Annotated in this window: 43 protein-coding genes; 18 read left to right on the top strand and 25 right to left on the bottom strand. The window is 68.3% G+C overall.

Annotated elements, in window-relative coordinates; all coding sequences use genetic code 11:
- Positions 1–285: 285 nt before the first annotated feature.
- Genes ABGB08_RS44555 through ABGB08_RS44565 form a run of 3 tightly spaced genes read right to left on the bottom strand, consistent with a single transcriptional unit; the run spans position 286 to position 3,915 of the window.
- On the bottom strand, positions 286–420 hold the full coding sequence (locus ABGB08_RS44555) for a hypothetical protein (RefSeq protein WP_347603632.1): 135 nt from the start codon (positions 418–420) through the stop codon (positions 286–288).
- A 10-nt stretch (positions 421–430) separates the two neighbouring features.
- The gene (locus tag ABGB08_RS44560; RefSeq protein WP_347603634.1) at positions 431–1,558 is read right to left on the bottom strand and encodes a low temperature requirement protein A; all 1,128 of its coding nucleotides are present in this window, start codon (positions 1,556–1,558) and stop codon (positions 431–433) included.
- A gap of 32 nt (positions 1,559–1,590) precedes the next feature.
- On the bottom strand, positions 1,591–3,915 hold the full coding sequence (locus tag ABGB08_RS44565) for a pyruvate dehydrogenase (RefSeq protein WP_347603636.1): 2,325 nt from the start codon (positions 3,913–3,915) through the stop codon (positions 1,591–1,593).
- A 307-nt stretch (positions 3,916–4,222) separates the two neighbouring features.
- On the opposite strand from ABGB08_RS44565, the gene ABGB08_RS44570 reads away from it, so the two are divergent.
- The gene (locus ABGB08_RS44570) at positions 4,223–5,467 is read left to right on the top strand and encodes a cytochrome P450 (RefSeq protein WP_347603638.1); all 1,245 of its coding nucleotides are present in this window, start codon (positions 4,223–4,225) and stop codon (positions 5,465–5,467) included.
- Positions 5,464–5,670: a ferredoxin gene (locus ABGB08_RS44575; RefSeq protein ID WP_347603640.1), complete on the top strand. Its 207-nt coding sequence runs from the start codon at positions 5,464–5,466 to the stop codon at positions 5,668–5,670. The genes ABGB08_RS44570 and ABGB08_RS44575 overlap by 4 nt, the downstream gene beginning before the upstream one ends.
- Positions 5,671–5,679: 9 nt before the next feature.
- On the opposite strand, the gene ABGB08_RS44580 is transcribed toward ABGB08_RS44575, so the two are convergent.
- From ABGB08_RS44580 to ABGB08_RS44595, 4 genes are read right to left on the bottom strand one after another with little or no spacing between them, the layout of a single operon-like run.
- Entirely contained in the window at positions 5,680–6,387 is a 708-nt protein-coding gene (locus ABGB08_RS44580; protein ID WP_347603642.1) for a TetR/AcrR family transcriptional regulator, read from the bottom strand.
- 28 nt (positions 6,388–6,415) lie between these two features.
- On the bottom strand, positions 6,416–8,032 hold the full coding sequence (locus ABGB08_RS44585) for an AMP-binding protein (RefSeq protein WP_347603644.1): 1,617 nt from the start codon (positions 8,030–8,032) through the stop codon (positions 6,416–6,418).
- A gap of 15 nt (positions 8,033–8,047) precedes the next feature.
- Positions 8,048–9,217 (bottom strand): thiolase family protein, encoded by a 1,170-nt coding sequence (locus ABGB08_RS44590; RefSeq protein ID WP_347603646.1) that lies wholly within the window; start codon positions 9,215–9,217, stop codon positions 8,048–8,050.
- On the bottom strand, positions 9,214–10,521 hold the full coding sequence (locus ABGB08_RS44595) for a zinc ribbon domain-containing protein (protein WP_347603648.1): 1,308 nt from the start codon (positions 10,519–10,521) through the stop codon (positions 9,214–9,216). The genes ABGB08_RS44590 and ABGB08_RS44595 overlap by 4 nt, the downstream gene beginning before the upstream one ends.
- Positions 10,522–10,904: 383 nt before the next feature.
- On the opposite strand from ABGB08_RS44595, the gene ABGB08_RS44600 reads away from it, so the two are divergent.
- The 7 genes from ABGB08_RS44600 to ABGB08_RS44630 all read left to right on the top strand — a co-directional run bounded on the left by ABGB08_RS44600 (position 10,905) and on the right by ABGB08_RS44630 (position 18,243).
- The gene (locus ABGB08_RS44600; protein ID WP_347603650.1) at positions 10,905–11,486 is read left to right on the top strand and encodes a VOC family protein; all 582 of its coding nucleotides are present in this window, start codon (positions 10,905–10,907) and stop codon (positions 11,484–11,486) included.
- Between the two features lie 32 nt (positions 11,487–11,518).
- On the top strand, positions 11,519–12,382 hold the full coding sequence (locus tag ABGB08_RS44605; protein WP_347603652.1) for a fumarylacetoacetate hydrolase family protein: 864 nt from the start codon (positions 11,519–11,521) through the stop codon (positions 12,380–12,382).
- 39 nt (positions 12,383–12,421) lie between these two features.
- Positions 12,422–14,194, top strand: coding sequence for an FAD-dependent monooxygenase (locus ABGB08_RS44610; RefSeq protein ID WP_347603654.1), 1,773 nt, complete (start codon positions 12,422–12,424; stop codon positions 14,192–14,194).
- An 88-nt stretch (positions 14,195–14,282) separates the two neighbouring features.
- Positions 14,283–14,681 carry a nuclear transport factor 2 family protein gene (locus tag ABGB08_RS44615; RefSeq protein WP_347603656.1) on the top strand — a complete coding sequence of 133 codons (399 nt, stop codon included), beginning with the start codon at positions 14,283–14,285 and terminating at the stop codon, positions 14,679–14,681.
- Positions 14,682–14,738: 57 nt separating this feature from the next.
- Positions 14,739–16,733, top strand: coding sequence for an FAD-dependent oxidoreductase (locus ABGB08_RS44620; RefSeq protein ID WP_347603658.1), 1,995 nt, complete (start codon positions 14,739–14,741; stop codon positions 16,731–16,733).
- A gap of 166 nt (positions 16,734–16,899) precedes the next feature.
- Positions 16,900–17,724, top strand: a complete 825-nt coding sequence (locus ABGB08_RS44625) for a transposase family protein (protein ID WP_347603660.1) — start codon at positions 16,900–16,902, stop codon at positions 17,722–17,724.
- Between the two features lie 171 nt (positions 17,725–17,895).
- Positions 17,896–18,243, top strand: a complete 348-nt coding sequence (locus ABGB08_RS44630; protein WP_347603662.1) for a DoxX family protein — start codon at positions 17,896–17,898, stop codon at positions 18,241–18,243.
- Here the strand turns inward: ABGB08_RS44630 and ABGB08_RS44635 are convergent, their stop codons facing one another.
- The 7 genes from ABGB08_RS44635 to ABGB08_RS44665 form a co-directional block, all read right to left on the bottom strand.
- Positions 18,244–18,948 (bottom strand): ABC transporter ATP-binding protein, encoded by a 705-nt coding sequence (locus tag ABGB08_RS44635; protein ID WP_347603664.1) that lies wholly within the window; start codon positions 18,946–18,948, stop codon positions 18,244–18,246.
- Positions 18,941–19,720: an ATP-binding cassette domain-containing protein gene (locus ABGB08_RS44640; RefSeq protein ID WP_347603666.1), complete on the bottom strand. Its 780-nt coding sequence runs from the start codon at positions 19,718–19,720 to the stop codon at positions 18,941–18,943. Before ABGB08_RS44640 ends, ABGB08_RS44635 begins: the two co-directional genes overlap by 8 nt.
- Positions 19,717–20,655, bottom strand: a complete 939-nt coding sequence (locus tag ABGB08_RS44645) for a branched-chain amino acid ABC transporter permease (RefSeq protein ID WP_347603668.1) — start codon at positions 20,653–20,655, stop codon at positions 19,717–19,719. Before ABGB08_RS44645 ends, ABGB08_RS44640 begins: the two co-directional genes overlap by 4 nt.
- Positions 20,652–21,533, bottom strand: coding sequence for a branched-chain amino acid ABC transporter permease (locus tag ABGB08_RS44650; RefSeq protein WP_347603670.1), 882 nt, complete (start codon positions 21,531–21,533; stop codon positions 20,652–20,654). The genes ABGB08_RS44645 and ABGB08_RS44650 overlap by 4 nt, the downstream gene beginning before the upstream one ends.
- An 11-nt stretch (positions 21,534–21,544) precedes the next feature.
- A complete protein-coding gene (locus ABGB08_RS44655) occupies positions 21,545–22,699 on the bottom strand; it encodes an ABC transporter substrate-binding protein (protein WP_347603672.1) in 1,155 nt (384 codons plus the stop codon).
- Positions 22,700–23,019: 320 nt separating this feature from the next.
- Positions 23,020–23,859, bottom strand: a complete 840-nt coding sequence (locus ABGB08_RS44660; RefSeq protein WP_347603674.1) for a mycofactocin-coupled SDR family oxidoreductase — start codon at positions 23,857–23,859, stop codon at positions 23,020–23,022.
- Between the two features lie 198 nt (positions 23,860–24,057).
- Positions 24,058–25,602 (bottom strand): AMP-binding protein, encoded by a 1,545-nt coding sequence (locus ABGB08_RS44665; RefSeq protein ID WP_347603676.1) that lies wholly within the window; start codon positions 25,600–25,602, stop codon positions 24,058–24,060.
- Positions 25,603–25,930: 328 nt separating this feature from the next.
- Between ABGB08_RS44665 and ABGB08_RS44670 the strand changes: the two genes are divergently transcribed.
- Positions 25,931–27,226, top strand: coding sequence for a phosphoribosyltransferase family protein (locus tag ABGB08_RS44670; RefSeq protein WP_347603678.1), 1,296 nt, complete (start codon positions 25,931–25,933; stop codon positions 27,224–27,226).
- Between the two features lie 484 nt (positions 27,227–27,710).
- Here the strand turns inward: ABGB08_RS44670 and ABGB08_RS44675 are convergent, their stop codons facing one another.
- The gene (locus ABGB08_RS44675; RefSeq protein ID WP_347603680.1) at positions 27,711–27,845 is read right to left on the bottom strand and encodes a hypothetical protein; all 135 of its coding nucleotides are present in this window, start codon (positions 27,843–27,845) and stop codon (positions 27,711–27,713) included.
- 420 nt (positions 27,846–28,265) lie between these two features.
- Positions 28,266–30,530 (bottom strand): hypothetical protein, encoded by a 2,265-nt coding sequence (locus ABGB08_RS44680; protein WP_347603682.1) that lies wholly within the window; start codon positions 30,528–30,530, stop codon positions 28,266–28,268.
- Positions 30,531–30,722: 192 nt separating this feature from the next.
- Here ABGB08_RS44680 and ABGB08_RS44685 point away from each other — a divergent pair, with 192 nt between their 5' ends.
- From ABGB08_RS44685 to ABGB08_RS44695, 3 genes are all read left to right on the top strand, one after another.
- Positions 30,723–31,046: a hypothetical protein gene (locus ABGB08_RS44685; protein ID WP_347603684.1), complete on the top strand. Its 324-nt coding sequence runs from the start codon at positions 30,723–30,725 to the stop codon at positions 31,044–31,046.
- 615 nt (positions 31,047–31,661) lie between these two features.
- Positions 31,662–35,669 (top strand): AAA domain-containing protein, encoded by a 4,008-nt coding sequence (locus ABGB08_RS44690; RefSeq protein WP_347603686.1) that lies wholly within the window; start codon positions 31,662–31,664, stop codon positions 35,667–35,669.
- Between the two features lie 5 nt (positions 35,670–35,674).
- On the top strand, positions 35,675–36,529 hold the full coding sequence (locus tag ABGB08_RS44695) for a hypothetical protein (RefSeq protein ID WP_347603688.1): 855 nt from the start codon (positions 35,675–35,677) through the stop codon (positions 36,527–36,529).
- Positions 36,530–37,066: 537 nt separating this feature from the next.
- Here ABGB08_RS44695 and ABGB08_RS44700 read toward each other — a convergent pair.
- The 8 genes from ABGB08_RS44700 to ABGB08_RS44735 form a co-directional block, all read right to left on the bottom strand.
- Positions 37,067–38,008, bottom strand: coding sequence for a superoxide dismutase (locus tag ABGB08_RS44700; protein ID WP_347603690.1), 942 nt, complete (start codon positions 38,006–38,008; stop codon positions 37,067–37,069).
- A 118-nt stretch (positions 38,009–38,126) separates the two neighbouring features.
- The gene (locus ABGB08_RS44705; protein WP_347603692.1) at positions 38,127–39,155 is read right to left on the bottom strand and encodes a LacI family DNA-binding transcriptional regulator; all 1,029 of its coding nucleotides are present in this window, start codon (positions 39,153–39,155) and stop codon (positions 38,127–38,129) included.
- Positions 39,156–39,202: 47 nt separating this feature from the next.
- Entirely contained in the window at positions 39,203–39,967 is a 765-nt protein-coding gene (locus ABGB08_RS44710; RefSeq protein WP_347603694.1) for an SDR family oxidoreductase, read from the bottom strand.
- Positions 39,964–41,139 (bottom strand): galactonate dehydratase, encoded by a 1,176-nt coding sequence (gene dgoD, locus ABGB08_RS44715; protein ID WP_347603696.1) that lies wholly within the window; start codon positions 41,137–41,139, stop codon positions 39,964–39,966. The genes ABGB08_RS44710 and dgoD overlap by 4 nt, the downstream gene beginning before the upstream one ends.
- Complete coding sequence (locus ABGB08_RS44720; protein WP_347603698.1) at positions 41,136–42,638, bottom strand: beta-galactosidase; 1,503 nt, start codon at positions 42,636–42,638, stop codon at positions 41,136–41,138. Before ABGB08_RS44720 ends, dgoD begins: the two co-directional genes overlap by 4 nt.
- A gap of 34 nt (positions 42,639–42,672) precedes the next feature.
- Entirely contained in the window at positions 42,673–43,563 is an 891-nt protein-coding gene (locus ABGB08_RS44725; RefSeq protein WP_347603700.1) for a carbohydrate ABC transporter permease, read from the bottom strand.
- Positions 43,560–44,498 (bottom strand): sugar ABC transporter permease, encoded by a 939-nt coding sequence (locus ABGB08_RS44730; RefSeq protein WP_347603702.1) that lies wholly within the window; start codon positions 44,496–44,498, stop codon positions 43,560–43,562. Before ABGB08_RS44730 ends, ABGB08_RS44725 begins: the two co-directional genes overlap by 4 nt.
- Before the next feature lie 6 nt (positions 44,499–44,504).
- The gene (locus ABGB08_RS44735) at positions 44,505–45,821 is read right to left on the bottom strand and encodes an extracellular solute-binding protein (RefSeq protein WP_347603704.1); all 1,317 of its coding nucleotides are present in this window, start codon (positions 45,819–45,821) and stop codon (positions 44,505–44,507) included.
- A gap of 383 nt (positions 45,822–46,204) precedes the next feature.
- On the opposite strand from ABGB08_RS44735, the gene ABGB08_RS44740 reads away from it, so the two are divergent.
- From ABGB08_RS44740 to ABGB08_RS44750, 3 genes are all read left to right on the top strand, one after another.
- A complete protein-coding gene (locus ABGB08_RS44740) occupies positions 46,205–46,699 on the top strand; it encodes a hypothetical protein (protein ID WP_347603706.1) in 495 nt (164 codons plus the stop codon).
- A gap of 33 nt (positions 46,700–46,732) precedes the next feature.
- Positions 46,733–47,230 carry an NUDIX hydrolase gene (locus ABGB08_RS44745; RefSeq protein ID WP_347603708.1) on the top strand — a complete coding sequence of 166 codons (498 nt, stop codon included), beginning with the start codon at positions 46,733–46,735 and terminating at the stop codon, positions 47,228–47,230.
- A gap of 279 nt (positions 47,231–47,509) precedes the next feature.
- Positions 47,510–48,457: a hypothetical protein gene (locus tag ABGB08_RS44750; RefSeq protein ID WP_347603710.1), complete on the top strand. Its 948-nt coding sequence runs from the start codon at positions 47,510–47,512 to the stop codon at positions 48,455–48,457.
- 212 nt (positions 48,458–48,669) lie between these two features.
- Here ABGB08_RS44750 and ABGB08_RS44755 read toward each other — a convergent pair whose 3' ends face one another.
- Complete coding sequence (locus ABGB08_RS44755; protein WP_347603712.1) at positions 48,670–49,278, bottom strand: TOPRIM nucleotidyl transferase/hydrolase domain-containing protein; 609 nt, start codon at positions 49,276–49,278, stop codon at positions 48,670–48,672.
- A 130-nt stretch (positions 49,279–49,408) separates the two neighbouring features.
- On the opposite strand from ABGB08_RS44755, the gene ABGB08_RS44760 reads away from it, so the two are divergent.
- Both ABGB08_RS44760 and ABGB08_RS44765 read left to right on the top strand, forming a co-directional pair.
- Positions 49,409–49,705 carry a hypothetical protein gene (locus tag ABGB08_RS44760; protein WP_347603713.1) on the top strand — a complete coding sequence of 99 codons (297 nt, stop codon included), beginning with the start codon at positions 49,409–49,411 and terminating at the stop codon, positions 49,703–49,705.
- Between the two features lie 96 nt (positions 49,706–49,801).
- Positions 49,802–50,377, top strand: a 576-nt coding sequence (locus ABGB08_RS44765) for a hypothetical protein (RefSeq protein ID WP_347603715.1), incomplete at its 3' end; no start/stop codon positions are given.

A 50,377-nucleotide genomic window follows, 5' to 3' on the forward strand; every position in this document is an offset into this window, starting at 1 on the left:
GAGGACGCCGATGTGATCGTCAGTCATGTCGGGCTGGCGGAACGGGCCCGGGTGAGCGCTCCGGGTGTGGTGCTGGTGCCGTTCCAGATTTTCATCGGTGATCCGGCGGTGACCAGGCTGGTGACGGCACTCAAGAACGGCGGCACCATCGACGGCTGACCCAAAGGCTCAGGGGCGCGTTGACTGCGGTCGGAGGGCCATGCCGTGACCACGAGCAATTCGGAGTTCCAGATATCCGGCCCGCGCCACGACCGGCGCGGGCCGGTTCGCTATCTCTGGTCCCACCTACTCCTCCTTCGCGGACCGCCGCCGCGCCACCTCCACGCCCCACCGATGCCTCAGCCACTCAACGCCCGCGTAGAAGGCGACCACTCCGGGCAGGGTGAAGAACGCCGAGCCCCAACCCTGCTGCAGGTGCACGTCGCAGGTCTTAGGGCCGCAACCGTTGGTACGACCAGCGCCTTCCGCCGGCCCGGTCCTCGAGGTAGAGCATTCCGGTCAGTACGGCGAGCAGTGCGGCCAACTGGGCCCACCCGAGGACGATCCCGGCCGGGATCGTGGCGAGTACCGCCACGGCGGCCGCGGCCCGGAACCGGACGGGCCTGATGCGCAACACCAGCCGGAACGCGACGTCGGAGAGCAGGTACACGGCTAGGCCGGCCGCTAGCAGCGTCGCCTGCGGAAGTTCGAGGTGCCCGGAGGCATGGCCGACCGCCTTCTTGATGCCGGCCGCCACCGCGACGATGCCGAGGAGCAGCCCGAGGTAGGCCCAGCCGTAGGCGTTGAATGCGGCCCGGGCCCGCTGGCGCGGCTCGACCGCCTCCAGCGCCGACTCGGCCCGCTCGTCGTCGCCGAAGTAGATCCACCACATCAAGTAGGCGATCGACAGGCTGAGCACGCCGACCGCGACCAGCGACAGGTCCAGCTCAACCCCGACGGCCCCCGCCCCGATGACTACCAGCGACTCACCGAGAGCGACGATGATGATGAGCCCGTGCCGTTCAACGAAGTGCGACGGCGAGATGATGAACCTGTCGACCGGATCGATATACGGCGAGGCCCGTTGAATCAGGACCGCCAGGAGCCACAGGCCCCACCGCCACCCGCCCGGGATGAACCCGCCGACAAGGATGAGCGTCGCGCTCAGCAGGTTCAGCGGTGCCAGCGTCCGGAACGCCCGGACCATCCCGGGTCCACCGGCCAGCGCGAACAGTCCGGTGTGGACAGCGTTGGCCACGAAGTACCCGAGCCCGAACGCCCACCCGGCCGAGGTGAACGCGGCCGGGATCGCCTGCGCCATGATCAGGAAGCCGGCCATCCCGGCCAGCATGAGGGCCCGGCGGCCCGGGCTGTTCGGCACGATCGCGTTGGTCAGCCAGGCGTACGCGCTGTACATCCACATGATGGTCGCGAGCATCAGGACGGCCTCGGCGGTCCCGGCCCAGGTCAGATGGCTGGCCAGCGTGGCGGTCAGCTGGGTGGCGGCGAACACGAAGACCAGGTCGAAGAACAGCTCGAGCGTGCTCACGCGGGCCACGGGCGGGGAGGGGACTGCCACGTCGCAACCTTAGTCCTGGCAGAGCAGTTGGTTCAGAGGAGGTCGAGACCTGCCGCGACGACGCTGTCGGTGTCGAGGCCGTGGTAGCGGTACACCGATTCCAGGTCCCCGGACTGGCCGAACCGGGTGACGCCGAGGTGGCTGGCGCGGATCTGGTTGATCCCGGCGAGGAAGGCGAGGGTGTGCGGGTGCCCGTCGAGGAGGGTGACGAGCGGTGCGGCCCGGCGGGCGGGGAAGGCGGCGTCGAGGATCCACGTCTCCGCGGCGCCGCGGCCGGCGCGGGCCTGGACGGCGTCGAAGAGCAGGCCGGGGCTCGTCACGCAGACGACGTCGACGGGGGTGCCGAGCGATTCGAGCCGTTCGGCGGCGGCGAGGGCTTCGGGCATGGTCGCGCCCATCGCGGCGATCGTCAGCGCGGGGGTGTCGGCGTCGGCCCGGCGGAGGAGGTAGGCACCCGCGACGACCTGGCGGCGGCGTCGTTCCCGGGCGGCCGGGTCGGCGGGGACCGCGGCGAGTGACTGCTCGACCGGGCGGGTGGACAGCCGTAGGTAGGCCGAGCTGCCGTCGGGGCGCCCGAGGCGGGCGAGGGAGGCGAGCAGGGTCCATTCGGTGTCGAGGGCGAACGCCGGTTCGTACGTGATGCAGCCGGGCTGTTCCAGCCCGACGGACGGGGTGGTGATCGACTGGTGTGCCCCGCCCTCGGGGGCCAGGGTGACCCCGGAGGGGGTGCCGACCAGGATCGACTGCCCGCCCGCGTAGATCCCGAACGACCAGGGTTCCAAGGCGCGTTCGACGAACGGGTCGTAGAGCACCCCGATCGGCAGCAGCGGCTGGCCCCAGCGGGACCAGGTGGCGCCGAGCTCGCCGAGCGCGCCGACGAGGTTGCCCTCGGCGATGCCGAGCTCGATGTGCTGCCCGGTCGGGCGTTCCCGCCAGTGCAGGATCGTCTCGGGGTCGTCCTCGAACCAGTCCCGGCGCTCGTCGGGTGACCAGACGCCGACCTTGTTCACCCAGCCGCCCAGGTTCGTCGACGACGACACGTCCGGGCACAGCGTCACGATCCGGCGGGCGGCGTCGGGGGCGGAGCGGGTCAGGTCGAGCAAGGCCCGGCCGAGGGCGGCCTGGGTGGTGGCCTTCCCGGCAGGGGTGCGGCCGATGTCGGCCGGTAGCGCGGGCGCCGGGACCGGGTCGATCGGGTCACGGCGCAGCCGCTGCGCCGTGACCGTGCACAGCCGCGCCGCCTCGGTGCCCTCCGCGAAGCGCTCCCACGGATTCTCCAGCGAGGTCCCGCACCGCGCGGCGAGATCGCGCATCTGCTCCTCGGACAGCAGCGAGGAGTGATTCTGCGGGTGTCCTTCGGAGGGGAGCCCGAAGCCCTTGACCGTGTAGGCGAAGATCACGGTGGGCCGGGCGTCGTCGATCGCGGCGAAGGCGTCACCGATCGCGCGCAGGTCGTGCCCGCCGAGGTTGCGGATCGCGGCGTGCAGCGTGGCGTCGTCCAGGGAGGCGACGAGAGAGGCCGGCACGCCGGCGTCGGCACCGGTGCCGGGCAGCCGTTCGCGCAGCTGGGCGAGGGTGCAGCGGAGCAGCCGCTGGTACTCGGGATTGGGCATCTCGTCGATGCGGCGGCGCAGGTGCTCCCCGCCGGGCCGGGTGAACAGCTCCTCCAGCAGGTGGCCGTACTTGACGGTGAGGACCTGCCAGCCCGCGGCGTCGAACATGCCCTGCAATCGCGGGGTGCCGATGTCGGGTACGACCCGGTCCAGGGACTGCCGGTTCAAATCGACGATCCACACGACCTCGCCGAGTTCGGCGACCATCGGGTCGCAGATCGCCTCCCACACCGCGCCCTCGTCCAGCTCGGCGTCCCCGACCAGCGAATACTGGCGTCCTGCCCCGGCCTGGTCGCCCAGGGTGGAGACGTAGCGGCGCGCGAGCGCACCCCAGATCGGCGCCGTGGCGCCGATCCCGACCGAGCCGGTGGAGTAGTCGACCGGATCCGGGTCCTTCGACCGCGAAGGGTAGGACTGCAACCCGCCGAAGGACCGCAACGTTGTCAGGTAGGACTGGTCCAGGGTGCCGAGCACGTAGTTGATCGCGTGCAGCACCGGGGAGGCATGCGGTTTGACCGAGACCCGGTCGCCGGCCCGCAGTTGTCCGAACCACAGCGCGGTCATGATCGTGGTCATCGACGCCGACGAAGCCTGGTGCCCGCCGACCTTCAGCCCGGTCGGGTTGGGCCGCACCCGGTTCGCATGGTCGACGATCGCGGTCGACAGCCACAGCACCCGCTGCTCGATCGTGCGCAGCGTCTCCAGGCGCCCGATGGCGTGTTCCGTGCTGATGCCGGCGGTCATGCCGAGCTCCTTCGCGCTGTTGTCCGGGGTGGCTCGCCGCGACGCTCCGCCCCATCGGTGCGTTCCATTAGAGAGTCCCTCAACGGCCATGTCAACATACCCGTTGACATGGTCTCATGGCAGGGTAGGTGAGCGACGGTGTTCGCCGCACCTGTCGGCCGACTATGTCAACGACTGTGTTGACACTTCGGCGGGCACTGCCTACAGTCGGGCCGCGAACCGAGGTGCGGCGACGCGCCCGCACCGGGCACGAGGCACGGGGCGGATTGCGGAACGCCCATCAGAGCGGATACGAACGGAGGCGGCAGTGAGCGAGACAGTCCTGCCGGACAACCCACCCGATCTCGACGACCTGCTGTCGCCCGAGGCGATCGACCGGCCGTTCCAGTACTACCGGCGGCTCCGGGAGACCCGCTCCGTCTACTGGAACAAGCGGTGGAACGGCTGGATCGTCACCGGATACCCGGAGGTCGTCGAGGGCTTCCGGAACCACGCGAAGCTGTCCTCGGACCGCTTCTCGGGTCCGTTCGGCGAGGACCTCAGCGAGGCGTCGTCCCAGTACCAGCAGCTCTTCAGACTGCTGTCGCAGATCTTCGTGTGGAAGGATCCGCCGTACCACACCCGGATGCGCAAGCTGGTCAACAAGGCCTTCACCCCGCGCAGCGTCGAGGTGCTCCGGCCCCGGATCCAGGAGCTCGTCAGCTCGCTCATCGAGCCGATGCGGGGACAGCAGGAGGTCGACTTCTTCGCCCGCTTCGCGTTCACCCTCCCGGTGGTGGTCATCGCGGAGTACCTGGGCGTGCCCGCCGAGGCCCGGGAGTCGGTACGGAAGTGGTCCGAGGACCTGGGGGCGGTGATCTTCGTACGGGGCAACGACACCGACCGGATGCGCAAGGGCGAGCAGGCGATGCACGATCTCGCCGAGTTCCTCAAGCCGGTCATCGCCGAGCGGCGGCGGGATCCCCGGGAGGACCTGATCTCGGGCATGCTGCGGGCCGCGGACGGCGGCGACGCGTTCACCGACGACGAGGTGGTCGCAAACGCGATCTTGATGGTCTTCGCCGGCCACGAGACGACGATGAACCTGCTGGCCAACGGCATGGTCGCGTTCGACGAGTTCCCCGACCAGTGGGCACGGCTGCGCGCGGACCCCACGCTGGCGCGCTCCGCCGCGGACGAGGTGCTGCGCTTCGACGGGCCGATCCGGGCCCAGGCCCGCTGGGCGAAGGAGCCGCTGGAGCTGGCCGGCCAGCGGATCGAGGCCGGTGACCGGGTGCTGCTCGTGCAGCACGCCGCCAACCGCGATCCCGCCGGTTTCACCGACCCGGAACGGCTCGACATCGCGCGCAGGCCGAACAAGCACACCGCGTTCGGCCAGGGGATCCACACCTGCCTCGGGGCCCCGCTCGCCCGGCTGGAGGCGGAGGAGGCGTTCCGCGGCCTGTCGCAGGCGTTCCCCCGCTACACGATCCACGAGCAGGAGCTGCATTACGCGCCGACGGTGGTCTCCCGCAGCCTCACCCGGCTGCACGTCACCTTCCACGAGTCATGACAGTCGCCGAGGTCGACCACGACAGATGCGCCGGGGTCGGCATGTGCGTGCAGCACGCCCCGGGCGCGTTCGACTTCGACGACGAGGGGCAGGCGTTCTTCCTGCCGTCCGGGGAGTGGACCGAGAGCGAGCTGCGTGAGGCCGCCTACGCCTGCCCGATGGAGGCGATCTCCCTGGTCGGCGACGTGAAGGATGGCGGGTGAGAGCCTCGGCTACCTCGCCGACGGCCGGTGCCGCCTGAGCTCGTCCACCGCCTTGCCGACCTCGAGCTCGGGGTCCAGTATGGCGGCGCCCCGCAACGCGCCTGCCAGGACCTCGACGAGCGCTTCGACGAGGGAGTCGACGGCGTAGGGCCGGCCGGTCTGCAGCAGGGTGACGGTCAGCTGGTCCGAGGCACCGCCAAAGGTCCGCCACATCAGGCGCAGCGCGGGATGGCCGGGATCCAGGTCGAGCAGCCGGCAGGCCCAGGTGATGGTGTCCCACCTGGTGAGCTCGAACGCGTCGGACGCCTCGTGCCCGACGGCGTTGCGGGCGAGGATCACGTTGAGCGCGAGTTCCCTGTTCTCGAGGAGATAGGTGAAGTGGTGGCGCAGCATCTGGCGCACCTGCACGCCGGGCTCGGCCTCGTGATCGGTGTGGTGCGCGGCCTCGAGCCGACGCGTCGCCTCGGCCAGCGCCTCCAGGTAGATGCCGCGCTTGTTCTGGAAATGGTGGAACAGCAGACCGGCCGCGACGCCGGCGGTGTCGGTGATCTCCGCGGCGGTGACCTCGTCGTAGGACCGCCGTGAGAAGTGGGACAGGGCGGCCTCAAGAAGCTTGCGCCTGCTCTCCTCGGCCGAGGCCTGCCGCCGCGTGATACGGGGGTTCGGCGGCTCGGGGGTCTCCACGGCGTCTCCCGCTGCTCGGCGGCTACCTGTCACGGTTCGACGATAGCCGCGAGTACCCCGCTCAGCTTGCGCTGGGGGACGCTGTCGCGTCCCAGGTGTCCGCCGTGATCCCCTCCGCGCGGAGCTTGTACTTCTCGATCCGCTCGGTCTGGGTCCTGGGGAGGGACGCGACGACCCGGACGTAGCGCGGAAGCTGGAACAAGGCCATCCGCTCGCGGCAGAACTCCAGCAGCGCGGCGGGCTCGAACGCGCCACTCGCCTCGGGCGCCACGGCGATCATGATCTCTTCCTCGCCGAGCGGCGAGGGCACCCCGTACGCGGCGCAGTCCGCCACCGACGGGTGCTTGCGCACGACGGACTCGACGTCCCAGCTCGACACCATCTCACCCCGGCGGCGCATGGCGTCCTTCTTGCGGTCGACGTAGAAGAGGTAGCCCTCCTCGTCCAGGTAGCCGAGGTCGCCGGTGTGGAACCAGCTGTCGCGGATCGCGGCGACCGTCGCGGCCGGGTTGCCGAAGTACTCCAGCATCATCGTGTGGGCGATCTTCGGCCGGGTGGCGATCTCGCCGACCGTCCCGGCGGGGACGAGCCGGTCGTCCTCGTCGAGAATCGCGACCTCCGCACTGGCGCTGGCCCGCCCGCCAGATCCGCGCAGGTGCGCGGGCGCCGGGGTGTTGGCGTACGGAAACAGCGTCGGCAGCCCGTTCTCGGTCATCCCGTAGGCGTACACGATCCGCACCCCGAAGCGTTCCTCCCACTGCTCCCAGATCTCCAGCGGCACCGGCACCCCGAAGGCGGCCCGGGCCCGGTGCGCCCGGTCCAGCTCGGACGGCGGCTGGTTCCAGAGCAGCTGCGGGATGCCACCGATGATGTTGAACGCGGTGGCGCCGGTGTCGATGATCCGCCGCCAGAAGCCGGACGCGGTGAACGTCGCGTCCAGGGCCAGCGTGGCGCCGGTGGTCCAGGCGGAGAGCACGGAGTAGTTCTGCGCGTTGATGTGGAACAACGGCAGGCAGGAGTACAGGGTGTCGGAGCCGTCGTACTCGAGATTGACGGCCATCTGGTGCGCGGCGGCGACGTACTGTCCGTGCGGGAGCAGGCAGCCCTTGGCCGGACCGGTCGTACCGGAGGTGTAGAGGATGGTCGCCGGGTCCTTGGTGCGCAGGTCCAGCGCCGGCGGCCGGATGGCCGGGTGATCGAAGAACTCCCGGATGTCAGCGTGCCCGGTGCCGTGGTCGGTCTGCCCGCGCACGACGACGCGCCGTACGCGGGGGAGCTCTGCCAGTACGGCTTGCAGCTGGGGGAGCAGGTCGGCGTCGACGATCACGACGGCGGCCCGGGAGTCGTTCAGGACGTGGACCAGGCCGTCGCCGCGCAGCGCGACGTTGATCGGCACGATCGTCGCGCCGATCTTGATGGCGCCGAACCAGGCGGACAGCCAGTCGGGGGAGTTCCGCATCATGATCGCCACCGCGTCGCTGCGGCTTATTCCGCCCGCGATCAGACCTTGGGCGGCACGGTCGGCGAGGGAGTCGATCTCGCCGTAGGACAGGTCGGAACCGCCGAACCGGAGGAACGTCCTGTCGGCGTACCGCTCGGCCCGGTCCTCCATGAGCCGGCGGAGATCCCGGTCGGCCTCGACGAGCCGGCGGAGATCCGGGGTGCTGAGCTCAGCCATCGTTAGCCTCTCTGCTCAGTCCCGTGACAGGACTGTGACGACGGAGACGCCGACGGAGTAACCGCCGACGTTGTGCTGGAGCGCCTTGCCGTTGCGCAGCGAGACCTGCCGCGCGCCGGCCTGCTCGCGCAGCTGCCCGAACAGCTCGACGACCTGGGCCACACCCGTGGCGCCCACGGGGTGTCCCTTCGCGAGCAGGCCGCCGCTGGGGTTGACCGGGATCCGGCCGTGCAGGGCCGTGTCGCCGGACTCGACGAGCTTGCCCCCGGCGCCCTCCGCGCAGAGCCCGAGATCCTCGTAGGTCATGATCTCGGTGCCGGTGAAGCAGTCGTGCAGCTCGACCGCGTCGAGGTTCCGTGCGCTGATCCCGGCCATCTCGTACGCGCGAGCGGAGGCGAGCCGGGTGCAGTCCCAGCCGGTCATCCGGGCCTTCTCGTGGTAGTAGAGCCCTTCGGTCGCGAGCCCCACCCCGGCGATGTAGACGGGGGAGTCGGTGAACCGGTGCGCGATGTCCGCCCGGCACAGCACGACCGCCGCGGCGCCGTCGGACTGCGGGCAGGAGTCCAGCACGGTGAACGGGGAACAGACCATGGGGCTGTTCAGGACGTCGTCGACGGTGATCGACTCCTGGCGCTGGGCGTTGGGGTTCAGCGCGGCGTTGGCCCAGGCCTTGACCGCGACCATCGCGAACTGTTCTCGGGTCGTGCCGTACTCGTGCATGTGCCGGGCCGCCTGCGGGGCGAAGATCGTCGCCGCGGTGTTGGCGTAGGAAAGGATGGGATGGCCCATCCGGCCGCTCTCGAGCAGGCTCTCCTTGGTCGGCCGCTCGCGCAGCTTCTCCGCCCCGACGACCACGACGACGTCGTGCACGCCCGAGGCCACGGCCATCGCGCCGATCCGGATCGAGTCGCTGCCGCTCGGGCACCCGTTCTCGATCCTGCTCACCGGGAGCCCGGGCAGCCCGATGGCGTTGGCCAGCGTCGCGCCGGACGGGATCTCGTTGCCGCCCAGGCTGCCCATCACGTTGGCGAAGAACCCGGCCTCGATGTCGGCGGGGTCGATCCCCTTGTCGACGCCGGCGAGCGCCGTCCGGTAGGCGTCGGCGGCGAGCTGCTCGAGCCCGCGGTCGAAGTGCTCGCCGAAGGGGGTCATGCCCGCCCCGACGATGGCCACCTTGTTCCTCATGCGACATCCCTCGACTCGGTCTCGCGGGCAGTGCGTGGCGGGACGAACTTCATGGCGTAGACGGGCGCGCCGCCGTCGCCGGTGAACCGGCGGATCCGCAGCTCGACGCCGGCGCCGATCTCCACCTCGTCCGGGCCCATGCCGGACGTCGGCGCCCAGTACCGCGAGCCGTCGTTCAGCTCGGCGAGGACGAGGATCATCTGGTCGCCGAAACCGGTGGGCAGGAACCGGTTGACGATGTACGTGTAGACGCGGCCGGTCCGGCTCAGCGGTGCCGGCGTGAAGCCGTAGCCGTGGCACGACGGGCAGACCGGGCGCTGCGAGGGCGGGAACACGACGTGGCCGCAGCCGTCGCAGCGGGCGCCCTCGAGCCGGAGCAGCTCCCGCGCGGACCGCCTGAAGAAGGGCGAGCCGCCCGGCAGCGACAGCGGCGGCGACGAGCGGACCTCGATCGGCTCCGGCAACTCCGGGACGGGTCCGGGGAGGGCCGGGAGGAGGGGCCGGGTCCCCGCGTCGACCTCGATGCTCAGCGCGACGGCGCGGCTCGCCGTGGTCGCGACCACGGTGGCCGATGAACCCGTCGCGGCGGACCCGGCCGCGAGGACGGCCAGGAGCGGACCCGCCACCCCGCGATCCGGGAGGACGTCGGACCGGTCGCTCCCGCAGGCGGTGGCCACCGCCGCGGCGGCCACGCCGGTCACGGCGGCGGGCGGGGGCCCGTCCAGCGCGGCCAGGGCCGCCTTCGCGTGATCGGCGACGTACCGGTCGAGATAACGGCCGTCGCCGAGGTGCCGTATGCCATCGCCGTCGGTCCAGTTTCCGTAGACGACGTCGCCGGCGCTGCGCTGGGCCCCTGGTCGAAGCGCCGGCGCGTCGCTGCCGGCCACGAGGACGGCGACGGCCCCCGCCGAGACCCGCTCGCCGTCACCGGACTCCGCCGCGACGAGCAGGACCGAACGCACGCGGCCCGCCTGGACGGCGTTCATGGCCGCGGCGGGCGCCGCCAGTCCGGCGAGCGAGTCGCCCGCGCTGACCGACACGGTGACGCCGGCGTCGAGTCCGGCCGCCTCGCGGACGATCTCGGCCTGCGGGCCGTTGACCAGTTCGGGGCGGGCGAACGCGAGGTGGAGTTCGTCGACGGGCCCTTCGTACCGGGTGAGGCAGTCCTGAGCGGCCTCGATCGCCAGGGTGACTGCGTCCTCGTCGCCGTTGGCGACAAGGACGCGGCGGCGGCCACGGCGGACCGAGAACGACGGCGTGTAGCTGCCTGCCGCAACCACAGCAGGTCTGGATAGATCGGGCACGATCAACTCATTTCAGTGGCAGGGATCTCGGCGCGGCGAGGCGTCCGCAGATGGACCTCGGCCCGAGCCGCGTGATTGTGCAGCCGACCGCCGTCCATGTGCCCAGCCCTCTCCGAACGTGTACCTGGCGGGACAAACCGGGTCGCGCCAGCCAGCTCTCCCGGGACGGTAACGACACTGCGGACCGCTGTCAACAGTGTCGTTGATTCATTGTCCCGAACCCGTCGAGGTCGCCCCCACCTGTGAGGATATTCGTTGAGTGCTACTCATTGACTTCTACTCAGCTAAGTTCTAATTTTGGCCGAAACCGGTCTGTGAAGGCGGGGTCACAGGTGGCCCGCGCAGCGCCGGTGATCACCAACTGACGAGATGTGGGGACGACGATGACTGCCACCCCGAAGTTCGCGCACGTCGTGTTGCAGACGAACCGGGTCGCCGAGATGCGCGACTGGTACCGGACCGTCCTGGGCGCCGACGTCGTATACGAGAACCCGGGCATGTGCTTCCTGACCTTCGACGAGGAGCACCACCGGATCGCGCTGGTCGGGTCGCCGGCCGAGCCGTGGGTCGAGCGGACACCGTTCACGGTCGGCCTGCAGCACAGCGCGTTCACCTTCCCCAGCCTCGAGACGCTGCTGGAGAAGTTCGATGACCTCCGCGCGGCCGGGATCGAGCCGCAGGTGCCCATCCAGCACGGCGTGACGACCTCGCTCTACTACCGGGACCCCGACGGAAACACGGTCGAGCTGCAGATCGACAACTTCGCCGAGCCCGAGGACGCGACTGCCTACATGACCGGGGCCGAGTACGCGGCCGACCCCGTCGGCCCTTCGTTCGATCCGCGGAAGATGGCCGAGGCCCTGCGCGCCGGCGCCTCCCTCGAGGAGCTCACGACCCGAAGCTGGGCTGTCCACGCCGGCCCGCCCTACGCGGAACCGATGGCTCGCCTGTTCGCGCCCGCCTGATCGGCGTTCTCGGTGTTGAGGAGCAGTGTGACATGCGTGTCGTGAGTGTCGAGGGTCGGCTCGCGGTGGTCGTCGACGGCCAGGTCGTCGACGTCGAGCGGGCCAGCGGCGGGCGGTTCGACGCCGCCGCCCAGGCGGTCTACGCCCGATGGGAGGAGTTCGTGGCGTGGGCCGCCGAGGGCGTGCAGCCCGGTGCGGTCTCCGGCCCCGCGCTGGACCAGGTCATCCTGGCCGCTCCGGTTCCGGAGCCCCGGCAGGTCTTCGCGATCGGCCTCAATTACCGCGACCACGTCGCCGAGGGCGGGCTGGAGGCCTCTGACACGACGCCGATGGTTTTCACCAAGTTCCCGTCCTCGGTGGCCGGTCCGTACGATGACGTCCCCCTGCCCCCCGGTTCGGTCGACTTCGAGGCGGAGCTCGTGGTCGTCATCGGCAAGCGGGCCGAACGAGTCCCGGCTGACCGGGCCTGGGAGCATGTCGCCGGGCTGACCGCCGGGCAGGATCTGTCCGAGCGGGAGCTGCAGACAGGGCCCCCGCATCCGCCGCAGTTCAGTCTGGCGAAGTCGTTCCCGAAGTTCGCGCCGATCGGGCCGGCCGTGGTGACCCCGGACGAGTTCGACGACCCCTCCGACCTGGAGATCGGGTGTCACCTCAACGGTGAGCAGATGCAGAAGGCGCGCACCAGCGACATGATCTTCTCGGTCGCGGGCATCGTCGCCTACCTGTCCTCGGTGCTCCCGCTCCTGCCCGGTGACCTGATCTTCACCGGGACTCCGTCCGGGGTCGGTTTCGTACGAGACCCGAAGCGCCTCATCACACCCGGCGACGTGCTCCTGACCCACGTCGAGGGCATCGGAACGATGAGGCACCACTTCCACGCCGGTCCGGTCCGCTGACCCGACCGTCTTCGGCCGCACTCAATGAGGAGTTGCCCTGTGCCCGGCAGTTTTGACGTGCCCGTCCTGATCATCGGTGGCGGAGGCTGTGGCCTCTCCAGCTCGATCTTCCTCTCCGACCACGGGATCGACCATCTGCTGGTGGAACGCCACCAGTCGACCTCGCTCCTGCCGAAAGCGCATTACCTGAACCAGCGGACCATGGAGATCTTCCGTCAGTACGGCCTGGCGGACGAGGTCTACGCGGTCGGCACGCCGATGGAGAACCTCGGCACCGTCAAGATGGTGACAACGCTGGGCGGTGACGGCCCGCTCGACCGCCGCACCCTTCAGGAGATGGACGCCTTCGGCGGCGGATCCCTCGCCGAGGCCTACGATCGTGACAGCCCAGGACCGTCGACGAACTACCCCCAGCTCCGGCTGGAGCCGCTGCTGCGGCGGCATGCCGAGAGCCGCGCACCGGGCAGGATCCGCTTCCACCACGAGCTCGTCATCCTCACCCAGGACGACGACGGGGTCGTCGCGATCATCCGCGATCGAGACGACGACCAGACCTATACGGTGCGTGCCCGGTATCTGATCGCGGCGGACGGCGGCAAGACCGTCGGACCGATGTTCGGGGTGGAGCTGCGGGGCCCCACCGGTCTCGTCGACATGGTCAACCTGCACTTCCGCGCCGACCTTTCGCCCTGGTGGGACGACCGGGCGGTGATCACGTTCTTCAACAACCCGTCGGGCGGCTCCACGTGGGGTGCCGGGGCGATGGCCCAGATGGGCCCGACCTGGGGCAAGCACTCCGAGGAGTGGAGCATCACCTTCGGGTTCCGGCCCGATGACCCGGAGAAGTTCGACGAATCCACGATCATCCCGAAGATCCGGAGCCTGCTCAACGTCCCCGACCTCGACATCATTCCGATCAATCTGAGCCATTGGATCGTCGAGGCCGTGCTCGCCGACCGTTATCGGGTGGGCCGAGTCCTGCTGGCCGGGGATGCCGCCCACCGGCACCCGCCGACCACCGGTCTGGGATTGAACACCGCCATCCAGGACGCGCACAACCTCGCCTGGAAGCTCGCCGCCGTACTCGACGGGCGGGCCGACGATGCGCTGCTCGACACCTACGAGGCCGAGCGCAGACCGGTGGGCGCCCGCAACGTCGAATGGGCGATGTTCACCTTCGCCAACCACGCCGTGGTCGACGCCGGGTTCGGGCTCCCGCCGGGAGCGCCGACCGAGATGGTCGAGCGGGCCTACGCCGCGCACTTCTCCGAGACTCCGCACGGGGCGACACTTCGAGCCCGTTTCACGGAGGTCGCCGACACCCAGCGGACGGAGTTCCAGGCCCACGACATCGAGATCGGGTTCGGCTACGAGGCGGGGGCGCTCGTCCCGGACGGCTCCGAGGCGCCGCCTCGTGACCCGATGGGGTTCGCCTATCAGCCCACGACCCGGCCCGGTCACCGGCTTCCGCACGCGTGGCTCGCCCACGACGGGCGGCGACTGTTCACGCACGATCTTGTCGGCGTCCCGGGTGGGTTCGTGCTACTGACGGGTCCGTCGGGGGCATCCGTCTGGGAATCCGCCGCGTCACGCGCCACAGCCAAATTCGGGGTCCCGATTTCCACGCTGGTGATCGGAGAGGGCGCGGCCTACATCGATCCGGACGGTACGTGGGCCCGGTTGCGTGAGGTCGCCGACGACGGCGCGATTCTTGTCCGGCCGGACAACCACGTGGCCTGGCGGGCCCACGACTGCGCCGGCGTCGCGGCCGACGAGTTGACCGCCGCGATCGGGACGGTCCTGCACCGCTGACGAACCGCCCATGAGGGCGACGCCGCACCATGCGGCTCGACCCGGAGGCGACAAGACGCAGACGAGCCAATCGCGAAAGGAAACTGAAATGTCGAGTCCGACCAGACCGGCGGTTGTTCGCGCCGCGGAATTGCTGCACGCGGGTGACGCGGACCCGGCCCACCTCCTGGGATTCTTCGATGGCGAAACCGTATTTCAGATGGCCGACGACTCGCCTGTGACAGGTAGAGCCGCCATCGAACGATGGATGGGGGAGTACCTGCAGGGAATTTCCGGGGTCTCGCACGAACTCCTCGAGACATGGGAACGAGATGATTCCATCGTCACCCTCGTCGAGGTTACTTATACGGGGCAGTCGGGTGGTCGGGTCAGGCTACCGGCGATGACGCTGATGCGCTTCTCGGGCGAATATCTGGCGGAGTATCGGATCTTCATGGATCCTTCGCCGGTGCGGGAGCTATCAGGTGTTTTTTCGAACGATTCGTGACAGCCATTGCCGCCCGCAGCGGCCCTGGCGCATGAAAACGATCACCTGGAGAGTCGAATGCCCACGGAACTAGAGCGCACGTTTGAGCCGATCACGATCCGCAAGACGATTATTCCGAATCGTGTCGCAATGGCAGCGCACGAGACGCGATTTGCCAACGGCCCCATCATAACAGATGCTCTCGTCGCTTATCACGCGGAAAGAGCGAAGGGGGGTGTTGGCCTGATCATTCTCGAGGCGGCGACGGTACATCCGTCGAGCACGGTGAGCAACAATCCCGCCTGCCTGGCGGCCTACGACGACAGGATCATCGAAGGCTACCAGCGCCTCATGGCGGCGGTTCGGCCTCATGGCACCCGGGTATTTCAACAACTATGGCATGGCGGCCATCATTTCGGGCCTGGCGACGGGAGCCCGCCAAGAGGCGTTTCTGCTATTACGAGCCCGATCTTGGGCGTGCCTCCCGTTCCCCTCGACCGGGACGACATCGCTGAGTTGGTCTCGGCATATGCCGGCGCGGCCCGACGCGTTGCCGCCGGTGGTCTGGATGGCGTCGAGATAGCCGCCGCTCACAGCTATCTGATTCAGCAGTTCTTGTCGCCGATGACGAACACTCGGGACGATGAGTACGGCGGCTCCCTCGAGAACAGGGCGCGCTTTCTGGTCGAGGTGCTGCGAGCCGTTCGCGATGCGGTCGGACCCGATATGGCAGTCGGCGTCCGGGTGGGTGCCGGTGCGGGAAGGGGGGCAGTCCGCGAGCTCGAACTGAGCGAGGTGGCGAACAGCCTCGTCGATCACGGCCTGATCGACTATCTGAACGTTTCGCAGGGCGACTTCTTCGGCCCGCATATCGCGATCGGCGGAATGGAGGCGAAGGCGGGTTACCAGTTGCCTTCGAGCGGGCAGATCACCGCCTCGGTGACCAGGGTTCCACGCCTGGTCACGGGCCGATTTCGGGTCCTGGATGAAGTCGAGGAGGTCCTGCGGTCAGGCGCCGCGGACATCGTTAGCATGGTGCGGGCGCATCTTGCCGCTCCCGATATCGTGGAGAAGACGAGAACCGGCCGTCACGGAGAAATCAGGCCGTGTATCGGATGTAATCAGGGCTGCCTTGGGGTCATCTCAGGTACGGACACGCGAACCGGGTGCGTGGTGAATCCGGTCGCCGGATTCGACGATGTGCTGTCCGAAGCGCAGATCGGCCGTACGACGAATCCTCGGAAGGTTGTCGTAATCGGTGGCGGGCCCGCCGGCCTGGAAGCCGCACGAACTGCGGCAATACGGGGCCATGAAGTTGTTCTTTACGAAGCCGCCCCTCGTGTCGGGGGCGCGCTGAATCTCGCTCGGCGTGCGCCGAATCTCGGTGGAATCTTCGATGTGGTCACCTGGCAGGAGGCCGAACTGGGTCGGCTGGGCGTGGATGTACGGAAGTCGAGCCCCATCGACGCGGCGGGAGTACTGCGTCAGGAGGCCGACTTCGTGATCGTTGCCACGGGCAGCGTTCCCGATAAGTCGGGCGTTCTTATCTCGGCTCCGGGTGAACGTGTAGCGGGGGTTAAACAATCGCACGTACTCTCTTCGGTGGAACTTCTTAGTGATGACAAGCGCGAACTCGGACGGACGGCGGTCGTGTACGACGACGTTGGCCACTACGAGTCGGTGGCGATTGTCGAGTATCTCCTCGCCCGAGGACTTGACGTCACGGTCGTCACGCGATTCCCATCCTTTGCTCCGATAGCCGATCGAACGTTGCGAACTGTTCCGGCCCGGAAGCGTTTCGCTGAATCCGGGCGGCGTTTCGACGTCCGACCGAATGCTCTGCTGACACGTATCTCGCCAAGCTCCTGCGTCGTGCACTCGGTAGACCACGGTGAAACGGAAGTGGCCGCCGATACCGTCGTGCTACTCACGCACCGGACAGCATGCGATGACCTTTCGGTGGAACTTCGCGCAGCCGGCAAGGAAGTGCGCCGGGTGGGCGATGCCCTTTCGCCCCGAGATCTGCAGACCGCGATCCGTGAGGGACACCTCGCGGGGAGAAGCATCTCGTAATCAGTGACGTTTTCTCAGCGTGATCGAATCGGATAGCAGGCTATTTCCGAGTAGGAACGATCACATTCGGGCAGACTCGCGGACGAACGTCTTGCACCGGAAACGGGCGTGGAGCCTCCGGTAAAAGGGGTCTCACCACAAGATCTCCCACGCCCCGAGGCTCCACTTGATCGCCTATCCTGCCATGCTCGACGTCCCCCGTGAACTGGTCCGCTACGTCGGGCAACTGCTCTGCCACGAACGCCGCCACCGTGGCACGCCGAAGGGCTCCAGGCGTCTGACCTGCTTCTACCAGGCCCTATTCGCGCTGGCGTGGTTCCGCTCCAAGCCCAACATCCACCTGCACGGCACGGCATTCGGACTGTCCCAGGCCACCGCCTACCGCTACCTGCACGAGGTCATCGACGTCCTGGCCGACCAGGCACCCGATCTGCACGAGGCGCTGGAACGCGCCGCCCGCAACGGCGTCCCACACCTGATCTTGGACGGCAAGATCTTCGACACCGACCGGTGCCGTGCCAAAACCACCAGCGCAAAAGGCGAAACGATCGACGCCTGGTTCTCCGGCAAGACCAGCGACTTCGGCGGAAACGTCCAAGCGCTGTGCGAACCCGACGGATTCCCAATCTGGACCGGCGACGTCGAACCCGGAGGAGTCGCCGACATCGAAGCCGCCCGCCGACACGTTTTGCCCGCCGTCTACCCGTACGCCAAAACCATGCCCGTGCTCGCCGATCCCGCCTACCAAGGCGCAGGTCACGGCATACATGTGCCGTTCAAGCAGCCCAGTGACGGCAACGTCCTCAGCATCGACAACCGCACCCACAATGCCCTGCAACGCGCACTACGCAGTCTCGGAGAACGCGGCTTCGCATTACTCACCGAACGCTGGACCGCCCTCCAGCACACCACCCTCAGCCCCAGCCGAATCGGCGACCTCGTCCGCGCCGCACTCGTCCTCGTCCATTTCGAACACCGACGAATCAGATGAAATTCAGTGAGAAAACGTCAGTGCTTCGTAGTAAGCCATTCCTGTACGCCCAGCGGACACGAGGCCCAATTCGACTGACGAGCACTACGGCCGTGTGCTCGTCGGGAAACCGCTGAACTCGACGTCCCGCTGAACAGATCCCATCAGTTTCCGAATGAGAATGGAGTACACGTGGCCATCGCCAGCGTCATCGTGTCGGCCGTGCTGATCCTCGGGCTCCTCGCCTCCGCCGGAGGCAAGCTGCTCCGGCTGAACCTGCAGATGAAAGTGATGCGCACGGTCGGGGTACCGGAGAACCTGGTGCCGTACCTCGCAGTGATCGAGCTGGTGGGGGCGGGGGGACTGGTGGTCGGCTTCGCCGTGCCCGCGCTCGGGATCGCCGCCGCGATCGGCGTGGTGCTCTACTTTGTCGGCGCGGTCGCGTCCCACCTGCGGGTCGGCGACTGGAGCCTCACCTCGTCCGGCGGAATGCTCGTGCTGAGCATCGCGGCGCTGACGCTCAGCACGCTCACCGCGTGATTACAACAGCGCCATGACCTGCTCGCTCGTTCGAAGCTCCGCCGCCGGACGGTGGGCCACGACGGATCCGGATCGCAGGACGTAGGCCTCCTCGCTGATCGCGAGGGCGGCCATGGCGTTCTGCTCCGCCAGCAGGATCGAGGTGCCTGTCGCGTCGCGGACGTGCCGGAGGCGATCGAAGATGGTTTCCACCATGACGGGTGACAACCCGATCGACGGCTCGTCGAGCATCAGGACTGCGGGGCGGGGCGTCAGCGCCATCGCCACGCTGAGCATCCGTTGCTCGCCGCCGCTGAGCGCGCCCGCTCGCACGTCGACCCGGCCGGCCAGCGCCGGAAACAGGTCGAGCAGCTCCGCTGCCCGCTCGTTCCTCGCCCTGCCCCGCAGGCCGCGGCCCGCGAGCAGGAGGTTCTGCCGGACGGAGACACCCGGGAAGACGATGTTCTCCTGCAGTGAGGTGCCGAGCCCGGCCCGGACCCGATGCCACGGCGGCGTGCCGAGCAGCGCTTTCCCGTCGATGGTGACGCCTCCGGCGACCGGGGTGATCAAACCGGACACCACCCGCACGAGCGTCGTCTTGCCGGCGCCGTTCGCGCCGAGGAGGCAGGTGATCGCACCACTCCGGACGGTGAGATCGACATCGCGGAGGACGCGGGAGGAGCCGTATCCCGCGGTCACCCCCCTCACGACGAGCGCGTCAGGCATGCGCCGCACCTCCGCCGACGTACTCCGACAGCACCGTGGGGTCCGCGAAGACCTCGTCTGGGCTGCCCTGCCGGAGCACCTGGCCGCGTGTCATGAACACGACGTCGTCACACCACATCCGGATAACCTCCACATTGTGTTCGATCACCCCGACCATCGCGCCCCGCTCGCGCAGGGTCCGGATCTCGTTGCCGAAGTGTTCAAGGGCGTTAAGGTCGACTCCTGAGCTCGGCTCGTCGAGGAACACGACGCGCGGTTCGGTCATCAGGACCCGCCCCAGCGAGACGAGCTTGCGCTCCGCGTACGAGAGCTCGCGGACCCACCGATCGGCGCCGTCGCCGAGGCCGAGCCGATCGAGCACCTCCGTGGCGGCGTCGAGATCCGGCCCCCGCGCCGATCGCCGTCCGCCGCGTCGCGGGACGGGGGTGCTCTCCTCCCGCGCCTCGCGGGCAACGAGCAGGTTCTCCAGGACGGTCATCCCGTCGAAGAGCCGCAGGTCCTGGAAGGTTCGCCCGACTCCGATCCGGGCGATCTCCAGCGGAGACAGGGAATGGAGGCCGTGCCCGCCCAGCCGCACCGTGCCGCGGTCCGCCTGGACGAACCCGGTCACGATATTGACGACGGTGCTCTTCCCGGCGCCGTTCGGGCCGATCAGCCCCGTCACGCCACCGCCTCGCATCGAGAACGTGCAGCCGTCGAGCGCCTGGACCCCGCCGAAGCTCTTCGAGACGTCCTGCACCGTCAGCACGTCGTGCGTGCCCCCAGTGGTCATCGTGTTCTCCTCAAGGTGCTGCTCAACCAGGTCGTGAACTGCGGGGTCCGGTCACCGCGGGGCTCGATCCGTACCGACGGTCTCTCCCGGAGCAGGCCGTTGGGGAGCAGGAGCATCGCGAGCACCAGGAGCAGACCGAAGAGGAACTGGGGGAGATGCTGGTCCACGGACCCGCCGAACGACACGTACGCGGGCAGCCGCTGCAGGAGGATGACGATGACCGCGCCGACGGCGGCACCGGCGAGCCGCGTCTGGCCACCGAGCACGACGATGGTGAGCACCATCACCAGCTGGTCGAGGCCGAAGGAATGGGGCGACACGAATCCGGCGGTGGCGACATAGAGTGCGCCGCCGATCCCCGCGACGCCGGCCGAGACGGCGAACGCCTGGACGAGTGGCGCCGTCCGTGGGATGCCGTAGGCCGGCGCGGCATGGCGGTTGTCCCGCAGGGCCCGGAGCCGGCGCCCCCACGGGCTCGCCGTCAGCGCCCACAGCCCGAGCGCGACCACAGCCAGGACCGGAACCGTCAGAGCGAGCAGTTCGGGCGGGTCGAGCAGCGCCACGCCGCTGACGGTGAGCGGAGGTATGGCGGAGATGCCGTTGGCGCCTCCCGTGAGCCCCCGGAGGTTGGTCACCACATCCTCGAACACGAACTGCGCCGCGAAGGTGACGAGCAGGGCGCTCTCGCCCGCGCCCGCGACAGCGGCGAGCCCGATCACCGCCCCGACCGCCGCGGCGACGACCGGCGCCATGAGGAACCCGAGCCCTGGGCTCTCGTAGCCGGACGCGATCAGCGCCGTGGTGTATCCGCCGACGCCCATACACGCGATCTGGGCCACCGAGAACACGCCGCCGTGCCCGAAGACGAGCACCAGTCCCTGCGCGACGACCGTCCAGATGCAGATCGTGAGCAGGACCGCCAGCAGGTAGGTCATGCTGCCGCCAGTTGCATGACCCGCCGGCGCTGGACCTGGCGGACCACGATGCGACGGGCGAGGAACGTGGCGACGATCGCGGTGAACAGCACCGTCCGATCCCATTGGGCGGGCAGTTGCCAGCTGATCAACGCGACGACGACCTGGAGCAGCACGGCGGCCACGACCGGACGCACCAGCGACTGGTGGCCACCGACCAGCACCGCGCCGAAGGCCACCAGGAACGGCCCGACGCCGATAGCCGGATCGACGCCCGCGACGACACCGGACACGACTCCGGCCGCGCCCGCGAAGACCGCCACCAGGGCGTAGGTCAGTACCTGTGCCGCGGGTTCGTTCACTCCGGTCACGAGAGCGAGCTGCCGGTTCTCGGAGAGCGCCTCCAGGGAGAGGCCGAGCGAGGTCCGCCGCAAGAACGTGAGCAGCGCCGGGATCAGGAGAATCGCCAGTCCGATGGCGGCCAGATCGGCCGCGCTGAAACGGAAGCCGACGACCTCCACCGTGGTCTGCACCCCGGAGAAGGGATAGCGGCGGACGGGCCCGTAGACCCATCCGAGCGTCGCCTGGGCCATCGCCAGCAGTCCGAGCGTCGCGATGAGTACGACGTCCGGATTCGCTCCGCGGCGCAATAGCGGCCGGTGCACCAGCAGGAACAGCAGTGCGGCGTAGCCCGCGGCCACGCCGACCCCCAGCACGGCTGAGGGCAGCAGCGGCAGCCCGAGGTCCTGGAACGACACCGTCCCATAGCCGGCCACGACGAAGACGGCCGGCAGATGGAAGTCGATGAGGCCGACGACCCGCCAGGCCAGCGCGATCCCGACCGTGAACAGCGCGGCGAGAGCACCGGACGAGAGCCCGTGGGACAGGACAGCGGTCACGACGGTCTCCCTCAGTCGGCCAGCGGCGTGTAGGCGTGCACCTGCTTGAAACCGCTCGCAGACACGCGGAACACCCCGAATGCCATGTCCGTGCTGCCGTCGGGCCGGAAGCCGTACTTTCCGACGGTTGGCGCGCTGGCGCCGGCGCGGCGGATCTCGTCGATCAGGGCCCGGCCAGTGATCGACCCGCCGACCGCCCTCGCGGCGGTGCCCGCCTCGACGACGGAGTCATAGGTCAGCAGGGCGTGGATGGTCGTCCTCGCCACGAGGTCGGACAGCGGCCCGGGCGTGGCCTCGGGCACGTCGTTGCCCGACACGTAGACGCCGTCCCGCGCGGTCGGGAGGGACGACAGGGCCGCTGTCTTCGCGCCGGAGTTGCTCAGGAAGACACCGGAGTAGCCGAGCTCGCGCCCCTGGCGCACGGCGAGACCGGCATCGTCTCCGGAGGTGGCGGCCAGGAAGACGGCGTCCGGGTTCGCGGCGAGGACCTTCGACAGCTGAGGCCGCACGTCGGTGCTGCCCTGGGGGTAGGACTCGACCGCGACGACCTCCTGGCCGGCTTTCCGTGCCGCGTCCTGCGCCGCCGTGGCCATCGACTGGCCGAACTCGTAGTCGACGTACAGCACCCCGACGCGGCGGGCGGCGGGCCCTCCGGAGGCGAGGAAGTCCCACATCGCCGACGCCTCGGTCGCGGGCAGAGCCTGCATCTGCTGGGCGAGCTTGGCGCCGTTGGTGTACGGCGTGGCGCTGCTGGAGATCAGCAAGCTGGCCACTCCCCGGCGTTCGAGGTAGGGAACGATCGCCGAGACGACGTTTGAGCCGGAGCACAGGACGACCTGCACGCCGTTCTGCTCGACCGCCTTCTGCGCGTTCTCCATCGCGAGGTCGGTATTCAGCTGACCGGTGTCGATCGGAACGAGTTCGACGGTCGGCCCGCCGTCGGCGGAGACCTTCTGGGCGCCCAGGTCGGCGCCCTTCTCTATGCCTTCCCCGACACCCGCGAGCCCAGGACCGTTGGGCACGCAGACGCCCACCTTCAGGGTGCTCGCCGAGGGCGCGCCGGGGGTGTTCGACGAGGTCCCGCCGTCACCGCCACACGCTGCCACCGCGAGCATCACCGCGGTGGCGGCCACTATCCGGGCATGGCGAAGCCGCAAGACGACCATGTCGCTCTCCGATGTCTCAGGGCCGGAAACCGGTGTGATCCGGACATGTGACCCGGAACGATAATTACCGGCCGAAGGGTTGTCAACGCCTATGTTTACAGATTCCGTGTCCTGGAACGCATCTCTGAACTCGGGGCGGGGTGCTCGGTGTGAAACAGCAGGTAGAGGCAAGCATCAGATGTCGGAAGACGTGGCGGGTCCGCGCGGCGGATTATCAACGATTTTGTCTGGACTATTAACGATGCCGTTGATATTTGCCCGCACGGACGAGCATCGGTCGCGACCCGAGCTCGACGAGAGGTGAGGACGATCGTGACGGTTCAGTCGATCACGGGTGCGTGGTTCAGCCCCGGGAGGATCAGCGATCCCGCGTCGACCTGCAGTTCCGCGCCCGTGACGTGCCCGGCCTCGTCCGAGGCCAGCCACGACATCGCCGCCGCGACGGAGGACGGCGGGAGAGCGGAGCGGTTGCGCAGCGCCGCCATCTTCCGGAAGAACGCGGTTCGAGGCGAGTCTCCGCCGAGCCGGCCCGCCTCATCGTTGTCGATCATCGGGGTGTGCACGGCGCCGGGCAGGACGGTGTTGACCCGGACATCGTGGTCGCCGAGCTCCAGCGCGAGGCTCTTCATCAGGCCCAGCAGCCCGTGCTTCGACGCCGTGTAGGCCGCCAGCCCCTTGCGCGCGCTGCGGGCCTGGACCGACGCGGTGGCGAGGATCACTCCCGAGCGGCGCTCGATCATGTGCGGCGCGACCGCCTTGGCGGTCCGCCAGACCCCGCCGAGGTTGACATCGAGGACCGCCTGCCACGTCTCCTCGGCGATCTCCCAGAACTGCGCCGACTGCATGATCCCGGCGTTGGCGACCACGACGTCCAGGCGCCCGAACTCCTCGAGACCGCGGGCGACCGCCTCGTCCAGCGACGCCTGGCTCCGCACGTCGACGGGGACGGCGAGGCAGCGCCGGCCCAGGGCGCGTACTGCACTGGCGGTCCCGTCGAGGTCGTCCCGCCAGGCGGTCGTGGACTGGGCTCCCTGGACGGGGGCGCCGACGTCGCACGCGACGACGTCGGCGCCCTCCGCGGCGAAGGTCTCGGCCACGGCGCGCCCGATCCCCCTCGCGGCCCCGGTGACAAGGACGGCTTTACCCAGATGGCGGGTCACCGGCCGCTCCTCGCGAGGTCCGCCACCATCTCGTACTCCATGATCATCGCCGAACTCCTTCATCGTCTCCTGGCACCCGTGAGGCCTATTGATAGGCCTCTCGGCCCATGGGTGTCAACACATGCGTTGACATACCTTTCGAGGAGCTCACGGCCCGGCGCCGTCATCAGAGGAGGCCCCGATGAACGGGGAACGGGCTCAGGCGCCGCGCACGCGGCGCTGTTCCCCGGCCCAGTACGGCTCCCGCAACACCTTGCGCTGGATCTTGCCGACCGGGCTGCGCGGCAGCGGGCTGTCCCGGAACACGACCGTATGGGGCTTCTTGTAGGAGCCCAGCAGGCGCGTGCAGGCCTCGATGACCGTGTCCTCGTCCAGGTCCGCGTCCGCGGGTTTCACGACCACGGCCATCGGTGCCTCGCCCCACTTGTCGTGCGGCACGCCGAAGACGACGACCTCCCGCACGTCCGGGAGCGTCTGGATCGCCTGCTCCAGCTCGGCGGGCCAGATGTTGAAGCCGCCGGAAACGATCATGTCGTCGACGCGGTCGACGACGTAGAGGTAGCCGTTCCGGTCGAGCCGGCCGACGTCGCCGGTGAGCACCCAGCCGTCCCGCAGCCGGCGGTCGCTCAGCTCGGGGTCGCCCCAGATACCGGTCATCTGCCCGTCGCAGCGGATGGCGATCTCGCCCTCCTCGCCGATGGGCAGGGAGTTGTTGTCCGGGTCCCGGATCTCCAGCTCGGCGAACGGCATCACGCGGCCCGCGGAGACGATCGGCTCGGACCCGGGGACGTCGGAGAACCACTCCTTGGATCCCATGAAGGAGACCGGCACGGCCTCGGTCTGGCCGTACATCTGGAACAGCCTGTCCCCGAACACCTCGTGCCCGGCCCGCGCGGTGCGGACGCTGATCGGCGCACCGGAGATCATCACGGCCTTGAGGGACGGCAGGTCCTGCCTTCTGCCGTCGACCGCGGCCACGATGTCGGCGATCATGGTGGGGACCGCGAAGAACCACCCGATCTCGTCCCGCGCGACGCGCTCGACGAAGCCGTCGGCCTGGAATCTGCGGTCCAGCACGTTGCACCCGCCCGCCAGCCACACGGGCAGGAACAGATACCCCGATCCGTGGCTGATCGGGCCCACGTGCAGGCATCTGTCCCCCGGCTCGACCGGGGGCAGCATGAAGAACCAGTCGCGGGTGGTGTTCATCCAGGCCCGGTGGGTGTAGGCGATGCCCTTGGCCCTGCCGGTGGTCCCCGCCGAGTGGCGGATGATGAAGGGGTCGTCGAGTTCGACGCGCGGGTCGGGGTCGGTGTCGGGGAACGACGCGAGCCAGTCCTCATAGCCTGAGTCGCGGACGATCAGCGTGATGCCGAGCTCGGCCACGATGTCCTTGATCTCGTGGGCGTACTCCTCGGCCACGACGGCGGCCTTGCACCCGGTGCCCGAGAGCATGTAGCGGTGCGCGGCGGACGAGTTGCGCCGGTAGAGCGGCACGCGGATGAGGTTCGCGACGGCGGAGCCGATGTAGAAGTCGGCCGCCTCGACGCAGTTGTCCTCGAGGACCGCCACGCGGTCGCCGGGTTCGAGGCCGGCCGCGAGGAGCGCGCCGGCCAGCCGCGTCCCGCGCTGCCAGACCTCACCGAACGTCAGCTGACGGCCGTCGCTGGCGATGGCGGGGCGGTCCCAGTGGAACTCTGCGGAGCGACGCATGGCGGTCCTGACGTCCAGCACGACGCTCACCTCCTTGCTGTTGTGGCGCCACCACCCGGGAGGGGGGTGAATGTCTGAACGGCATCGAAACGCGCCAACGGCGATGTGTCAACAAGGCCGTTGATAATTTCTGGAGGCCGTTCTAGGCTCAACGTGTCGGTACCGCCGAGGAGGCGTGAGCGGCTTCCCGGCTGGCAGCCGCAGCGGCTTTACCTACGTCGCGGGCTTTGGTCCCTGGTGGAAGTGACGTTCGTCCGCAGCGCACGTTCGTCCCGGCAGGGTTCCATGGAGAGAGAACCAAAGCCCGTCGCCATCGTCCGCCCCTCCCGGGAGGAACGGGGTTAGGAGGCAAGGCGGAGTGTTCGTTGATCGTCATGATGCGGGCATTCGGCTGGCCGAGCGGCTGCGTGGGCTGGTCGGCGCCGAGAGCCCGGTTGTCCTGGGGCTGCCCAGGGGTGGCGTGCCGGTGGCATTCGAGGTCGCCCGCGCTCTCGGCGCTCCGATGGATGTGATCGTGGTCCGCAAGCTCGGGGTGCCCTTCCATCCGGAACTCGGGTTCGGCGCCATCGGGGAGGGCGGAGCGCGTGTGGTCAACCACGGCATCGCCTGGCGCGCGCATCTCACGCCGGCGAATATGACCATGGTGGAAGAGGAGGAACGGGCCGAACTGCTGCGTCGCGTGCGCCGTTTCCGCGGTGACCGCGCTCCGGTGGATCCGGCGGGCCGTACGGCGATCGTGGTGGATGACGGCATCGCCACGGGCGGGACGGCTCGCGCCGCCTGCCAGGTCGCCCGTGCGCGCGGCGCCGCCCGAGTGGTGCTGGCGGTTCCGGTGGGACCGCCGGACACGATCGCGGCGATGCGGGAGGTCGCCGATGAGGTGGTATGCCTTGAGACACCCGGCCAGTTCTATGCGATCAGCGCCTGCTACTCCCATTTCCCCCAGCTCGCCGACGAGCAGGTAGTCGAGTTGCTGCGGCGGTCGCGCGAGGAAAGCACCACGGAATCCGATCCGCCCGGCTCCGCCGAGGAGGTTCAGGTGGACGCCGGGCGGGTCCGGCTGCCTGGTCGGTTCGTCGTCCCGGCGAACGCCGACGGGGTGGTGGCGTTCGTGCACGGCAGCGGCAGCAGCCGGCACAGCCCGCGCAACCGGTATGTGGCATCGGTGCTCAACGGCGCGGGCCTGGCGACACTGCTGTTCGATCTGCTCACCCTGGAGGAGGAAGCCGACCGAACCAACGTGTTCGACATCGAGTCGCTGGCCGGCAGGCTCATCCAGGTCACCGCCTGGCTGGTTGATCAGCCTGGGTCGGCAGGTCTTCCGATCGGCTATTTCGGGGCGAGCACCGGAGCCGCGGCCGCGCTGTGGGCGGCGGCCGAGCCGGGCAGCGGGGTTGCCGCCATCGTCTCCCGGGGCGGGCGCCCCGATCTGGCCGGCCCGCGGCTCTCCGCCGTACGGGCGGCGACCCTCCTGGTGGTGGGCGGCCGCGACCAGGTGGTGATCGATCTCAACAAGGCGGCGCAGGAACGGTTGCGCTGCGAGAATCTGCTCCAAACCGTCCCCGGCGCCACCCACTTGTTCGAAGAACCTGGAGCCCTGGAGACCGTCGCGGCTCTCGCGCGGGACTGGTTCACCCGCCACTTCCGTACCTGATGACCTACAACGTCAGAACGCCCATCCATCCCGGACGGGAGTCCTGAGCGATTGAGATGGGAGCTCTCCGTTCGACTCCTTCGGACCGTCCCAGACAGGGTCTTTTGCCTGGGGTCAGGGGGTCGCGCGGAAGGGTCCGACTATGCCTGGCGGTGTCGGGTCGGACGAGATCCGCCTGTGGTGCTCCCGTGCTGGCAGGGACCATGATCAACAGGATGCCTCGTTTAGGATTAGAGGAGCTATCTGGATCCTTGGAGAGCGGTTTCACAGCATATAAGAGAGGCGGCCGCACCCGATCGATAGCAGTGTGCACCTCCCGGATGAAGGCGGCGGTCCGGTCGATGCTGGGATGGCGCATAGTTCTTGTCGGCTATGCCCACCACGATGATGCCGCGGCGGGCGTTGGCGAAGGTCGCCACGTCGACGGCGATGGCATCGCCCACGTCGCCTTGGGAGTTTGGAAGGTGGCCCTATGAAGGTGGCCCTATAGTGCAGAATAGTGCAGATCCTCGGCTTCCCACGCGGCTTCCAGGCCGATCAATGCGGCGAAGTCCTGACGGGTGGCTTGATCCACTGGCGTGCCGAGCAGCGCCTGAAGACGGAGAGAGCGGAACATCATTGGGCGTCCTGGCGTGGACCTGGAGCGACGCCACCAAGTCAACGCGCTGCTGGTCAGGGAGATCGGCCGCGCCACCGCCCGGATCTTCGGCGAGGCCGAGCGGGAGAGCTCCGATGCACCCCCGCACGATCCGCGGCTGAAGCCGCTATGCGTGTGTCCTGGACCGGCTGGGACAGAGGGTTCAGGCCGAAGGAATTCTCACCTTGTGAGGCCGAGGGCGATGAGCGGGTTGTGGAAGTCGTCGCGTGCCCAGCGGGTACCTCCGGCGATATTGGTGAAGTTCAGCAGGCCTAGCGCGCCGATCGCGTAGCTACGCATGGCCGCCAGAATCGACCCTTCACGCGCTGTCTCAGGATCGAAGAACTCTCTCAACCCCTGGGTTCCCGGCCTGGGTGGGTGGCGCTCTCGTGCCGGTCCGGTTCAGCGCCGGAACCGTCCGGCGAAGCGGTTCCTTTTCCCGAGGTAGAGGAGGGTCCAGGTGCCGTCGGGGTTGCGGCGGGTGCGGTAGCGGTCGGGGTGGGTTGCTTTGTCGCGGTTGTGCCAGGTGCAGGCGGGGGCGAGAAGGTCCAGGTCGGTGGTGCCGCCCTCAGCCCAGCCCTTGACGTGGTCGATTTCGGCCATGTCGGCGGGGATGGGGCAGCCCTCGCGGTAGCAGGTGGCGTAGCGGGCCAGGACGGCCCGCCGCTGGGCGGGCGTGGCCAGGCGAACCGCGCGGCCCATGTCCAGGACCTGGCCCTGGGCGTTGACCACCAGGCGAACCAGTCGTGAGGTGCGAGCGAGCCGGTGAACGTCAGAGATGGGCAGCAGTTGCCCGGTGGCGATCAGCAGCCCGGGTGCCAGCCGGTCCGGCATGTGCCCACAGGTCCCACACGCCTCCTCCACCGGCCCTTCACCCGTGCCCGCGCGGCCGGCACCTGCTCCGGCTGAACCCGTGCCCGCGCTGTCGGCACCTGCTCCGGCCGAACCCGCGCCCGTGCTGTCGGCACCTGCTCCGGCCGAACCCGTGTCTGTGCTGTCGGCACCTGCTCTGGCTGAACCCATGTCCGTGCTGTCGGCATCGGCTCTGGCTGAACCCGTGTCCATGCTGTCGGCACCCGCCCCGGCTGAACCGGTGCCCGCGCTGCCGGCACCCGCCCTGGCTGAAGCCGTGCCTCCAGTGTGGCGGGGACCGCCCGCGCGGCAGGTCGAGCCGTCACCGGCCGGAGGTGTCCCGGGCCGAGTATCGCTGGAGCCGGCGGTGTCGGCGTCAGCGGTGTCGGCGTTGGCGGTGCCAGCTGCGGCTGTGTCGGGGTCAACGGTGTCGGCCGCAACTGCGTCGGCCGCGGCGGTGTCGGCGCGTCCGGATGTGCTCTGCGATGGCGACGCCCCCGTGGCAGGTGTGGTCGGCGTGGCGGGCGTGCCGGACGCCGCGGTGGAGGCCGCATGGGTGGAGTCGGCGTCATGAGTGGGATGGCCGGTGATGTGGTCGGTGGTGGGGTGGTCGTGTGTGGGGTGGCCGGTGGTGGGGTGGCCGGTGGTGGGGTGGCCGGTGGTGGGATGGTCGGTGGGGAGGGATTCGGCCCGGACCAGGACCAGCAGTTCGGTGGTGACCTTCCTGCTCAACAGCGCCGACAGCGCGTCGGCCTGGCGGACCCGGAGCGGGCGGTCCTCGTCTTTGCCTTTCGGTCTGGCGTAGGCGGTGAGGAACTCGCGCAGGCGGGCGCCGGCCTCCCGGGGCAGCCGGAACTCCCCCTCCACGCCGCCGGTACCAGACGGGCGCACCAGCAGGAAACGGGCGGCGTAATCGGCGTCGGCGTCATCCTCCAGGGTGCCGGGGTCCAGCAGCTCCCGCAGGTACCGCCCGGCCTTGCCGATCTCGGCCGGGGAGGCGCGGTCGGCCAAATCCAGCAGGATCGGCTCGGCCAGCCCGGCCTGCGCATCGTCCAGATGGGCGGTGACCCGGCAGATCGCCTCGACCGACCCCTCGGCCAGCGTGCCGGACGCGAACCGATCCCGGACGACAGGCAGCCGGGCCAACTGCATGGCGAGCCGGATCAGACGGGAGGCGCCCGCGCCGCTCATCCCCGCCGAGGCGCGCAGCCACGTCCCGGTCGAGGCGTGCCCGCCGCTGCCGGCACTCCTGGCCTCCCCGGACGCATGCACCCGCCCCACCCGCGCGGCGATCGCCGAGTCCAGCCGATCCTGGGCGAACAGCAGATCCTCCGTCTCGCCCACGCACACCCCGCAGCCCTCGGGCAGGTCGGTCACCGCAATCCGGGAGGCGAGCTGTCGCAGCGCGGCCACCAGCACTCCCGAACCCACCGGCTCACCAGAGCTCCCCGGCCCCGAGCAGGCGCCGCCGGTGCAGCGGCCAGCGTCAGTGGAACGGCCGGCATCAGTGGGGCTGTCGGCCGAAGGGCCAGCCTCGGTGGAGTGGCCGGCGTCGGTGGAGGAGCCGGTGTCGGGGGAGCGGCCGTGGAGGAACTGCTGCCTTGCGTTCTGCTGCCCTGCCTCGCCGTCTGCCTCGCCGTAGATGTTGTCGCCGTATATGTTGCCGTATGTGTCGCTGTAGGCGTCGTCGGTGGAACGCTGGGGCGGGACGTAGTCCGGGTCCAGCATCGTGCCCTTCAGGAAGGCGGGCAGCTCGCGTCCGCGGGCGCCCTCCGCACGGGAGGGATCCCGCACGTCGAGCGGAGACCCGAGCATGGAAGGCGCCCCCCCTTTCGCACCGGTGGATCCGAACAACTCCCCTCACGCTATCGGGCGGCTACGACAAAACCTGGCCTCGATCCGCGAAAAAACCGCAGGTCAAAGCCCCCGTGAAAAGATCTACCCACCCACCCGCCATGCGATGAGCCATCCGCCAGGCCCGATCAGAACACGGTCGTTTCCGCCGACATGACGCATCGCCGGCGCAAGCACGCCCGCTACCCGCACCGCCGCGAGACCTTCCCTGTCTTCCCCGCCGGCGGGAATCAGCAGGGGTCTGTTCGATCAGCTCAACGCCCTGCCCTGGAGCGAGGTCCCCATCGAGCAGACGGCCACGGCCACGGCCACGGCCACGGCCACGGCCGCACCGAGATCCGTACCATCCAGACCGTGCCCGCCCCACCCGGGACACGCCTCCCGCACGTCACACAGCTCTACCTGATCGAACCGAAGGTCGACGACCTGAACTGCAAGCCGTTGCCGACCGTTGCGGTCCTGGGGTCACCACCCTGACCGCTCACCGGGCCGGTCCCCGCCGACCGGCCGAGTTCATCCGCGGCGAGCGATCGATCGAGAACAAGGATCATCACCTCCGTTCTCCCGGGGGCCGCCAGGGGTGTTGCGTGACGTTGCGACAGTCCGAGACGTGACCTTCGGCGAAGACCGGTGCAAGATCCGGACCGCCTCAGCTCCATCGATCCCCGCGATCATGCGCAGCCACGCGATCGGCCGTCACGCCAGCTCACCTTCACCAACATCGCCGACGGAACCCGCTGAGCCCGCGACGACTTCCACAACCCGCTGATCGCTCTCGGCCTCACGATCTGAGAACTCCTTCAACCCTGGACAGCGGGTTCATGAGGTGCATTTCTTTCGACAGCTCGTCCCCCCCCGGCAGCCACTATTGGCACGTAATTCGCAGTAGTCATCTGTTTCGGCCACGTTTCAGGCGGCGCCCTCGTCGCCCGACGGAAGGCACACCTCCGGAGTGGGCATCCGAAATCATGGAATTTGCCGGGACAAACACCTGACCATGAAGTGAGATAGCTAAGACGAATCTGGACGTACTCGTTTTCCGTTGAGAAGATGCCCTGCTCGGCCCAAATTCAGCGGAAAGGAATTTGCCTGGTGGTCGACCTCATTCATAAAGCGGCCGAGAAATGGGCCGACAGTCTGGTCGAATTGGGCGGGAATAATCCCCTGCTGTACTTCAAACCCAGCGCGACCAGCGGGCTCGATCTCGCCGACGCAGACGTCGCCGCACTGACAGCACTTTTCGGCAACCGGCCGACCTTGCTGAGCGCGCTTTTCAAGGACCCGGCCCGCCATGACGTCATGGGCACTCGGGCGCAGCTTCTGCGCAAGAGAATTCTCACCTTCGAGGAGGAGCAGGGAATCGCGGTCGGCCATTTGGTTCGCGGGCTGATCCATGTTGTCCCGCACTCCCGTCGAGGCCGCATCACCCCATTGCGTGCTCCTCTCCTGCTACAGAATTTCGCCTTGCTCGCGCGTACCGAGTCCGACTTCACGTTGAAGTTGTCCGATGAGGTGGTGGTGAACCCCACCCTCATGTACGCGCTGGATCGCCTGTTCGGCGTGGACCCTGGGGACCTGGAAGAAAAGATCGACGGACTGCTTGCCGAGGCAGCCCACCACGAGGATCAGGTTGAGCAGGTCTACCGAATGCTGCAGGAGGCGCTACAACTCCACGGCCACTCGACACGGCTGGAGAGCCTGCTCTTGGCGGGGGTTTTCAGCTACGACAAGCTTCCAATGGTCGAAGAACTGCGCACCTGCGGCCAGTTGATGGCACGGCACCCGGTGATCGCGGCCCTGGCGGGCGATCCCGACGCCACCAGTACTCTCCTCGGTGAACCTGCCCCTGAGCAGGTCTCCAGCGACACCATCCGCCCGGAGAACGAGTTCCTGATCTGCGACGCCGACTCCTCTCAGCAGCAGGCGATCTCCCGGGCGCTGGCCGGTCGGCATCTGCTGATCGATGGGCCGCCGGGAACCGGCAAGAGCCAGACCATCGCCAACATCATCGCCTCCATGGCCGCTCACGGTCGCCGTGTGCTCTTTGTCGCGGAGAAACGCGCCGCGATCGAGGCGGTCACCGATCGCCTCGCCGCCGCTGGGCTGGACCGGCTGGTATTCGACCTGCACGACAGGCGGGTCCAGCAGCAGAAGATCGCCAAACAGATCCAGCAGGCACTGGAGGGGGCCGAGCGGGAGCCCCCCGTCGAGGCGGCTGAATCGCACGCCCGCCTGGAACGGCGCCGGGCGGCGGCCATGCTCCATGACGTCGAGATCCACGGTCGGCGTGAACCGTGGGGCATCAGCTTCTACCAGGCGGTGGACCGGCTGTTAGCGCTTCCGTCCGAGCTCACCAGTGACATCCGGCTGGCTGTCGCCGCGTTGCGCACAGTCAATCTGAGCGTGCTCAACGAGCTGCAGGACGATCTGCGGCGGTATGTGAACCAGGGCGGCCACCAGATCCGACTTGGGGAGTCCTTGTGGTCGCGCAGTCAGGTGCGGGACCGGGAGGCCCTCCGTACTCTCCTGCACCGGCTGGACCGGCTCAGTCCCGCCAGCGTTCTGGAGTTGCACGCCGGTGTCCGCGTACTGGCCGGAAGCGCGGGACTCCAGGAGCCCGGCACCTTGGGGGAGTGGAGCGAATTGCTTCACCTGCTCGAGGGCGTGACGCGTACGCTGACGGTCTTCGGGTCTGAGATCTTCGACGAAGATCTCGTCGATCTGCACTATGCCACCGCGGACCGGCGCTGGCGCGCCCAGCGACCGCGCCCGATGGGGCTGTGGCCGCTGATCCTCCTACGCTGGCGGGCCATGCGGCTGGCGGTCAATGGCCCCCGGCGCCGCAAGGCTCTGCACGCGCAACTGACGGCTGCCCTCGACCAGCGCGAACACTGGTTTACCCGCTCCGAGGGAAGGACTCTCCCGGCAGACCTGGCCGGGCGGGTACCGGAAGCGGAACGATTCGCTACGTTCCTCGACGATCTGAAAGCGGTTGCGGAACACACCGCGCTGGTCCGGTTCGAGGACCGGCACACTCCGGCGGAGGTCGCCGCGACCATGGCGAAGCTGCACGCCGAGCGCGCCACGCTGAACCGTATGCCCGAGCACAACCAGATCACCGACCGCTTCCACGCTCTCGGGCTGGGCCAGTTGCTCGACAAGCTGGCCGACCGGAACACTGGAGCCGACGCGTCCGCCGACATCCTCCAGCGCGTGTGGCTAACCTCCCTACTCGACGAGATGCGTCAGGAATCCGACCATCTGCGTAGCTTCTCCGGCAAGACGCACTCTGAAGTCATCACCCACTTCCAGCGTGCCGACCGGGAACACGTCCATATGACGGCAGGACGCGTCAAGCGGAAAGTGGCCGAGCGGATTCGGCAGGTCGGCGACAGCAACCGGGAACAGAGCAAGATCGTCCTGGAGCAGGCCAGTCGCAGCCGGGGACACATGCCCCTGCGCCGTCTCATCGAGAAGGCGCCGGACGTGCTGCTCGCGACGTTCCCCTGCTGGGCGATGTCCCCGATCGTGGTCAGCCGTATGCTCCCAGCGCAACGCCTGTTCGACATGGTGATCTTCGATGAGGCCAGTCAGATCGCTCCACCGGACGCGATCACCTCGATCATGCGTGGCGCGCAGGTCATCGTGGCCGGGGACGAGCACCAACTGCCGCCCTCCGACTATTTCAAGCGGACCCTTTCCGAGTCTGTCGACACCGACGACACCGACGACGACCTCACCGACTACGAGTCGATTCTGACTCGGCTCGGGGCGCTCATCCGCACGCGCACCAGGCTCTCCTGGCATTACCGCAGCCGCGACGAACGGCTGATCGCTTTCTCCAACGTCGAGATCTACGACAAGGCCCTGACCACCTTCCCAGGAGTCCAGCCGGAGCCTCCCATCCGCTTCGAGCATGTTCCTGACGCCGTCGCCATCCCCGGTCAGAGCGGTTCCTCCTTTGAAGAGGTCAAACGGGTCGTCGACCTGGTGCTTCACCACGCCGAATACCAGAAGGACCTGACGATGGGTGTGATCACCCTGGGCCGTCCGCACGCGGACCGCATAGAGAAGGCGCTGCACGAGGCCCAGCGAGGCCGGCCGGATCTGGCGGAGTTCTTCGCTGCCGGAAAGGGCCCCGGCTCGCGATTCTTCGTCAAGAACCTGGAGACGGTACAGGGCGACGAACGCGATGTCATCATCCTCAGCCTTGGCTACGCGCGCGCCAAGAACCACGTCCTCACTTACCAGTTCGGCGTGTTGAATCGGGCAGACGGCCATCGGCGGCTGAACGTCGCGATCACGCGCGCTCGCCGCCGCCTGACCGTCGTGAGCGCTTTCCACCCCGACGACATGGACCCCGGACGAACCCGATCAGCCAGGCATTCAGGCGTCGAGCTACTGCGCAGGTTCCTGGTGTTCGCCGCCAGGGACGGAGAAATCGAGAGGGCGGGTTCCGGCGACCAGAAACTCAACGGTTTCGAGCGTAGTGTTCTCAACGCCCTTGAGAGGGAGAACCTGCCAGTGCAGGCCCAGTACGGCTGCGGCGGTTATCGCGTCGACTTTGCGCTGAGCCACCCCGAGCGCCCAGGCCGCATGGTGCTGGCCGTCGAAGCCGACGGCGAGCGTTACCACAAGTCGGCCAGCGCTCGTGATCGCGACCGGCTACGCCAGGCTCACCTCGAAGCGCTCGGCTGGCGATTCCATCGGCTCTGGTCCGCAGAGTGGCTGCGTGACCCGGACGGTCAGACCGCAGCCATCGTCCAGGCGTGGCGCCACGCCGTCGCCACCTCCGACGCCCCGCCGCAGACCTCCGAAAGCGATGTGGAGAGCGACCCCGAGCCACCGGACCCGCGAGCCCGGCGTGGCCGTCGCCCCTACGTCGAATACCGCCGCAACATCGGCGAGTACCCAGAACACGAACTTGTCGCCCTCAGCGTCTGGGTGCTCCGTGACGCGCTCCAGATCAGACGCGAAGACCGGGTCAGGGAGGTCGCCCGCGAACTCGGGTTCCAGCGTGTGGGCTCGGCGATCCGCACCCGCCTGGAGGCGGCCCTCAACCGCGCGCAACAGATCATCGACGACCAAGGAGGCGGCTGATCACGATGGTGACCCTAGACCCTCGTACCATCGAACGTGTCGCCCGCATCATCTGCGACCTGGACGGTTCCTTCGAGCGAAGCGGCCGCCAACTGGAGCAGTTGCTGGAGAATGCCGACTGGACCGACCCGCCCTACTACGACAGAAGCCCACGTATCCCGTGGCTGATCGACGCCATGAAGTCGGCGACCGACGCGGAGGTGGAGCAGCTCATCTGCCGGGTCTGCCATCCGCTGGAGTACGACGAGGACGGCAAGGCCGCCGCCGAGGCCGTCCGTGAGGCGATCAACGAGGCGCTTGACCGGGAGGGCCTGACTGTCTCCTACATCGGCCACGAGCCTGTCATGGGACGGCTGGGCAGCAAGGGATCCACCGTGTACACGGCCCCGGAAGACTTGGAATCCCGGCTGCCGCTGCTCATCGACGACCCCGAAACGGTTGCCTGGCTGCTCGCGAGAGCCAACGAGACCAAGATCTGCGAGGCGAACGGCGCGTACGTCTTCGCCCTCGTCGGAATCGGCAGCTTCGTCGAATACTTGCTGTTCTCTGTACTCACCCGCTGGGATCCGGATATCAGCGAGCACGGCTTCATCGACAGAGGCGGCAAGAGAGTGCCCGACGAACGGGTCTCCCTGGATACGCTGATCAGAACCGCGCACGCCCGAGGATTCATCGGACTCGACCGCAAGGACTTCATCGACAAGGTCCGCGAATACCGCAACTTCGTTCACCTTCGACGGCAGTCGGCGGTCGCGCTGCATCCTGATCCGGAGACGGTGATGATGTGCTGGGGCCCCGTCCGCGCCATCCTGGTGGATCTCGAACGAACAGTACGCTCCCGGCGCCAATCCGCAACCTGAGAAGGATTCGTCCTCTACTCCACGTTACTGCGAAGCGCTAAGCCGGGCGCGTACGCACACGCCCCGCGGCAGGCCACGATCCGTGGCCACCTGCGCACCAGGCGCAGCACATCGGGTAGCAGTCGCAGCGCCTCCCGCAGTTGGCCGCCACGCGGCCGGGATGATCACCAGCGCGGCGATCAGCACGCCCCAGGCGACCAACGACGCGACCACGAGCCCGCGAGCTGTAGGCGGCTGTACCGGTCGGACCGGCGGGACCGCTTCCCGCCCCGTCCGACCGGCTGAGGTTCGGAAGCACGGTAGCCCGGGGGGAATCGCACTCCCGGGCTACCGCGTCATGGCCGGCTGAGGTCACACCCGATCACCTGAAGGTCGTCAATCCCACAGGGCGCCGAAGGTCATCCCGAGCGGAGTGACGAACTCCGGGCCGCTCGCTCGGGTGATGAAGTGCGTCGATTACTTGTCATCGCGCAGCCGGACACAGCAGGCGGCCAGGCTTGGCCGTAGAGTCCTGCCGCGGCGGTCAGAGCCAAGCGATCAACGGCGTTTGATCGCCACCACGGTGTACGGAGTCGTCGGCGTCGGGGTTGTGGTGAAGCGGGCGTTGGGCAGGTAGAGGCGGTCACGGAAGGCGGCGACGGTGGTGGGCACGTCGAAGCGGGCGTCCACCAGGTTGCGTACCACCGTGCCGGACTTCGCGTGGCGGTCCAGGTGGAGGACGGTCACCGTGTTCAGGCGGTTCTGCACGACGTAGAGCGTGCGGTCCTCCAGAAGCAGCCCGTCACCGTTGGCCAGGGACTCGGTCTCCACCAGGGTGGCGACGCCGGTCTGGGGGTTGACGCGGAAAAGCTGGCCGGTGTTCGACTGGATCACGAGCAGCGCCTTGCCGTCAGGGGCGGGGGCGATACCGTTGCTGTTGATGCCGGTCCCGTAGACGAGGTCCCCGCTCAGCGGGATCGTCACCGCCTCAGCCGGCAGCTCTCCATGCCGCCCGAACGGCAGCTTGTACAGCACCGGGTTGGTCGAGTCGGTGAAGTACGCCGCGTGGCGGGTGAGCACGACGTCGTTGATGAACGCGGCGCCGGATGCGAGTTGATAGCTCGCGAGCACCGCGCCGCTCCGCGTGTCGATCACCCGGGCGTTACCACCGGTGCCGCCGGAGACGAAGAGCCGGCCCCGTCCGTCGATCTTGAGGCCGAGTGACGGTGTGCCCGGCCCGGGATTGATGATCTGTCCCTGCCCGGTACGCAGATCCGCGCGGTAGATCGCGCCGGTCGCCCGCGATCCGAAGTACGCGGTCGCGTCCAAGCCGATGGCGATCCCTTCCGGCTGGAAACCATCCGGGAGGGAGAACTCCGTGGGGAAGACTGTTTTGCTCGCGGAGACCGATTCGACAGGGCCAGACCCGGTTTCGGCGGCCGCGACCGGGGCCGCCACGAGCGCGGCCAGGAACCCCGCTAGGACTACTGCTAACTTCATCAACGAACATCCCATCTGTCAGGGAGACGGACGAGTGCCCCAAATGTCCGCTTGGGCAACGGATCTAACCTATCGAGCGACACGTAAACACTCGCGAAAGATCGCCGATCGTCTCGCGTTACCTCGGCGGCGTGGGTGGTGACGCGGGGGCCGATCCGGTCGACTCCCGGACGAACAGGCGTGGCTCCTGGGGGATCACCAGGTCGCGCGGGGACGCTCCGTCGAGCTGGGCGACGAGCTCATCGACGGCGGCGGCGCCCAGCTCCAGGAGGGGCAGGCCGATCGTGGTGACGGCGGGCACGGTGAAGCCGGCCGCCGGGAAGTCGCCATAGGCGATCACCGAGATCTCCTCGGGGACGCGGAGCCCCGCGTTGGTCAGGAATCGGATGACGCCGATGGCCTGACCGGGAGAGCTGGTGAAGATCGCGGTCGGTTCCGCGTCGAGCAAGGTCCTGGCGGAGGCGAAGCCCGTCGCCTCGGTGAAGTCGCCGAACAGCGGGGGGAGCAGCGGGAGCCGCCGCGCGTCGATCGCGCTCTCGAACGCGGCGAGCCGGTCCGCGCCGCTCTCCACCTCCGCGGGCCCGGCCAGGTGGGCGATGCGCCGGTGCCCGAGGCCGGTGAGGTGCTCGACGGCGAGCTCGCTGGCCCTGGCGACGTTCATGGTGACGTTGCGCCCGGAGCCGGCCACCGCGCGGTTGACGAACACGTGCGGGAAAGACGATTCCCGTAGGTGCGCCACCAGCGGGTGGTCGGGCACGGAGGAGCCCATGAGCAGCCCGTCGACCCGGCCACCGTCGATGAGCAGGCGCCCGGCCGGCTGCTCGTCGAAGTCCTCGGCGAGCAGCGCCAGGTAGCCGTGCTCGGCGGCGCGGCGGTAGGCGCCGCGCGCGATCGTGATGTACGGAGGGTTGTCGATGGAGGGCGCGATCAGGGCCAGCGCCATGGTCCGCGACTTCGCCAGTGCCCTGGCCCCGGCGTGCGGCTGGTAGCCGAGGTCGTGTGCCACCTGGAGGATGCGCTGGCGCGTCTCGGGCCGCACCGCGACAGTCGGGTCGGCGTTCAGCACCCGCGAGACGATGCTCTTGGTCACCTCCGCGACGTTGGCGACGTCGACGAGGCGCACGCGATCGGGCTGAACTCCTTTCACCTGCAGTCTCCTCCGCAGACCGGCAGACTGATCACTTCAAGGCTAGCCTAGGGCGGAGATTGCTGGGCGTCGATGCCGCCGTCGATGACGATTCGCGCACCGGTCAGCGTGGGCGCGTGATCGGCGGCGAGGAAGCCGACCAGGTGGGCGATCTCCTCCTGCGCCGTCGGCTCGCCCGCCGGAATGCGCGCGCGGCGGTTCGCCGCCTCCTCATCGCTGAGCAGGTCCCAGCGGCTGCTCCAGACGTAGCCGGGAGCGATGGCGTTCACCCGGATGCCCAGCGGCGCCAGGTCGATCGCCATGCTGCGGGTGAGGCCGTCCACGGCCGCCTTGCTGGCGTTGTACGCGGTCCGTCCGTGAATGGCCCGTTCCCCGGCGAGCGAGGAGATGTTCACGATCACACCCCGTCCGGCCCGCGCCATCTGCCGGGCGGCGAGCATGGAGCACAGGTGCGTGGCGAAGACGTTGACCTCGAACACCTCGCGGAGGAAACGCGGCTTCTCCGCCAGCACGTCGTCATCGCCGAGACCCAGATGCGCGGCGTTGTTCACCAGGATTCCCGGCGCGAGGCCGCGTGCGGTGAGCGCGGCGAAGCCCGCCTCGATCGCCTCGGGGTCGGAGAGGTCGAAGCCGATCGAATGGACCTCGGCGCCCGGAACTTCTGCGCCGATCCGGGCCGCGACCGAGGCCGCGACCGCCTCGTCGATCCCGTGGACGACGACGATCGCCCCATTCCGGGCGAGTTGCCTGGCGATGGCCAGGCCGAGGTTGTGACTCGCCCCCGTGACGAGGGCGATCCGCTCCGTGCTCATCGGCTCTCCTTCACGTGCAGCGTCACCTCGGCGTCGGGGCGGATCTCGGTGAGGGCGCCGGTGTAGTGCCGCAGGTCGTGCCGGACGTAGGGGTACCGGGCGACCGCGTCCGGATCGATCCGCACGCCCAGGCCCGGCTCCTCGGGGATCTGGGCCAGACCGCCGGTCACGACCGCGCCCTCGGCCGAGATCTCGGCTCGCCACGGCACGTCGGTCGCCATGGTCTCCAGGTAGGTGAAGTTGGGCGTGCACGCGGCGAGCTGCAGGGTCGCCGCGTTCGCGACCGGGCCCGAGGGGTTGTGCGGAGCGAAGGAGACCTGCCACAGCTCGGCCAGCGAGGCGATCGTGCGCGCCTCCCAGACGCCGCCGGCGTGGGAGACGTCCGGCTGCACGACGTCGGCGCAGCCTCGGTCGAAGACCTCCCGGAAGTCCCATCGCGTGTAGAGCCGCTCGCCCAGCGAGATCGGCGTCGAGGTGCGTCCCTTCAACGCGGCGTAGTTCGCCAGGTTCCCCGGGATGAGCGGCTCCTCCAGCCACAACACGCCGAACTGCTCGAGGGCTGCGGCGACCTGGACCGCCGCCGGCAGTTCGAAGCGGCCGTGCGCTTCGACGATGATGCCGGCTTCGCCCTCGACGGCCTCGGCCACGGCCTCGACGGCCGTCATCGCGGCGCGCAACGCCGAGGGCGACAGGGTACGGAAGGCCGACCCGAAGGGGTCCCACTTGAGCGCGCGGTAGCCCCACGCGACCGCCGCGCGCGCCTTCTCGGCGAACTCCTCGGGGCGCCTGGCCCCGGCGAACCAGCCGTTGGCGTAGCACTCGACGGAGGAGCGCAGCTTGCCGCCGAGCAGCTCGTAGACGGGCACCCCGAGCGCCTTGCCCTTGATGTCCCACAGTGCCATCTCGATGGCCGAGAGCGCGCTGGTCAGCACGGGGCCGCCGCGCCAGTACGCGTCCCGGTAGGCGTCCTGCCACCAGCCCTGGATGTTGCCGAGCTCCCGTCCGGCCAGCCCGTGCTCCAGCGCCAGGAGCGCCGCCTCGACCGTGTGCTCGCGATACTCCAGGGTCGCCTCGCCCCAGCCCTCGATCCCGTCATCGGTCTCGAGCTTCACGAAGACCCAGTTCGTGCGGTACGCGTCGCAGATGTAGGTGGTCAGCGACCGTAGCTTCATCGGTCCCGCCACTGGGCGTCGAGCCCGGCCACGACCGACGCGTCGGTGAGGACGAGCGGGTAGTCCGTCAGCGGAAGCCGGTACCTGGTCCCGCGCGTGCGCCAGTCGGTCGTGAGGAGATCCGCCGGCTGTTCGACCGCGTAGACCTCGCCGGTGAGAACGTCGAACAGCACGGGACGGTCCATGCTGAGCCGCTCGTCCCACCACAGCTCCACGTCGATGGTCGCCTGCGCCGACCGCTGCTGCGGGTCCTCGGCGAGCCAGTACGCGAACAGCGGCGCGCCGTCGCGCTCGAAGGTGGCGGCGTACGGCGCGGCCATGAGCGTCGACCGCTGCGGCGACGCGGGGTCCCGCTCGGTGAACAGGCACATGAGCTCGGTACGCCGCGTCCGGTCGTCGAAGAGGTGGCACACCCGGCGCGCGACCTCGAAGGAGTACTTCGGCTGGTAGCTCCCCCCGTGGATCAGCCCCATCATCACCGGCGCGTTGACCTTGTCGCCGGCCTGCCGGTACGGGCGCTCCATGAGATCGACCGCGTGGAAGTAGAAGATCTTGTCGAAGCCCACTCTGAGGTCGGCGAGGAACCTGCGGGCGATCCACTTGGCCTGCACGACCTGGTCCATGGCGTACATGCCGAGCCAGTCGTCGTGGTGGCCCGCGAGCTGCGAGGGGCATCCGTTCTCGCCCTGGTAGAGGGCGATGCGCCGGTCCGGCGAATGCTCGTCGAGGATGCGGCGCAGCAGGTCGTGTGTGTTCCGCAGGTTGTGCTCCGGCACCATCTGGTACGGGTGGAACGAGAAGGCGTCGATCGACCGCGCGAGCCCGCCCCGCAGCGCGGCCACGAGAAAGGCGGGGTCGACGAGCGACGTGGCGCCCCCGATGATCGTGGCGTCCGGGATCTCGGCCCGTACGGCCTGCGCGGTGACCCGCACGAGTTCGGCGTAGTCGCGCCCGCTGACCTCCCGCGGCTGCCAGAACTGGGGGATGTTGGGCTCGTTCCACACCTCCCAGTGCGTCACCCTGCCGCGATAGTGTTCCGCCAGGGCGCGGACGAACGCCGTCCACGCGGGGACCGCGCCGTCGTAGTAGATCGGCACATAGCCGACCGCGGACTCGTGCGGGACCCCCGGCATGTACAGCTCGTTGCCGAAGGTGACGCTGAACATCGTCTCGACGCCGGCCGCCGCGAGACTGTCGACGATCTCGTCGAGCCAGGCGAAGTCGTACCGGCCCGGCTCGGTCTCGCAGCGGCTCCACCCGGTCTGCACGCGGGCCCACTTGGCGCCGAGCCGCGACAGGTGCGGATAGACCCGCTCCGCGGTGAACATTCTCCGATCGAGGGTTTCGAAGCCGATGCCGAGCCTGGAGGAGGTGATCTCCGCCGTGGTCCGGGAGATCTCGACCCGGCCCGCGGGGCGGACCCCGGTCAGCGGCGGAAGCTGCGCGCGCGCGAGCGACGCGACATCTTGGGACTCGATCTGGGCGGCTGGTGTCGTCATAGGATCTTGGGTGTCCTTTGGTGCGGTGGAGCGGCTACTTGCCGATCCCGGCGGTGAGACCCTGGATGATCTGCCGGGTCGCGAGAATGAACAGGACGAGCAGGGGCAGCGTCGTGATGACGAGCCCCGCGAACAGCGATGCCCAGTTGTTCTGGTACTCGCCGAAGAAGGTCGTGAGCCCGACGCCGAGGGTGTAGTTGTCGCGGGAACGGAGCATGACCAGCGGCATCAGGAAGTCATTCCAGATCGGCACGAACCGGAAGACCACCACCGTCGCGACGGCCGGCCGGACGAGCGGGACCATGACCCGGAGGAAGACCGTGAAATGGTTGCCGCCGTCCAGGAAGGCCGCCTCCTCCAGCTCGCCGGGCAGCTGCCGGAAGAATGAGATGAGGACGAAGACGCTGAACGGGATGCCGTTGGCCGAGTAGATGAGGATGAGGCTCAGCGGCGAATCGATCAGCCGCAGCCAGTCCATCAGGTAGAACATCGGCAGGATGGCCAGCATGAACGGGATGAGCAACCCGGACATGAACAGCCCTTCCAGGGCGTCGCGGCCGCGGAAGCGCCATCGGGCGAGGGCATACGCCGCCGGCAGGGACACGGCTGTGGAGATCGCCACCGAGGAGACCGTGATCAGGATCGAGTTCAGCGCGTACCGGCTGAAGGATGCGTCCGCCCACGCGCTCACGTAGTTCTCGAGCGTCGGGTCGGTGGGGATGGGCCACGGGTCGGTCGCGATCTGCAGATGGGTGCGGAAGGAGTTGAGGATCATCGTGAGCAGGGGCAGCACGCAGACCGCGGCGTACAGCCACAGCACGGTGGTGATGACGACGGCCTGCGCGCTCCACCGGCCGCGCCGCCGGCGAGCCGGTGGCGTCGCGCCGTCCCGAGCGCGTTCGACGGTGTCCAGCGTGAGGGTCATGAGAGCTTCTCCTCCTGCGCGCGGATCACGCGCCTGCCCAGGAGCGCGCCGCCCAGAATGAACAGGAAGAGCAACGTCGCGAGCGCTGAGGAGACGCCGAGCGCGTTGCTCGCGCCCGACTGGAACGAGACGCGGAAGAAGAGCACGCTCAGCACGTCGGTGGCCCCGGCGGGTGAGCCCGTCGCGCCGCCGAAGGCGTACGGGAGCGTGAACATCTCCATCGCGCCGATGAAGGTCAGGATCGACACGGTCCCGATCACCGGGGTGAGCAACGGCAGCGTGACGTGGCGGAAGCGCCGCCACCCGCCGGCCCCGTCAACGCTCGCGGCATCGTTCAGTTCGGGCGGGATCGCGCCGAGCGCCGCGCCGTACAGCAGGACCGGGAATCCGATCCACTGCCACACGCTCACCAGGATGAGCACCGGCAGCGCCGTGGAGGGCTCACCGAGCCAGGACACCGCGAGCGAGTCGAGCCCGAGCGCCTCGAGCGCGGCGTTGACCGGGCCGAAGGTGGGCGAGAGCAGCAACGTCCACAGGTAGCCGACGACGAGGGGGCTCACCAGGTAGGGGGTGGTGTAGAGCACCTGGAACAGCCGTCGTACGGGTCCGAGTCTGTGCAGTTGCACCGCCAGGAACAGCCCGGCGGAATTCTGCAGCACGAGCGTTCCTGCGAAGATCGCGATGTTGTGCAGGAAGGCGCGGGGCATCTGCTCGACGAACGGCTGCTCGGTGAACAGGACCACGAAGTTGTCGAACCAGTTGAAGCGGACGAGGTTCGTGCCGCCCCGCCACTCGAACAGCGAGTAGCCCAGGGCGCTCGCCATCGGGTAGAGCAGGACGGCCGCGAACAGCGCGAACGCCGGAAGGATGAACAGGGCGACGACGATCGTCGGCGCACGCTGCACGCTGGAGGCGCTCTTGATGGTCTGTGCCATGGGGTGCTATTCGTACTGGAAGTCGGCCGGGCGGAACCAGGCGTCGACGCCGGTCTGGACGCTCTGGGCCGCACGGGCGGGGTCGGTCTCGCCGAGCCAGATCTTCTGGACCTGCTCGCCCATGAGATCCGTGCCCGACGGCGAGCCGTAGCGCAGGTAGGCCGCGCCCAGGTAGGTGGACGGCGTGGACTGGTAGCGCTGGTACATCTCGGCCAGCTGGGGATTCTTGAGCGTCACGCCGTCCCGGGCGGGAATGGTGCCCATGGCGTTGGCGTACAGGTTGGCGAACTCGGTGCCGGCGAGCCAGTTGAGCAGGACGGCCGCCTCGGCGGGGTGCGCGCTGCGCTTGGCCAGGGCCCAGCCGCCGTCGGCATAGCTGACGGTGACCGCCTTCGAGGGCCACTCCGCGTTGACCGGCACGTCGAACGTTCCGTAATCGACCTCCGCGCCGAGGTTCGCGAACGTGGTGACCTGCCAGGCGCCCGACGGGAACATGGCCGCCCGGCCGGTCGCGAACAGGGTGACCGCCTCGTCGAGGGTGACCGAGGTGACGTTGTCGACCAGGTACGGCTGGATCTGCTCCAGCAAGCCGACGGCGGCCACGTTGTCCGGGTCGGTGAGGTTCTTCTTGCCCGCGATGAACGCCTGCTCGAAGCCACCGGCTCCGCGCCGCGCGTTGCCGAGGATCTCGGCGGCCAGCGAAATCTGCGCCGCCACGGACCCCGGGATGACGATGGGGGCGACGCCGGAATCCTTGATCTTCTGGGCGGCCGCGATAAGCTCGTCCCAGCTTGCCGGCACAGCGAGGCCGAGGTCAGCGAAGATTTTCTTGTTGTAGTACACCTGGGCGGTCTGGATGCCCTGCGGCACCGCGTAGAACTTCCCGTTCGCCTTGCCCTTGGCGCCGGCCAGGGCCGGCTTGCTGAAACCGCTCCAGTCCTTCACGACGTCGTCGAGCGGCACGATGTTGCCGCTGTCGGCGAAGCTGGACAGCACGCCGTAGGAGCGCAGCGCCACGATGTCCGGGCTTCCGGATCCGGCCAGCCCCGTGGTGAGCAGCGTCTCGTAGTTCTTGTCGAGCTGAGCCACCACCTCGACGGCGATACCTGGGTGGGCCTTCTCGAAAGCGTCGATGATGCCGGCCTTCTTGAAGGCGTTCATGGCCTCGTTGCTCCATGTCCACACCGTGAGACGCACCTCATTGGCCGACGCGCCGCTCCCGCCGCCGCAGGCGCCCATGAACATCACCGCACTCAGCGCCAGCGCCAGCCCTGCGATGAGCCGGCTACGCGGAGTCCACGGCCCGGATCGTTGTATCGCCACGTTAGCTCCCTATCGGTTGCCGACCTCCGGTGATCACTTAAGAAAACCGGTTTTCTTCAGGCTGCACACGCTAATGTGTACGGCGAATCTCGGTCAACCCGTAACAAGCCAGAAATGTAGGTACGGCCGAACGGCGGGATCTCCCCAGCCGAACCGCTCACCGATGGCCGAACAGGGGAGCGGACTCCCGAAGAGCCTGAGCTATCTGTCCGTCCGCACAGCAGATGGCCAGGGCACAAGCAATGATGCTCCAGCAGTTCCGTCTGAGCTTCATGAGCAACCCGAACGATCCGACCAGGCACGAGCTCCGGCGTTACAAGATCGAAACTGTGCGTGGTCGTCGGCGCCTCGTGTGGACGCGTCTAACGGAACGATTCCGCCCGATGGAGAGGAACTCCATGGACGCCCACGGCTCTACCGGCGATCTGACCGCCATCATGTTTCTCGCCACCGGAGGCACCACCCTCATCTCCTTCCTCGCGTTCCCTTTGGCGGGTTTTCCCTTCGCGGGGGTGTCCACTGGCGTGGATGTACTCGGAAGAGGCCCGACTGGCCTGGCCTTGCTCATCTGGATCATCCCGCTCACCGCCGCCGTCACGGTTGCCCTCGGCGCGTGGCTCCGCCTTGCCCCCAGGTCGTCCTCTACCGCTGTCCGCACGGCATCCGCCTTCGTCCTGTTCCTCACCGCCCCGTCCCTACTGCTCTGGAGCCTCCCGATCGCCTTGGCGCTGCCCAATCTCGATGACCTCGTATTCAGATTCCTCGAGACCGGTTACTGGCTCGTCCTGGCCACCCTGGCCTTCGGCTTCATAACCGCCCTGGTCGGCATATGCCGCCGCTACGCCCCTGCCGACCAGACATCTGCGTCGGAGCCGTGACTACTCACGAACCGTGTCGAGTACCTTCGTGTCGTGGGAGATGATCACATTTCTGCCTGGCCCGATTGGTACGCGGCGCTGCCGGTGACAATCTCGGCAGCCGGGGTGTTGTTCTTTGACGATGCAGGCCGGGTCATGCTCGTGCACACCAGCTATAAGGACGACTGGGACATACCCGGCGGAATCATCGAGACAGACAAGGGGGAGACTCCCATCCGGGCGGCGCGCCGCGAAATAGCCGAGGAACTCGGCCTGGACATCGAGGTTGGTCGCCTGCTGTGCGTCGACCAGGTCCCCGCCATCTCGAACCGGCGACCCATGCTGGTCTTCATCTTCGACGGTGGCGTCCTGCACGCTGAGGAGCTCGACGGAATCCGCTTCATCGACAGCGAGATCACCGAGACCCGTTTCTGCACGGCGGACCAGGTCACCGAGCTGGCACCGCCGTCCCTGGCAAGACGCCTCGCCGCGACGATCAAGGTCAGAGACATGGGCGCGCAGTCCCCGATCTTCCTGAGTGACGGATCCTGACGCGCGTCGTCAACGGTCCCGCAGCGCGCTGATGGGCAATGCTGGTGGCCTGGCGCCGAAGCGCTGCGGGCGCATTCCGCCATGGGCTCTTATGCCACGACCCGCATCCGAATAAATCCCGACATAAGGCGACTTCATAGAAACTTGTGTTGCTTGTCCGAGTTGCTGTGGTAGAAAAGCACGTCGGGGGTCCCAGGTTTCCGTACTGCTTCGCTCTCGCCGTTGATGTGTTCCCTTCGGCGTGAAGTGTACGCCCGTTCATTTACCGTACGTCTTCATATGGTCACGCGACCGACGCCGTTCATCTTCCAGAAAGTTTGGTCGCGGCGGCCATTGTTATCGGCATGTGATCCGGGGGCCTCAAATTTCCATCCAAGTGAAGGGATTCGTGTGAAGCGTTTAGTCGTCGCGGCCGTCGTGGGCGCGGCTGTTCTGCTGGTGCCCGCTGCGCCCGTCGTCGCGAAAGCCGATCCGGTCAAAGCGCTGAAGGCGCGGTTCGCGACCGGCAAGGGCGTCAAGGTCAGCAACCTGATGAAGATTTCCACCGGCGGGGAGGTGTGGGCCACCCTGCGCGAGGTCGGCTCCGTCGGTTTCGGGCGGAGCGGGGTCGCCGCCACCGACATCCAGGACAAGGCGCAGTACAGCAAGGCGTTCCTCGACGCGCTGCCGGAGGCCGAACGGGAGGAACTGCAGGCGACCGTGGGATTGACGCGGACGATTACGACGTCCAAGTACGCGTACATTTCGGGGGCGCGGGTCAAGAATTACCTCCCAGAAGGGAAGACGTGGGTCCGGCGGTTCTCCGGCGCTCCCGTCCCCGGTTCGCTGCTGGTCAATCCGTTCGAGCCGCGTACGCTGGACAAAATCATCGATCGGGCCGGTTCGCGGCAGGGCAGCGTCCTCAAGGGCTGGATCGCCAGCTCGAGCCTGGCGAAGATTTCGCCGTCGTTCCGCGCCTCTTTTGGGAGCGGCAAGACCTCTGACGGCAAGGCCTCCAAGGTGAACTACACCGTGTGGCTGGATGCCCGCGGGCTGGTCAAGCGCGTGTACGCCACGATGACGATGCATATCGTGGACACCCCCCTCACGTACGCGACGGACGGTCGCGTGAGCGGATGGGGTGGGAAAGTGGTGATTTCCGCCCCGCCAGCGGGTGAGGTCATCGACGAGGGGCAGCTGGCGGATGGCGCTCTCGACGACCCCAGTCCCGTTGAACTGGGCTTCTGATCGGTCATCAGCAGGCCCCGGATATTCGGATGAACCCGGGAACCTAACCCGATAACGTAATAAGTGCTTCAGGTGCGAAAGCTCCGGTTACTTCTCTTCAAACCAGTCTGTACCGGCGCTGTCTGTGATCTCTGCAGCACCCAGCTTATCCGGGAACCACTCCTCCAGCATTTGACGGATGTCTTGTGAATGCATTTGCCTCGGCTGGCGGATCAGATGTGGTCGAGGACGGCGATGAGTGGTCGCGGCACCCGGTCGAGATCGATTGCCTCGGCCATCAGCCGTGCGTAGCGAAGCTTGCCGCCCGAGCGCCCTCCCATCAGGCGGCGCAGCTGGTCGTGCAGGCTGCGTTCCCGCTGTGCGGGCTGCCGCTGCAAGGTACGAAACGACCGGAGCTCACCCTCCGCGGCCACGATCTGCTCCACCCGCTCGGGACCCAAGGCACGGATCAACTCGTCTTCGAGGTCGGCCGAGCAGACGAAGAAACCCAGCGCCTCCAGTTGCGGGCGCGACAGCCCGGCGCCCAGCCCGGCCCGCTGCAGCCCGCGCTGGACGAAACGCTCCTCGGCGACGTCATAGAGCCCGGCCAACCGGATGTCCAGCCCAGCCGGACCGTACCGGTCGAGGAAGTGGCCGATGCTCGTCGCGCCGCCCATCGCCACCACCCTGACGCCCTCGGCCGCAAGATCCCTGCCGCGCCGTCTGGCCAGCACCTCAAGCGCGAACCGGTCACTCATCCCCTCGACGAGGAGGACCGCTCGCGGCACAGCCTCCGTCACCGCTACACCCTCGCCGACCTCCACCGGCTCGACGATAGCCACCAACCCCATCCCGGCGCCCCGCAATTTCGCTGCCACCGCGTCTGACCATCGTGTCCGACCTGTGACCAACTGACCTCCCGCCTTCTGAGTCCAACGGGGTGACGGGGAACACGCACGGGGGAGTAACGAGATGAAGATCAGGATTCTGGTGGCGCTGGCGGCCATGCTGGCCGCCATGCTCGGGGCGCAGGGGACGGCGCAGGCCGAGTACGGGCACGGCGACAGCGTTCGCTACGCCTCGGCGAAGGGATGCGTCAAAAAGAACGAAGCCGTCGTCCCGTGCGGGACATGGCGGCTGGTAACCCACCACGGCAGGGTGATCCTGCTGAAGGACGCCCAGCTCAAGGCGCTCAACGAGAAGGGCGATCCGGTGAGCGGCATGACCGCGCCGGTGGCTGTCAGCGGCAACGGCCAGAAGATCGCCTAGTTCAGGAAGGACGGGCGGCTGGCGGTACGGACTCTCAACGGCAAGGTCCGGCTGCTGCCCAAGAACACGCTGCCCAGCAAGACCGCCCAGCACCACGTGACGCTGCAACTGTCCGACGACGGCGCCGTCCTCGCGGTCGCCGCTGACAGGACGAAGCTGTTCGACACCGCATCCAGCACGCGGCTCGGCCTGCTGCCCAAGGGGCGCTACCTCATCGGCTTCAGCGGCGACGGTAAGAAGGTGCTGACCGGCAGCGGCGCTGACGACTCCCTGCGCGTCTACGACCTGTCCGGCCGCCTCCTGCGCCAGGGCACGCCGCCGCTGCTGGTCACCGACAACGGTCCGTACGGGCTGCACGCCGACGGCAAGACGATCGCCGTGCTGGTGGCCAACCGCAAAGTCGCGCTCTACGACCTGGAGTCCGGCCAGGTCACCGGCGACCACCCGATCAAGCTGCCCAAGGACAGCACCGCGCACAAGCTCGACTGGACCGGCGACAACCAGGTGACGGTGCGGCGGTCGAAGCGGGGCAGCGGCATGCGGGTTCCTAGCCCCGTTTTCCGCAGGTCTGTGATCGTCACCGGAGCTGCCGTGGATCCACCCCGAGGAGATAGAGGAGATCGAGCTGGGTGGGGGTGGGCTGCGGGATCACCGGTGGCGTGGCGAGGTGGC

It is taken from the genome of Acrocarpospora sp. B8E8 (assembly GCF_039871605.1).
GTDB classification, from domain to species: Bacteria; Actinomycetota; Actinomycetes; order Streptosporangiales; family Streptosporangiaceae; genus Acrocarpospora; species Acrocarpospora macrocephala.

Bases quoted from the DNA above. Each gene is read 5' to 3' on its own strand.
- ABGB08_RS44565 (WP_347603636.1), bottom strand. From the start codon at position 3,915: ATGACCGCCGGCATCAGCACGGAACACGCCATCGGGCGCCTGGAGACG.
- ABGB08_RS44575 (WP_347603640.1), top strand. From the start codon at position 5,464: ATGACAGTCGCCGAGGTCGACCACGACAGATGCGCCGGGGTCGGCATG.
- ABGB08_RS44585 (WP_347603644.1), bottom strand. From the start codon at position 8,032: ATGGCTGAGCTCAGCACCCCGGATCTCCGCCGGCTCGTCGAGGCCGAC.
- ABGB08_RS44590 (WP_347603646.1), bottom strand. From the start codon at position 9,217: ATGAGGAACAAGGTGGCCATCGTCGGGGCGGGCATGACCCCCTTCGGC.
- ABGB08_RS44600 (WP_347603650.1), top strand. From the start codon at position 10,905: ATGACTGCCACCCCGAAGTTCGCGCACGTCGTGTTGCAGACGAACCGG.
- ABGB08_RS44605 (WP_347603652.1), top strand. From the start codon at position 11,519: ATGCGTGTCGTGAGTGTCGAGGGTCGGCTCGCGGTGGTCGTCGACGGC.
- ABGB08_RS44615 (WP_347603656.1), top strand. From the start codon at position 14,283: ATGTCGAGTCCGACCAGACCGGCGGTTGTTCGCGCCGCGGAATTGCTG.
- ABGB08_RS44620 (WP_347603658.1), top strand. From the start codon at position 14,739: ATGCCCACGGAACTAGAGCGCACGTTTGAGCCGATCACGATCCGCAAG.
- ABGB08_RS44635 (WP_347603664.1), bottom strand. From the start codon at position 18,948: ATGCCTGACGCGCTCGTCGTGAGGGGGGTGACCGCGGGATACGGCTCC.
- ABGB08_RS44640 (WP_347603666.1), bottom strand. From the start codon at position 19,720: ATGACCACTGGGGGCACGCACGACGTGCTGACGGTGCAGGACGTCTCG.
- ABGB08_RS44645 (WP_347603668.1), bottom strand. From the start codon at position 20,655: ATGACCTACCTGCTGGCGGTCCTGCTCACGATCTGCATCTGGACGGTC.
- ABGB08_RS44655 (WP_347603672.1), bottom strand. From the start codon at position 22,699: ATGGTCGTCTTGCGGCTTCGCCATGCCCGGATAGTGGCCGCCACCGCG.
- ABGB08_RS44675 (WP_347603680.1), bottom strand. From the start codon at position 27,845: ATGATGTTCCGCTCTCTCCGTCTTCAGGCGCTGCTCGGCACGCCAGTG.
- ABGB08_RS44680 (WP_347603682.1), bottom strand. From the start codon at position 30,530: ATGCTCGGGTCTCCGCTCGACGTGCGGGATCCCTCCCGTGCGGAGGGC.
- ABGB08_RS44685 (WP_347603684.1), top strand. From the start codon at position 30,723: ATGACGCATCGCCGGCGCAAGCACGCCCGCTACCCGCACCGCCGCGAG.
- ABGB08_RS44695 (WP_347603688.1), top strand. From the start codon at position 35,675: ATGGTGACCCTAGACCCTCGTACCATCGAACGTGTCGCCCGCATCATC.
- ABGB08_RS44700 (WP_347603690.1), bottom strand. From the start codon at position 38,008: ATGAAGTTAGCAGTAGTCCTAGCGGGGTTCCTGGCCGCGCTCGTGGCG.
- ABGB08_RS44710 (WP_347603694.1), bottom strand. From the start codon at position 39,967: ATGAGCACGGAGCGGATCGCCCTCGTCACGGGGGCGAGTCACAACCTC.
- dgoD (WP_347603696.1), bottom strand. From the start codon at position 41,139: ATGAAGCTACGGTCGCTGACCACCTACATCTGCGACGCGTACCGCACG.
- ABGB08_RS44720 (WP_347603698.1), bottom strand. From the start codon at position 42,638: ATGACGACACCAGCCGCCCAGATCGAGTCCCAAGATGTCGCGTCGCTC.
- ABGB08_RS44725 (WP_347603700.1), bottom strand. From the start codon at position 43,563: ATGACCCTCACGCTGGACACCGTCGAACGCGCTCGGGACGGCGCGACG.
- ABGB08_RS44730 (WP_347603702.1), bottom strand. From the start codon at position 44,498: ATGGCACAGACCATCAAGAGCGCCTCCAGCGTGCAGCGTGCGCCGACG.
- ABGB08_RS44740 (WP_347603706.1), top strand. From the start codon at position 46,205: ATGGAGAGGAACTCCATGGACGCCCACGGCTCTACCGGCGATCTGACC.
- ABGB08_RS44750 (WP_347603710.1), top strand. From the start codon at position 47,510: ATGGTCACGCGACCGACGCCGTTCATCTTCCAGAAAGTTTGGTCGCGG.
- ABGB08_RS44760 (WP_347603713.1), top strand. From the start codon at position 49,409: ATGAAGATCAGGATTCTGGTGGCGCTGGCGGCCATGCTGGCCGCCATG.